The 46,163-nt window shown below is 61.8% G+C and carries 44 protein-coding genes and 7 pseudogenes; 32 read left to right on the top strand and 19 right to left on the bottom strand.

Annotation, left to right across the window (positions count from 1 at the left end):
* The coding region (locus ABIB80_RS36725; protein ID WP_354129335.1) for a hypothetical protein at positions 1-298 on the top strand (298 nt) is incomplete at its 5' end.
* Between the two features lie 244 nt (positions 299-542).
* Here ABIB80_RS36725 and ABIB80_RS36720 read toward each other — a convergent pair.
* A complete protein-coding gene (locus tag ABIB80_RS36720) occupies positions 543-1,082 on the bottom strand; it encodes a PepSY domain-containing protein (RefSeq protein ID WP_354129334.1) in 540 nt (179 codons plus the stop codon).
* Positions 1,083-1,269: 187 nt separating this feature from the next.
* Here ABIB80_RS36720 and ABIB80_RS36715 point away from each other — a divergent pair, with 187 nt between their 5' ends.
* The gene (locus ABIB80_RS36715; protein ID WP_354129333.1) at positions 1,270-1,392 is read left to right on the top strand and encodes a hypothetical protein; all 123 of its coding nucleotides are present in this window, start codon (positions 1,270-1,272) and stop codon (positions 1,390-1,392) included.
* A gap of 406 nt (positions 1,393-1,798) precedes the next feature.
* Here ABIB80_RS36715 and ABIB80_RS36710 read toward each other — a convergent pair whose 3' ends face one another.
* Positions 1,799-2,017 carry a hypothetical protein gene (locus tag ABIB80_RS36710; RefSeq protein ID WP_354129332.1) on the bottom strand — a complete coding sequence of 73 codons (219 nt, stop codon included), beginning with the start codon at positions 2,015-2,017 and terminating at the stop codon, positions 1,799-1,801.
* 1 nt (position 2,018) lies between these two features.
* Positions 2,019-2,273 (bottom strand): hypothetical protein, encoded by a 255-nt coding sequence (locus tag ABIB80_RS36705; protein WP_354129331.1) that lies wholly within the window; start codon positions 2,271-2,273, stop codon positions 2,019-2,021.
* A gap of 181 nt (positions 2,274-2,454) precedes the next feature.
* Here ABIB80_RS36705 and ABIB80_RS36700 point away from each other — a divergent pair, with 181 nt between their 5' ends.
* The 3 genes from ABIB80_RS36700 to ABIB80_RS36690 are packed head-to-tail and all read left to right on the top strand — an operon-like array spanning position 2,455 to position 3,831.
* Positions 2,455-2,730, top strand: a complete 276-nt coding sequence (locus tag ABIB80_RS36700; protein WP_473405622.1) for a hypothetical protein — start codon at positions 2,455-2,457, stop codon at positions 2,728-2,730.
* 4 nt (positions 2,731-2,734) lie between these two features.
* Complete coding sequence (locus tag ABIB80_RS36695; protein WP_245289054.1) at positions 2,735-3,172, top strand: hypothetical protein; 438 nt, start codon at positions 2,735-2,737, stop codon at positions 3,170-3,172.
* An 8-nt stretch (positions 3,173-3,180) separates the two neighbouring features.
* Entirely contained in the window at positions 3,181-3,831 is a 651-nt protein-coding gene (locus tag ABIB80_RS36690) for a TetR/AcrR family transcriptional regulator (protein WP_354129329.1), read from the top strand.
* Between the two features lie 19 nt (positions 3,832-3,850).
* Here the strand turns inward: ABIB80_RS36690 and ABIB80_RS36685 are convergent, their stop codons facing one another.
* Positions 3,851-4,513 (bottom strand): TetR/AcrR family transcriptional regulator, encoded by a 663-nt coding sequence (locus ABIB80_RS36685; RefSeq protein ID WP_162479041.1) that lies wholly within the window; start codon positions 4,511-4,513, stop codon positions 3,851-3,853.
* 344 nt (positions 4,514-4,857) lie between these two features.
* On the opposite strand from ABIB80_RS36685, the gene ABIB80_RS36680 reads away from it, so the two are divergent.
* The 10 genes from ABIB80_RS36680 to ABIB80_RS36635 all read left to right on the top strand — a co-directional run bounded on the left by ABIB80_RS36680 (position 4,858) and on the right by ABIB80_RS36635 (position 15,732).
* The gene (locus ABIB80_RS36680) at positions 4,858-5,529 is read left to right on the top strand and encodes a sensor histidine kinase family protein (RefSeq protein WP_354129341.1); all 672 of its coding nucleotides are present in this window, start codon (positions 4,858-4,860) and stop codon (positions 5,527-5,529) included.
* On the top strand, positions 5,526-6,644 hold the full coding sequence (locus ABIB80_RS36675) for an efflux RND transporter periplasmic adaptor subunit (protein ID WP_502918769.1): 1,119 nt from the start codon (positions 5,526-5,528) through the stop codon (positions 6,642-6,644). The genes ABIB80_RS36680 and ABIB80_RS36675 overlap by 4 nt, the downstream gene beginning before the upstream one ends.
* On the top strand, positions 6,641-7,714 hold the full coding sequence (locus ABIB80_RS36670) for an efflux RND transporter periplasmic adaptor subunit (RefSeq protein WP_354129328.1): 1,074 nt from the start codon (positions 6,641-6,643) through the stop codon (positions 7,712-7,714). The genes ABIB80_RS36675 and ABIB80_RS36670 overlap by 4 nt, the downstream gene beginning before the upstream one ends.
* Entirely contained in the window at positions 7,711-10,875 is a 3,165-nt protein-coding gene (locus ABIB80_RS36665; protein WP_354129327.1) for an efflux RND transporter permease subunit, read from the top strand. The genes ABIB80_RS36670 and ABIB80_RS36665 overlap by 4 nt, the downstream gene beginning before the upstream one ends.
* A gap of 11 nt (positions 10,876-10,886) precedes the next feature.
* Positions 10,887-11,387 carry a hypothetical protein gene (locus ABIB80_RS36660; protein ID WP_354129326.1) on the top strand — a complete coding sequence of 167 codons (501 nt, stop codon included), beginning with the start codon at positions 10,887-10,889 and terminating at the stop codon, positions 11,385-11,387.
* Between the two features lie 226 nt (positions 11,388-11,613).
* Entirely contained in the window at positions 11,614-12,765 is a 1,152-nt protein-coding gene (locus ABIB80_RS36655; RefSeq protein WP_354129325.1) for a DUF3734 domain-containing protein, read from the top strand.
* Positions 12,766-12,796: 31 nt separating this feature from the next.
* Positions 12,797-13,588, top strand: coding sequence for an acetoacetate decarboxylase (locus ABIB80_RS36650; RefSeq protein ID WP_354129324.1), 792 nt, complete (start codon positions 12,797-12,799; stop codon positions 13,586-13,588).
* A 79-nt stretch (positions 13,589-13,667) separates the two neighbouring features.
* Positions 13,668-14,456 carry a 3-hydroxybutyrate dehydrogenase gene (locus tag ABIB80_RS36645; RefSeq protein ID WP_354129323.1) on the top strand — a complete coding sequence of 263 codons (789 nt, stop codon included), beginning with the start codon at positions 13,668-13,670 and terminating at the stop codon, positions 14,454-14,456.
* Positions 14,457-14,590: 134 nt separating this feature from the next.
* Positions 14,591-14,953: a hypothetical protein gene (locus tag ABIB80_RS36640; RefSeq protein ID WP_354129322.1), complete on the top strand. Its 363-nt coding sequence runs from the start codon at positions 14,591-14,593 to the stop codon at positions 14,951-14,953.
* A gap of 188 nt (positions 14,954-15,141) precedes the next feature.
* Positions 15,142-15,732, top strand: a complete 591-nt coding sequence (locus ABIB80_RS36635) for a hypothetical protein (RefSeq protein WP_354129321.1) — start codon at positions 15,142-15,144, stop codon at positions 15,730-15,732.
* A gap of 217 nt (positions 15,733-15,949) precedes the next feature.
* On the opposite strand, the gene ABIB80_RS36630 is transcribed toward ABIB80_RS36635, so the two are convergent.
* Complete coding sequence (locus ABIB80_RS36630; RefSeq protein ID WP_354129339.1) at positions 15,950-16,198, bottom strand: hypothetical protein; 249 nt, start codon at positions 16,196-16,198, stop codon at positions 15,950-15,952.
* A 389-nt stretch (positions 16,199-16,587) separates the two neighbouring features.
* Here ABIB80_RS36630 and ku (ABIB80_RS36625) point away from each other — a divergent pair, with 389 nt between their 5' ends.
* Both ku (ABIB80_RS36625) and ABIB80_RS36620 read left to right on the top strand, forming a co-directional pair.
* Positions 16,588-17,514 (top strand): non-homologous end joining protein Ku, encoded by a 927-nt coding sequence (gene ku / locus ABIB80_RS36625; RefSeq protein ID WP_354129320.1) that lies wholly within the window; start codon positions 16,588-16,590, stop codon positions 17,512-17,514.
* Positions 17,515-17,530: 16 nt separating this feature from the next.
* Entirely contained in the window at positions 17,531-17,779 is a 249-nt protein-coding gene (locus tag ABIB80_RS36620) for a hypothetical protein (RefSeq protein WP_354129319.1), read from the top strand.
* Positions 17,780-17,993: 214 nt separating this feature from the next.
* On the opposite strand, the gene ABIB80_RS36615 is transcribed toward ABIB80_RS36620, so the two are convergent.
* Positions 17,994-19,985 (bottom strand): protein-L-isoaspartate(D-aspartate) O-methyltransferase, encoded by a 1,992-nt coding sequence (locus ABIB80_RS36615; RefSeq protein WP_354129338.1) that lies wholly within the window; start codon positions 19,983-19,985, stop codon positions 17,994-17,996.
* 340 nt (positions 19,986-20,325) lie between these two features.
* On the opposite strand from ABIB80_RS36615, the gene ABIB80_RS36610 reads away from it, so the two are divergent.
* The gene (locus ABIB80_RS36610) at positions 20,326-21,336 is read left to right on the top strand and encodes a hypothetical protein (RefSeq protein ID WP_354129318.1); all 1,011 of its coding nucleotides are present in this window, start codon (positions 20,326-20,328) and stop codon (positions 21,334-21,336) included.
* A gap of 37 nt (positions 21,337-21,373) precedes the next feature.
* On the opposite strand, the gene ABIB80_RS36605 is transcribed toward ABIB80_RS36610, so the two are convergent.
* The gene (locus ABIB80_RS36605) at positions 21,374-21,637 is read right to left on the bottom strand and encodes a hypothetical protein (protein WP_247392928.1); all 264 of its coding nucleotides are present in this window, start codon (positions 21,635-21,637) and stop codon (positions 21,374-21,376) included.
* A gap of 248 nt (positions 21,638-21,885) precedes the next feature.
* Between ABIB80_RS36605 and ABIB80_RS36600 the strand changes: the two genes are divergently transcribed.
* Positions 21,886-23,577 (top strand): recombinase family protein, encoded by a 1,692-nt coding sequence (locus tag ABIB80_RS36600; RefSeq protein ID WP_354129317.1) that lies wholly within the window; start codon positions 21,886-21,888, stop codon positions 23,575-23,577.
* A 256-nt stretch (positions 23,578-23,833) separates the two neighbouring features.
* On the opposite strand, the gene ABIB80_RS36595 is transcribed toward ABIB80_RS36600, so the two are convergent.
* The 3 genes from ABIB80_RS36595 to ABIB80_RS36585 form a co-directional block, all read right to left on the bottom strand.
* Positions 23,834-24,739 (bottom strand): exonuclease domain-containing protein, encoded by a 906-nt coding sequence (locus ABIB80_RS36595; RefSeq protein WP_354129316.1) that lies wholly within the window; start codon positions 24,737-24,739, stop codon positions 23,834-23,836.
* A gap of 964 nt (positions 24,740-25,703) precedes the next feature.
* A complete protein-coding gene (locus ABIB80_RS36590; RefSeq protein WP_354129315.1) occupies positions 25,704-25,964 on the bottom strand; it encodes a hypothetical protein in 261 nt (86 codons plus the stop codon).
* Positions 25,965-26,146: 182 nt separating this feature from the next.
* Entirely contained in the window at positions 26,147-26,935 is a 789-nt protein-coding gene (locus ABIB80_RS36585) for an SGNH/GDSL hydrolase family protein (protein ID WP_354129337.1), read from the bottom strand.
* A gap of 118 nt (positions 26,936-27,053) precedes the next feature.
* Here ABIB80_RS36585 and ABIB80_RS36580 point away from each other — a divergent pair, with 118 nt between their 5' ends.
* From ABIB80_RS36580 to ABIB80_RS36555, 6 genes and pseudogenes are all read left to right on the top strand, one after another.
* A complete protein-coding gene (locus ABIB80_RS36580; RefSeq protein ID WP_354129314.1) occupies positions 27,054-28,286 on the top strand; it encodes a hypothetical protein in 1,233 nt (410 codons plus the stop codon).
* Between the two features lie 5 nt (positions 28,287-28,291).
* The gene (locus tag ABIB80_RS36575) at positions 28,292-28,876 is read left to right on the top strand and encodes a protein-S-isoprenylcysteine O-methyltransferase (protein WP_354129313.1); all 585 of its coding nucleotides are present in this window, start codon (positions 28,292-28,294) and stop codon (positions 28,874-28,876) included.
* A 212-nt stretch (positions 28,877-29,088) separates the two neighbouring features.
* A complete protein-coding gene (locus tag ABIB80_RS39525) occupies positions 29,089-29,289 on the top strand; it encodes a hypothetical protein (RefSeq protein WP_275174697.1) in 201 nt (66 codons plus the stop codon).
* A gap of 87 nt (positions 29,290-29,376) precedes the next feature.
* The gene (locus ABIB80_RS36565; RefSeq protein ID WP_473365905.1) at positions 29,377-30,066 is read left to right on the top strand and encodes a hypothetical protein; all 690 of its coding nucleotides are present in this window, start codon (positions 29,377-29,379) and stop codon (positions 30,064-30,066) included.
* A 142-nt stretch (positions 30,067-30,208) separates the two neighbouring features.
* On the top strand, positions 30,209-30,865 hold the full coding sequence (locus ABIB80_RS36560; RefSeq protein ID WP_354129312.1) for a Rap1a/Tai family immunity protein: 657 nt from the start codon (positions 30,209-30,211) through the stop codon (positions 30,863-30,865).
* A 241-nt stretch (positions 30,866-31,106) separates the two neighbouring features.
* Positions 31,107-32,722, top strand: a pseudogene (locus tag ABIB80_RS36555) (B12-binding domain-containing radical SAM protein).
* Here ABIB80_RS36555 and ABIB80_RS36550 read toward each other — a convergent pair.
* The 4 genes and pseudogenes from ABIB80_RS36550 to ku (ABIB80_RS36535) form a co-directional block, all read right to left on the bottom strand.
* Positions 32,702-33,619, bottom strand: a complete 918-nt coding sequence (locus ABIB80_RS36550; RefSeq protein WP_354129311.1) for a lipid A biosynthesis lauroyl acyltransferase — start codon at positions 33,617-33,619, stop codon at positions 32,702-32,704. The pseudogene ABIB80_RS36555 and the gene ABIB80_RS36550 sit on opposite strands and share 21 nt — an antisense overlap.
* Before the next feature lie 728 nt (positions 33,620-34,347).
* Positions 34,348-34,623: pseudogene (locus ABIB80_RS36545) on the bottom strand (Y-family DNA polymerase); the annotation flags it as partial.
* Positions 34,565-34,846, bottom strand: a complete 282-nt coding sequence (locus ABIB80_RS36540) for an NUDIX domain-containing protein (protein ID WP_502918770.1) — start codon at positions 34,844-34,846, stop codon at positions 34,565-34,567. The pseudogene ABIB80_RS36545 and the gene ABIB80_RS36540, both read right to left, overlap by 59 nt.
* 97 nt (positions 34,847-34,943) lie before the next feature.
* Positions 34,944-35,872 (bottom strand): annotated as a pseudogene (gene ku / locus ABIB80_RS36535) (non-homologous end joining protein Ku).
* A gap of 145 nt (positions 35,873-36,017) precedes the next feature.
* On the opposite strand from ku (ABIB80_RS36535), the gene ABIB80_RS36530 reads away from it, so the two are divergent.
* From ABIB80_RS36530 to ABIB80_RS36505, 6 genes and pseudogenes are all read left to right on the top strand, one after another.
* A complete protein-coding gene (locus ABIB80_RS36530) occupies positions 36,018-36,413 on the top strand; it encodes a hypothetical protein (RefSeq protein ID WP_354129310.1) in 396 nt (131 codons plus the stop codon).
* Positions 36,414-36,457: 44 nt separating this feature from the next.
* Positions 36,458-36,907 carry a hypothetical protein gene (locus ABIB80_RS36525; RefSeq protein ID WP_354129309.1) on the top strand — a complete coding sequence of 150 codons (450 nt, stop codon included), beginning with the start codon at positions 36,458-36,460 and terminating at the stop codon, positions 36,905-36,907.
* An 82-nt stretch (positions 36,908-36,989) separates the two neighbouring features.
* The gene (locus ABIB80_RS36520) at positions 36,990-38,018 is read left to right on the top strand and encodes an IS110 family RNA-guided transposase (RefSeq protein WP_354129308.1); all 1,029 of its coding nucleotides are present in this window, start codon (positions 36,990-36,992) and stop codon (positions 38,016-38,018) included.
* Between the two features lie 263 nt (positions 38,019-38,281).
* Positions 38,282-39,008: pseudogene (locus ABIB80_RS36515) on the top strand (SOS response-associated peptidase).
* A gap of 2 nt (positions 39,009-39,010) precedes the next feature.
* Positions 39,011-39,433: pseudogene (locus tag ABIB80_RS36510) on the top strand (Y-family DNA polymerase); the annotation flags it as partial.
* Between the two features lie 80 nt (positions 39,434-39,513).
* Entirely contained in the window at positions 39,514-39,726 is a 213-nt protein-coding gene (locus tag ABIB80_RS36505; RefSeq protein ID WP_354129343.1) for a hypothetical protein, read from the top strand.
* Here the strand turns inward: ABIB80_RS36505 and ABIB80_RS36500 are convergent.
* From ABIB80_RS36500 to ABIB80_RS39520, 5 genes and pseudogenes are all read right to left on the bottom strand, one after another.
* Positions 39,726-39,923: pseudogene (locus ABIB80_RS36500) on the bottom strand (hypothetical protein); the annotation flags it as partial. The gene ABIB80_RS36505 and the pseudogene ABIB80_RS36500 overlap by 1 nt on opposite strands.
* 374 nt (positions 39,924-40,297) lie before the next feature.
* On the bottom strand, positions 40,298-42,172 hold the full coding sequence (locus ABIB80_RS36495) for an alpha-amylase family glycosyl hydrolase (RefSeq protein WP_354129307.1): 1,875 nt from the start codon (positions 42,170-42,172) through the stop codon (positions 40,298-40,300).
* The gene (locus ABIB80_RS36490) at positions 42,169-44,637 is read right to left on the bottom strand and encodes a 3-keto-alpha-glucoside-1,2-lyase-like domain-containing protein (protein WP_354129306.1); all 2,469 of its coding nucleotides are present in this window, start codon (positions 44,635-44,637) and stop codon (positions 42,169-42,171) included. The genes ABIB80_RS36495 and ABIB80_RS36490 overlap by 4 nt, the downstream gene beginning before the upstream one ends.
* Before the next feature lie 175 nt (positions 44,638-44,812).
* Positions 44,813-45,214: a GlcG/HbpS family heme-binding protein gene (locus ABIB80_RS36485; RefSeq protein ID WP_473365923.1), complete on the bottom strand. Its 402-nt coding sequence runs from the start codon at positions 45,212-45,214 to the stop codon at positions 44,813-44,815.
* 37 nt (positions 45,215-45,251) lie between these two features.
* Positions 45,252-45,470 (bottom strand): hypothetical protein, encoded by a 219-nt coding sequence (locus tag ABIB80_RS39520; protein WP_502918768.1) that lies wholly within the window; start codon positions 45,468-45,470, stop codon positions 45,252-45,254.
* A 93-nt stretch (positions 45,471-45,563) separates the two neighbouring features.
* Between ABIB80_RS39520 and ABIB80_RS36470 the strand changes: the two are divergent.
* Positions 45,564-45,923 (top strand): annotated as a pseudogene (locus ABIB80_RS36470) (cupin domain-containing protein); the annotation flags it as partial.
* Positions 45,924-46,163: the final 240 nt, after the last annotated feature.

Raw genomic sequence — 46,163 nt, 5'->3', positions numbered from 1 at the left:
GACTCGCAACCGCGACACTGAGGCGGGCGGTGTTGGCCATCTCTTCCCGCTGGTGCTTGGGAAAGCCTCCAAGAGACCCGTCAAGCAACAGTGGCTGCCGTTCTCTCAGAACTCCGCAACGAAATCGCAACGAATTGGGTGGAACAACCGTGAACAAAACGGCATGGAAACGCCTGCCACAGCGAGAAAGATCAATTACATAGAAGAGGTGCACTGCGTTCAGGAGGCAGAGGACTGTCTGCTCCAAACAGTCGCGATCAGTGAGTCTAGATCCCGACATGACGACACATGGACCTAACGGCCATCTCGACCATCGGCATTGGATCGGTCCAGTCCATCGTCCGCGTGTACATTGGAAACGCCGCCCGTAGACTGCCGCGATCAGGCTGTCGACGGCGCATTTGGCGTCCAGCGGCTTACGCTCATAGGTCGCGAGCAGATCGCGGACGATGCGGTCGTAGAGTGAGTATCAGCGGGTCACGATCGGCGACCGTCCGAACGAAAGCCCGGTGTCGACGATCGCATATGGCCCGGGCAGCGGGTCAGCGGGGAGTTAACTCTCTACGCCCGATCTTGGGCGGCTCGAGCAGCACTTCCTTCAAACGGTCGCCGGTGGCGACTACGACAACGAAATTGAGCTTGCCGTCCTGCCTCATCAGTCCGCCAGCGAGCGCTTTTCCCTCCGCCGCTTTCTCCGCGACCCGCACCGCATCCGACAGCTCCTGCTTGATCCACTTCAGGGCGACGACCTTGGCGAGATCTTCCCGATCGAGTTCCTTCAATGACGATGCAATCTCGCGCTGCGACACGCTCCCGGTGCTCGCATCAATCACGTTCTCGTAGATATGCTCGTTCTTGACCGTGCGTACGCGGTAGACGGGCGGACCAGATATCTCGAAGTTGACGTCAGCGGTCCTTGAGCCGTCGTGCAAGCGCTCGGCTATTGTCATCGCCTGATCCAGCGGCACGCGGGTGGTATGGAACTGCTCGATCACTCGGCGGATGGCCGCTTCGTCGACATCGTCCTGCGCGGCAGCGCTTTGCTGTGCAGCGTCGGAAGGAGCTTGGGTGATGTCGGCCATCGCTCCCGTCCCGGTCAGGGCGGCGGAGCAAACCATAAGCGCAAGCAACTGCATTTTTGGCATCGGATAGTCCTTTGGTGTTCATTCAAAAATGGCTGGGTGATTAGTTCGGCGACCATGCGGTTCGGCAATGGCGGCGCTCGCGGATCGATGAACCGCAGGCACCAAGCCCGTTTGGGGAAGCAGGATGCAGATCGTGCCGCCGCTTTACGGGATGCGCTCGAGCGAATTTACGCTCTCGCGCCCCGATCTCCTCTCGATCGGCGGTTTGGCCTGCGTGGTCGTGAACGTCGGGCTGCGACTGCGCTAGGCTCTGCCGAAGGCGCAGATCAGTCGGCTGTGTCGGACTGCCGTCACTACTTTCGAGGTGAGTTTCGGGCAGCCGGGATGGAGCTTCGGCAGCGATGTCATGCTCGGCAGCCCTCGCGCGCAGTCCGAACCCGCTGGTATCGATGACGACCGCCTCCGGTGCCTTGGTTTCGGAGCGGATCCGGATCGGCGGCAGCGCAGAACGCGAGTCCGTGAGTGGGCTCGGCGCAGGAGCAGGCAGCGCCCAACCGGCTGCCAGAAGCAGCAAGAGCAGCGCGCCTCCGACCCAGAGAAAATAGCCCCGCAGGGGTAGCTCCGGTGCGACGAGGCCGCTCGCACTTCGTGACAGCATGGATTGCCTGCTCATGGCAGCTCGATCCTGGACATGGCACGAGACCTGCTCATTGTCAGATGCCCCAGGGGCGCGGATGCCGGCGCGCGAGCTTGGCATCGAGATACCCGCGCTCGTCGATCCATTCGACCGGGCAATAGGCCATGGCTTTTGGATCGATCTCGTGCCCGTCCCGCTTGAGGGCTGTGCGCGTGCCCGTGAGGCCGGTCCACACTGGATGGCCGGTGGCCGGATCCGGGTGCATGACGTCGAAAACTTCGATCACGCCGAGCATGTCAGAATTTCCGCCAGGATTGTCGTGGGGTGCAACCGAGCGTCGTCGAAGGCATCCGGAGCCCGGTCGGCTCGCCACATCGCAGGGGGGCGGGCTCCCGGTCGGCAAGGTCGTGAAGCCAGGCGAGTGCCCCGATGGTCACCGTCAGCAGCAGGCTCATGCCCACGAGCGACAAGGCGACCATGAAATTGAGAGATGCGAGTGCGATTCCGGGCCAGGGATTTTCCCTTGCGAGCGTCAACAGCAGGCTTGACATCGTTCCACCATTAAATAAACTATACCGTATATTTCGCATACCGCATGGGGCGCGAAAGTGTCAAGTGCAGAGACTCACAAGCGCGTGTTCGCGCTGCTCGGCCGCGGGGCTTCGGGTCCTGCGATGCGCGGTCGAATGACTCAACCGGTGAAAGGGATCGGATATGTTTAGGAAGCGAGCGGTGCTCGTCGGTGCGACGTTAATTTCAGTGGCCAGTGCGGCGTTCGCGCAGGAGGACCGCGGCACGGCCGAGCAGAGGGCCGCCTGCGCGCCTGACGCGTTTCGCCTGTGCATCGGCTACATTCCCGACCCCACCGGTGTGGAAGCCTGTCTCCGGCAAAGAAGGTCGGACCTGAGCGAAGCTTGCGGAGCCGTCTTCGACCAGGCAGCCGCCGCCGCAGCCTCGATCAGAACGATGGAAGCGCGTCGGCATCGCGGCGCAAAAGATGAGGAGTGATCGCATGAACACGATCTATTTCCCCGCTTTCGCCGCGTTCGGAGGCTCGGCCTTCGGAGCGATTTCCACGATCGTGACGGGGTGGGCGACCCGCCGTCGGAGGGTACGCGAACGCCATCATGCTCACGCGTTCGTCAAACGTGAAAAGCTGTATCGATGCTTCATCGAGGAGGCGTCCCGGCTCTATGCGGACGCGCTGACCAGCGACAAATCGGAGATTCCGGCACTGGTGAATTTGTATGCGCTGATCGGACGTATGCGGATACTGTCCGACGACGAGGTGGTCCATGCCGCAGAGCGGGCGGGACGGCTGATCATCGAGACCTACCTGGCACCGAACACCTCGTTCGTCGACCTGCCGGGCTTCCTCGAAGAGATGGATCCGCTGCGTGAATTCGGCGAGGCTTGCCGGCGCGAGGTGCAGGCAATTCCGCCGCATTGAGCCCGAAGATGAACAAGACCCAGGCATCCCCGGGCGGATCGCCGTGCCCTCGCGAAAGAATCGTGCAGGCCGCCATTCGACTGTACCGGGCCATCGGCTATCGGAAGACGACCGTTGCGGACATCGCCCGCAGCGCCTCCATGTCCCCGGCAAATATCTATCGGTTCTTTCCTTCCCGCCAGGCGGTAGAGGAGGCCGTGGTGGCAGGACTCCTCGGCGAGATGTGCGCCGATGCGGGAATCGAGGCCCGCAGTAATGTCTCGGGCGAAGAGCGCCTGGAGGCCGCTTTTTGGGCGATCTGCCAGCGGCATGAACATAGGCTGGCGCACGATGCGAGGCTGCACGAGCTGGTGATTGCAGCAGAACAAGCGGATTGGCCGGTCGTGTTGTCCCATGCCGACACGGTCCGCGGCCTGGTCCGGTCGATCATCGCGGCCGGGCAGGCGAGTGGCGAGTTTCGGGCAGGGAGCCCGACGGCGCTGGCCCGCTGCACGTGTGAGGCAATGGGTGCATACCTCGATCCGTCGCGCATGAGAACGATGGCCGGCAGGGCGGCCTTCGACGAGATGATGAGCTTCTGCTCGGGCGCGCTCCGCAGCGCCACGCCGGCGCAGGTCGCCAGCCAGCCGCTGCACTACCGCGCGACGTGCCGCGCCTAGCGGCTGGCGAAGGTGCGGTTCAAGGCGTCCAATCCGCCTCGCACGCCGAGAGGAAGAACCGGACGCGTTCCCGCACGAAAGACGGCAACTCCCGTCGCAAGTCTTTCGGCGTTTCTCCCACCAGTGAACGGAAAAGCATCGGGAGCAGGATCAGATCCAGGAAGATCTGAGCGGTGGCGATGCTGCGCTTGCCCGTGAAGGGACCTTTCGGTGCGCGTGCGACCTTCTGGGTCGTCTCGTTCAGCAGTTGAGAAATGGCGCCGACGGAACGATCCCGCGCGGCGTCGTGGACGTTGCGGCTCAACTCCGGGAAACGCTGCGCTTCCGCGATGGTGGCGCGAACCATCCCCAGAGATTCTTCGATTACCTTCTCCACGATCGCGGTGCCCAGGCTCATGAGCTTGTCCTGCAGGGTGCGGCCCTCCGGCTCGAAGCCTTCGAAATCGGACAGGCCGCTGATGGTCCGGGCCACCACCGCCGCGAACAGCGCCTCCTTGCCCTGGAAATGCGCGTAGATCGTCGGCTTGCTCGCAGGGGCCAGTTCGGAAATGTCGTCGATGCTGGCGCTGCGGTAGCCCTTGTCGAGAAAAAGCTGCTGGGCCGCATCGAGGATCCGGGCCTGGACGTCGCCGGCGAATTCCTTCGCCGGCCGGCCCCGTTTCGGGGTGGTCTTCTTCGTCATCGACGGTCTCCCAATCACGAGTCTGTGCGTACGCAGAAGCCACTTGACATAGGCGGCACTGAAAGGCAAGAAAAAGAAAATATACGGTATAGTTTGATTAACGCTTTGCAGCGCCTTCGGGTGATCGGGGCCGCAAGAGCCTTCGCGCCGAGGCCGATCATCCGAGCCCACTTCAGGAGAACGCAGTGCCGGTTTTGAGCCAAGATTCGCATCGTCTGCCGGAAGGCGTCCTGTTGCGGGAGTCGCATCACAGGGTCGCGGACGGCGTCGCCTCGGCGCTCGATCTGGTCTCGGCTGCGATCGTCCGGGCCGAAGGGGCCGAAGCGAAGGCCGCCTTGAACGATGTGGCCTCCCTGCTGCACGGACATGCCGAAGTGCATCTGATGCTCGCGCGGCCTCAGGGCGAAGCCCTCGTCGATGCCGCAGCGCACGTCCACAAGTTGGGCTGCGCGATGCGCCGGTCCCGACTGGACGGCATGAACATCCAGCTGATCTTCGACACCGAGTGCGTCCCCCTTCAGTCGGAGCGGTGCTGGCGGCTGGGTCTGATCGTCCATGACCTGATCGGGACGGCGGCCAAACACGCCTGTTTCGATGCGCGTGCCGGTGAGATCAAGGTCAAGCTGACCCGTCGCGGCGCACTGGTGAACTGCATCGTGCTGGACAACGGCTCGCGTTCGGTGCGGTCGGATGCCGGACGGCGGGTTCGGACCGACAACGACCTGGCGAGGAGCCTGGGCGGTCGGATCGAGCAGGGTTTCGGCAGCGAGTTCACGTCGGTCGTTCTCTCGTTTCCGCTGACCGAGCGAGAGCGGCAGACGAATTGGGGGATGGCGACGCGGCGCATGAGGTTGACGCGGTCCGTCAAGGCCAAGTCGGCCGACACCGCGGCTCTTCCTCCGCCTGCTGCCGTCTCGCACCAGGCCAATCATCCCGTTGCAGCCAAGCCGGATCCGAAACCGTCCGATGCCTTGGGTCAGCTGTTCTCATCCCCCAACCGCATGGTCGCGCTATGAAACCTCCCTGTCCGAAATTCGTCCGTGAGAAGCGCTTGGTGAAGCCCATCGGCGGACTGACGCTCGCGCTCGTCGCCGCCGCGCTCGCAGGCTGCGACGATCACGCGGCCGCTCCCGCTGCGCGCGCCGCCTTCGTGCGCACGGAAATCGTGCAGCCGAAGGATCGGCAAGCCTCCCTCACCTTGACCGGGGAGGTCCAGCCTCGCTTCCGCGCCGATCTGTCGTTCCGTGTCAGCGGACGTGTGATCGCGCGCTTCGTCGAAGTCGGGACCCACGTCGAGGCGGGCGAGGTGCTGGCACTGCTCGACCCGGCCGAGCAGGAGGCCGATGTCGATGCCGCGACGGCTGCAGTGCTGGCGGCCGAAGCCCAGCTACGTGTGGCGAAGACGACTTTCGAGCGCCAGAAGTCGCTGATCGCAAGCGGCTTCACCACGCGCACGGCCTACGACCAGGCGCAGGAAGGATTGCGAACCGCTGAAGGTGCGCTTGAATCGGCGCGAGCGTTGCTGGGGACGTCGAAAGACGCCCTCGGCTACACCGCGCTGCGGGCCGAGGCAGACGGCGTCGTCACCGCCCGCAACCTCGAAACCGGTCAAGTCGTACAGGCGGCGCAGCCGGTCTTTTCGCTGGCGCAAGACGGCGAACGGGACGCGGTCTTCGATGTGTACGAGTCGATGTTTCTTGGAAATGCCGACGGCGGCGACGTTTCGTTGAGGCTGGTGGCCGACTCGGGCGTGACCGCGAACGGCGAGGTTCGAGAGATCTCTCCGGCCGTCGATCCGAGGAGTTCGACCATTCGGGTGAAGGTGGCGATCAAGGCTCCGCCCCCCACGATGACGCTTGGAAGCGCCGTCGCGGGAACGGTGAAAGTGAAGGCTGAGCGGCAGGTCGCCCTGCCATGGAGCGCCTTGATGGCGGCGGGCAACAGACCCGCGGTCTGGATCGTCGATCCGGCGACGCGGATCGCCTCCCTGAAGCCGGTGATCGTCGGTGGGTACGAAGCCGGCGAAGTGTTGATCAAGGCGGGTCTCGAGCCGGGCGAGCGAGTGGTGGTGGACGGTGGCAAGCTCCTGAGCGTCGGCCAGTCCGTGACTTACGAAGGAGATCACTCATGACGAGCCCCGTGACTATGGCGGGCGCGCTGGCATGCGCGCTTGCGCTTGCCGGATGTCAGCAGGAAGCGAAGGCGCCTGAGCCCACGCGTCCCGTCCAATCAATGCTCCTCGAAGCCGATCATTCCGCCGATACCGTCGCAGTGGGCGTCATCGAGCCGCGCTACAAGACCAATCTCGGGTTCCGCGTGCTGGGACGCCTGACGAGCCGTCCCGTCTACGTCGGTGATCTCGTCAATGAGGGACAGACGATCGGCACCATCGACGCGACGGCCCTCGAACTCGCCGTTCGCGCCGCCAAAGGACAGCTTGCCAAGGCCGAGGCGCAGTTCGCCACGGTTCGAGCGACGGAGGAACGGCAGCGGACGCTCATCACCACCGACGCCACCACGAAGCAGACTCTGGACAATGCCGAGCAGGCGCGCGCCGGCGGCGAAGCAACGGTAGCGCGCGAACAGGCAAATCTGACCAAGGCGATGGAGCAGCTCGGATATTCGCAGATCAAGGCCGACTTCGCCGGCGTGGTCACAGCGATCGGCGCAGAAGTCGGCCAGGTGGTGTCCCCTGGTCAAACGGTGGTGACGATCGCGAGGCCGGACGTTCGCGAAGCCGTCGTCGATATCGGCGAGGACTTTCCGCTGCCGCTGGAGATCGGGCTGCCGTTCACGGTCTCCCTACAGCTTCTACCGGCTGTTCAGGTGCAGGGGACCGTCCGGGAGATTGCGCCCCAAGCCGATGCGGTCACCCGATTGCGGCGCGTCCGGATTGCCCTCGACAGTCCCCCCGACAGCTTTCGGCTTGGCGCGACCGTGACCGCCAGACTCGACAGGGCTCAACCCCGGGCCCTGCACGTTCCTGCCTCGGCGCTGCTCGCCAAAGAGGGCGCAAATTTCGTCTGGGTCGTCGACCAGACCGCCAACACCGCCTCGCTGCAAAAGGTCGATGTCGTTGCCGATCCCGCGGGTCTCCGGGTCATCGGCGGTCTTGCCTCCGGCGCCCGCGTTGTCACCGCCGGAATCCACAGCCTCAAGCAAGGACAGCAAGTCCGCATCGAACAGGATCAGAAGCCATGAAGTCGTTCAACCTCTCCGACTGGGCGCTCAGTCATCGTTCGCTCGTCTGGTATTTCATGGTCGCCTTCATGGCGGCGGGATTGTTTGCGTACCTTCAGCTGGGCCGGCAGGAAGACCCAGACTTCACCATCAAAACCATGGTGATCCAGGCGCAGTGGCCGGGCGCCTCGCCCGCGGAAATGACCCGGCAGGTCACCGACAGGATCGAGAAGAAGCTCGAGGAGCTGGAATCGCTCGACTACACCAAGAGCGTCACCGTCGCCGGCCAGACCACCGTCTTCGTCTATCTGCGTGACACCACCAAGGCCGCCGACGTGAAGCCGACCTGGATCCGGGTCCGCAACATGATCGCGGACATCAAGGGCGAGTTTCCGCAAGGGGTGATCGGGCCGGGCTTCAACGACCGCTTCGGCGACGTGTTCGGCAACATCTATGCGTTCACCAGCGACGGTTTGAGCCAGCGTCAGCTGCGCGATCACGTCGAAGACATCCGCGCCAAGGTGCTGACCGTGCCGGACGTCGGCAAGGTCGACATTCTCGGTGCGCAGGACGAGGTGATCTATCTCGAATTCTCGACCCGGAAGATCGCGGCCCTTGGCCTCGACGTCCACGCCATCATGGCCTCGCTGCAGGGGCAGAACGCGGTCGCGCCCTCCGGTGTGTTCCAGGAAGGGCCGGAGCGGATCAGCGTGCGGGTGAACGGCCAGTTCACCTCGGAGGCAAGCCTGAAGGCGGTCAACCTCCGCATCAACGACCGCTTCTTTCCGCTGACCGACGTCGCAACCATCACGCGGGGCTACGCCGATCCGCCCAGCACCCTGTTCAGGTACAGCGGCGAGCCCGCGATCGCGCTGGCCATCGGCATGAAGTCCGGCGCGAACCTGCTTCACTTCGGCGAGGGGCTGAAGGAGGAAATGACCAAGATCATCGCCGACCTGCCGATCGGCGTCGGCGTTCACCAGGTCGCCGATCAGCCCGTCATCGTCGAGCATGCCGTCTCCGGCTTCACGGAAGCGCTGTTCGAGGCCGTGATCATCGTGCTCGGCATCAGCTTTCTTAGCCTGGGCTTGCGCGCAGGCCTGGTGGTCGCCGTCGCGATCCCGCTGGTGCTCGCCATCACCTTCGTCGTGATGGCCTATGCCGGGATCTCGCTTCAGCGAATTTCGCTTGGCGCGCTGATCATCGCTCTGGGCCTGCTGGTCGACGACGCCATGATCGCGGTCGAAATGATGGTGGCGCGGCTAGAGATCGGCGAGCCCCTGGAGAAGGCGGCGACCCACGTCTATACGTCGACTGCGTTTCCGATGCTGACGGGCACGCTGGTCACGGTGGCCGGGTTCATCCCGATCGGGCTCAACAGCAGCAATGCCGGTGAGTTCACCTTCACGCTTTTCGTGGTGATCGCCGTCTCCCTGATCGTGTCCTGGATCGTCGCGGTGCTGTTCACGCCGCTGCTCGGCGTCACGATCCTGCCTGCCAAAATGAAGGGCCATCATGGAGAGAAGGGCCGCGTGGCGCAGATGTTTGCGCGTCTGCTTCTGTTCTGCATGCATCATCGCTGGACGACCATCTCGGTGACTGCCGCAGCCTTCCTGGGCGCCTTGTTCGGTCTTCAATTCGTGCAGCAACAGTTCTTCCCGTCCTCGGACCGCGCCGAACTCGTGATCGACTGGAACTTGCCGCAGAACGCCTCCATCGCCGACACCAACGTGCAGATGGCGCGGTTCGAGCGCGAACAGCTTCAGGACAACCATTCGGTCGATCACTGGTCGACCTATGTCGGGACCGGCTCGCCGCGTTTCGTCTTGTCTTTCGACGTGCAGACGGCGAACACCTGGTTCGGCCAGATGGTGGTCGTGACCAAGGGCGGCATCAAGGCGCGTGACCAGGTCAAGGCGCAGTTCGAGGCGTACCTGAAGAAGACGTTCCCCGGCACCGACACCTACGTCAAGCTGCTCGAGGTCGGTCCTCCGGTGGGGCGTCCCGTGCAGTACCGCTTGAGCGGGCCCGACATCGGCAAGCTGCGGGATCTTTCGCAGAAGCTTGCCGGGATCGTCCGGAGCGGCCCCGATTTGGGCAACGTCGTGTTCGACTGGATGGAGCCGGCGCGGGTCGTCAAGGTCGACGTTCTCCAGGACAAGGCGCGCCAACTCGGCGTGACCTCCGAGGACATCGCCACCACCCTGAATTCGGTGCTCGAGGGCACGCCGATCACCCAGGTGCGCGACAGCATCTACCTGGTCAATGTCACGGGACGGGCGACCGCGGTGGAACGAGCGTCCATCGATACTCTGCGCGATCTGCAGTTGACGGGCGTCGGTGGTCAGTCCGTGCCCCTCGGGGCCGTGGCCAATCTGCGCTACGAGCTCGAGCAGCCGACGATCTGGCGGCGCGCGCGGATCCCGACCATCACCTTGAAGGCGGGCATCGTCGGCACCGCGCAGCCCAAGACCGTGGTCGATCAGCTCGCGCCCAAGGTGGCGGAGTTCACGAAGGAGCTGCCGGCGGGATACTCGGTGAATATCGGCGGCTCGGTGGAGGAGAGCGCCAAGAGCCAGGCGCCGATCGTGGCCATCGTTCCGCTCATGCTATTCGTCATGGCGACGGTGCTGATGATCCAGCTGCAGAGCTTCCATCGCCTGTTCCTGGTGTTCGCTGTCGCGCCGCTCGCCGTGATCGGCGTCGTCATGGCTCTGTTGCCGAGCGGAGCGCCCCTCGGCTTCGTCGCTATCCTAGGCGTGCTGGCCCTGATCGGCATCCTGGTCCGAAACTCCGTGATCTTGATCGTCCAGATCGAGGACCTCAGGAAGGAGGGACGCCCGGCCTGGAACGCCGTGGTGGAGGCGACCGAGCATCGCATGCGGCCGATTCTGCTGACGGCCGCCGCCGCAAGTCTCGCCCTCATTCCGATCGCGCGCGAGATCTTCTGGGGCCCGATGGCCTACGCGATGATGGGCGGCATCATCGTCGGCACGCTGCTGACGCTGTTGTTCCTGCCGGCACTGTATGTGGCCTGGTTCCGCATTCAGCCCGATCTCGACCACGAAACTTCGGCTGAGGAGCCTGCCGTGCCTGCGCACGACGCCCCCCGTCCGGAGGCGCCGACGCCGGCACTCGCTCCCGCGTCCAAGCCGACGCCGGTCCTCGAAACACAGTCCTGAGAGAGAACGCCATGAAACGAATGACACTGATGCTGTCGCTCACCGCGACGCTCGCAACATTGACGCTGTCGACGCACGCCGCGTTCGCGCAGTTTCCGCCGCCGCCCCCGATGGCGGGACCTCCGCCGATTGCAGCCGGAGGTCCGCCGCCGCTGGCAGCCGGGGGCCCTCCGGCCTTTGCGGCTCGTCCTCCGATGGGACCCGGCGGTGCGCCGCGTGCCGGCCTCGCCGGCGGGGCGCCTCGTCTCGGTGCCGGACCTGCGCCGCGCGGCGATCTCGCCGGCGTCGGAAGGGGCGGACCGGCGAACGCCACCCGTGCCGCATCGGCCGGCTACGGCCGCTTCGGCGGCTATGGCCGTTACGATGGATCGCGGTACGGCTATCGTGGTGCGTATGCGGCGAGCGCTTACGCGGGAGCCGCTGCGGGTTACGCGTACGGACGCGGCTACTCGTCCGACAGCGACTGCTACTACACCTACACGCGCCACCGTCGCGTTCTGGTCTGCGACTGACGACCACGAAAGTCCGTCCTTTGGGGTCGCGTCGGCCCGCCGAACAGATCGGCGTGGCTGACGACTCCGCACCCGGCACCCATCAGCTCCAGCACGCGCATGTGAACGCGAGTGTCTTGACCATTTAATAAACTATACCGTATAGTTCATTAAATGATTGGCTATGCGGGCCGGCCGGCGGAACGAGCCGCCGGCTTGAACAACCGAAAAATCAAGGGCAAGAACCATGAACTTTCAGCCTCGACAAAATCTCGCGACCGCCGACCGGCGTCTGCCGTTCGATTGCATCGCCCTGCTGCTGCAGGGCGGCGGCGCCTTGGGGGCCTACCAGGGAGGCGTCTATGAGGCCTTGGCCGAAGCCGATATCCATCCCGACTGGATCGCGGGCATTTCGATCGGGGCGATCAATGCGGCGATCATCGCCGGCAATCCGCCGAACGTCCGGGTCGATCGGCTCCGCGAGTTTTGGACGCAGGTGACGCTGGACGCGCCGTTCACCGATCTGATGAACGGCGATCACACTCGCAATTTTCTCAATCAGGTGAATGCGGGCTTTGCTGCGGTGTTCGGGGCGAACGGATTCTTTTCCGCGCGGCCGTTCGCGCCGTGGCTTCAAGCGGGTGGAACGCTTGCCGCCACCAGCATCTACGACACCAGCGCGCTGAAGACGACGCTGGAGCGTCTCGTGGATTTCGACCGCATCAACGCTGGTGTGACGCGGTTCAGCGCAGGGGCCGTGAACGTGAGGACCGGCAATATGGTCTATTTCGACACTGCCACCCATACCATCCGGCCGGAGCACATCCTGGCGAGCGGTGCGCTGCCGCCGGGCTTTCCGGCCGTCGAAATCGACGGCGAACAGTATTGGGATGGCGGGCTCGTATCCAACACTCCGTTGCAGTGGGTGATCGAGTGCGGCGCCCGACAGGACACGCTTGTGTTTCAGGTCGATCTCTGGAGCGCGCGCGGCCAGATTCCGGGCAACATGGCGGAAGTGATCACTCGCCAGAAGGAGATCCAATACTCCAGTCGCACGCGGGCGAGCACGGACCAGTTCAAGAGCCTGCACCGGTTGCAGCGAGACCTGGCGGCTCTCTTGAGCAGGCTGCCGGAAGACCTGCGCGATCAGGAGGACGTCAAGCTGCTCAGGACCGCTGCCTCCAACAACGTGCATAGCCTGGTCCACCTGATCTATCGCGCGCGGGACTACGAAGGCCACTCCAAGGACTACGAGTTTTCCCGTCTGTCGATGCAGGATCATTGGCGCGCCGGCTATCACGACGCCTTGCGCACCCTTCGGCATCCCGAGGTGCTGGCCCGCCCGACGAGTGCGGACGGCGTCTCCACGTTCGATCTTGAGCACGACGGTCGCGAATAGGCCGGCTCTTCCCAATCACAGGACAATTCAAATGCGCGAGAGTGAAGTCGTGAGGCGTGCGTTCGCCATGCCGCTGACGAATCCGGCATATCCGCCGGGACCGTATCGTTTCGTCGACCGCGAATACCTGATCATCACCTATCGCACCGATCCGGCGAAGCTGCGATCGGTCGTTCCGGCTCCGCTTGAGCTCGATGAACGCGAAGCGCTGGTCAAGTACGAATTCATTCGCATGCCGGATTCCAACGGTTTCGGCGACTATGCCGAGAGCGGCCAAGTCATCCCCGTGTCGTTCCGCGGTCGCAAGGGCGCCTACACTCACTGCATGTTCCTGAACGATGAGGGACCGATCGCGGGCGGCCGGGAGCTCTGGGGCTTTCCGAAAAAGCTCGGCCAGCCAACGTTGCGGACCGAGCTCGATACGCTGATCGGTACGCTGGATTACGGTCCGCTGCGGGTAGCGACCGGCACGATGGGATACAAGCACCGCGAAGCCGACGTGGCGCAGGTGAAGGCCGCGCTGCAGGAGCCGAACTTCCTGCTCAAGATCATTCCGCACGTCGACGGCACTCCGCGGATCTGCGAGCTCGTCGAATATCACCTCGAGCAGCTTGTCTTGAAAGGCGCGTGGACCGGACCCGCCGCTCTCTCCTTGACGCCCCATGCCCTCGCTCCGGTGTCCGATTTGCCGGTGCTCAAGATCGTGTCCGCGGTTCACATCCGCGCAGACCTTACGCTGGGATTGGGCAAGGTCGTTCACGATTATCTGCAGCAGCCGGTCCGACGTCCGGTCGGGAGCTACGAGCGAGCCCTTGTCACCTGAGTGACGGTCTCAACGGGCTGCGTAGGTCCGGAAACACCGCGGCGAGGAGCCGCAGCACCTCACAAGAAGGAAAGACCAAATGAGTATACTGAAAGGTAAAGTCGCAGTCGTGACCGGGTCCACCAGCGGCATCGGTCTCGCGTATGCTCGTGCTTTCGCGGGCGCCGGGGCCAACGTCGTGCTCAATGGAATGGGGGCGCGGGCCGATGTCGAGAACGAGCGCTCCGCGATCGAGAGGGAATTCGGCGTCAAGGCGGTCTATTCGGCTGCGGACATGGACAGCCCGGACCAGATCGCCGAGCTCATCGCGCTGGCGGAAAGCACCTTCGGCAGCGTCGATGTCCTCGTGAACAATGCCGGCGTCCAGCACGTCGCCCCTGTCGAGGAGTTTCCGGTCGACAAGTGGAATGCGATCATCGGGATCAACCTGTCGTCCGCCTTCCACGCCATCCGTGCAGCCGTGCCCGGCATGAAGAAGCGCGGCTGGGGCCGGATCATCACCACGGCCTCGGCGCATTCGATCGTCGCTTCGCCCTTCAAGTCGGCCTACGTCGCCGCCAAGCACGGCATCGTCGGACTCACCAAGACGGTGGCGCTGGAGCTCGCCCGGTCCAAGATCACCTGCAACTGCATCAGCCCCGGATATGTCTGGACACCGCTCGTAGAGAAGCAGATCCCGAACACGATGGTGGCGCGCAACATGATGAGGGATGAGGTGATCAGCGAGGTTCTGCTCGCGGCCCAGCCGACGAAGGAATTCGTCACGGTGGAACAGGTGGCTTCGCTGGCGCTGTTCCTGTGCAGCCAGGACGCCGCCCAGATCACCGGCGCCAACCTTTCCGTCGACGGCGGCTGGACGGCCGCATAGCCCCAGAAAAGCGTCAGAGACGGAGAGGGGGGTCGCGAAGAATTGCTCGCGAACACCTGCGCTTGATCAAGCGCCGGCGCTCCGACCTATGACCCCTTAGTACCAACATCAACAAATCATGTGGAGAGAAGATCATGAACAAGCGACTAATCGCGAGTGTCGTCGGCTGTGCGTGCCTTACCATGGCGACGGCCGCCGAGGCTCGAACCTCTTACGATGGATCCTGGAATCTACTTTTCGTCACGCAGCGCGGCAGCTGTGATCCGACCTACAGCTTTACCGTGAACATAAACGACGGCTTCGTCACGCATCCCAATCTGGTGAAGTTTGCCGGCCACGTCGGACGTTCGGGCGCGGTTCACGCTTCGGTTACGGTCCACGACAAATACGCAGCGGGGTCCGGGAGGCTGACGCGAGACGCCGGCCGCGGGAGCTGGAGTGGCCACGCAGCAGGCGCGCGCTGCTCGGGATATTGGACCGCGCAACGAAACGGGTAGGAAGCAAGGCACGGCATTTGGCTCCGAAACCGCTCAGACCCTGCATCGGCGCTGCGTTTGCGAACCGGCGCCTCGCGCCGGTGCGGGGCAATGGACGCGGAGCGGCGAGGCTAGTTGATCCTGGTCAAGGTGGAGCAGGCGCAGGGTGCGTACGCTGATCGCATCGATGAAACCGATGGAGACGAGCGATGAGCACGCAAGCGAACTTTCAGTCCTGGGCTAAGGAGCGGCTCGACGAAATGGAAGCTACGCTCACCTTTCTCGATAGCAAAGCGGGGGAGGTGCAGGCGGAGCTTCGAGCCAAGGCCGACGGACTTCGCACCGACCTTCGCGCCAAGCAAAGTGCATTCCGAGACATCGTCAAGAAGCACGCCGAGGCGAACGAAGCGGCCTTCGTTGCCGCCAAGGCAAGACTGGAAGTGGACTGGAAGGCTTTCGAGGCCGATGTGGCGAAATACGTCGATGGCTTCAGCAAGCGGCTCGAACAGCAGCGGGCCGCTTTCGAGGTTCAGGCCGCAGCCCAACTGAACGCCTGGCGCGAAGCGGCCGACAAGATCGCCAGCGATGGCACGCAGTTTGCTGCAGAGCGTCGGGCCCAAATAGAGGAGGCCGTGAAGCGCATGAAGGCCGAGGCGGCCGAGGCGGAGGGAAAGCTCCAGAAGCTAAGCCAGGCCGGAGCGCAGTCATGGTCCGCCCTGATGGTGGCTCTGGCCGAAACGCGGACCAGCTTCGATCGCGCCAACCAGGCCGCGCAGGAAGCGTTCAAACGAGCGGCCTGAGACTCGACCTTTCGGGGGAGACTGCCGCGAGGCGGTCTCCCCCTGTTCACTCAAGTCGGCCTCGCCGAGCCGCCGCTCTCGACGCGTTGCGGAGAGCGCCGACCATCTGAGCCGGTCGGTGAATGACGCTGGCCCGCTGCAGCATCTGGATCTCGCGCTTCTGGGCTCGGACCAGCCCGCCCAAGCAGGCGGATCTCCGTCCGGAACCAGTGAAGTCTCACAGGGCGCTGAGATCGTCCGGCACCTCGCCGAACTTCCGGATCAGCTTGGCGTCCCTGAAGTCGCCGCTGGACGGGTCCCCGGTCCGCGAGAACGCGATGGCGCCGGCATGGCCCGGCTTGCGGGACAGCGCCTCCGCCCGCATGACCGCGGCGTTGGCGCTCAGGCACTCCGCCGCCTCGCCGGCGGCTATGCCGTCGTCGGAGGAAACGAACGGTAGAGCGACATAGTAGGTCACTTCAGCCATCTGCCTCATCCTTGCGTTCGCGCGTCCCTGGGAACCGTCCCCGGGCGTAGCCTTTGGGGACCTTCGTAGCTCGTCGGCCTCGGCCTCGAGAAAGTCGATGGCGACGAGCAGCGCCTTGGTCGCCCCCCCTGCGTCGCCGCCGCACGCCGCGATCGCCTGGTCGGCGGCGGCATCAAGGTCGTCGGGGGCCGGACCGGCCTGCTCGAAGGTAGCGTTCATCCGATTATGTTCCCGTTTTGTTCTCAATAGTCAAGAGACCCTCTCCCGAATTCCCATGGTGCAGCCGCGGGCTTTGAAGGAATCTCGGGGACGCGCGCCGGGCTTGTCGGAACCGCGCCGCCCCGTTCGTCTTGAGTCCGTGTCCCCGTAGTCTGGAGCGTTGCGTACCCATGGCCCCCCGCGCGAACTGGAAAGGCTTCCTCCGTCTGTCCCTCGTCACCTGTCCGGTCGCGCTCTACCCGGCGACGTCGGAGAGCGAGAAGATCTCGTTCAACCAGCTCAACCGGCAAACCGGCCACCGCATCAAGTATCTCAAGGTCGACGCCGACACCGGCGACGAGGTCCCCAACGAGGACATCGTCAAGGGCTACCAGCTCGAGAAGGACCAGTTCATCGAGGTCACGAAGGAGGAGCTCGAGGAGATCGCGCTGGAGTCCACGCGCACCATCGAGATCGACGAGTTCGTCGACAAGGCCGACATCGACTCGCGCTACCTGATCCGCCCCTACTACATCAGGCCGGACGGCAAGGTCGGGCACGATGCCTTCGCGGTGATCCGCGAGACCATCCGCGAGATGGACAAGGTCGCGATCGGCCGGGTCGTGCTGACCAACCGCGAGCACATCATCGCGCTCGAGCCGATGGACAAGGGTCTCGTCGGCACGCTGCTGCGCTACCCCTACGAAGTGCGCTCCGAGCAGGAGTATTTCGACGAGATCCAGGACGTGAAGGTCACCAAGGACATGCTGGATCTCGCCAGGCACATCGTGAACCAGAAGGCCGGCAACTTCGAGCCGGAGAAGTTCGAGGACCACTACGAGACCGCGCTGATCGAGCTCATCAACCAGAAGCGCGCCGGCAAGCCGATCACGCCCAACGAAAAGCCCGCTGCGACCAACGTGGTCAACCTGATGGAGGCGCTGCGGCGGAGCGTCGGACAGGAGGCCGCGCCGGCGAAGGCGGGCAAGGCCGCCAAGAAACCGCGCAAGGCTACCGCGGGCCAGAAGGAGATGCTGATGCCGATCGCCGGCAAGAAGCCCGCGAAGGAGGCGGGAGCAAAGAAGCCTGCGGCCAGGTCGCAGCGGAAGTCCGCCTGACAAACAGGAGAGCCGCATGGATATGAAAGAAGCCTCGGCAATGACGGAAGCGTCCGGCCTGACGAACGAGCAGGACGGCGTCGATCATGTGTCCGCGGCGAGGTTGCGCGCCGAGGCGGAAGCGAGCCGGCGCCCGCTGCGGCCGACGTCGCGGGATGCCGCGATGCGCTGGGTCGACCAACTTCGCGAGGTGACCTTGAAGGCGCCGCTGCAGTCGCTGTGCGTAGCGTTCCTGCTCGGAGTATGGGTCGCGCGCCGGCGCTAGACCTTTAGCCGGCAGCGCCCGCCAGTTGGCTGTGGCAAACGGTTCGCCTACATGCAGATAGTCCGGAGAGCGGGTGCGCGGAGGGAGATGTCGGCCGGCATCGTGCTGGTCGCGGTCTTGACCTTGTTCGTCGCAGTGCATCTCGGCACGCGCGCCTCGATCTGAGGGCGGTTCCTGAGTTCCGACGGGCACTCGCTGGTCGAAGACCTCGCCGTCAGAGTCCGAACGGATAGGTGTCCGGGAGGCCGGCGCGGCGATGTTCCGGTCCCAAGGGCCTGACTGCCTTCGTCTCATCGAACCACAAGAATGCATCAAACTGCTGAGGCAGCGACGCTTCGGCGTAATGGCTTTGCAGTTCGGTGTTCGGCCGGTAGATCACGCCGATGAACCGTTCGAGGCGCGGCTCGAGCAAGCGCCGCCGAAGGCTCTCGTCCCGGCGAAATTCGAGCAGGCCGCGCGCCACACCGGCGTCGTGAAACTGCCGCTCGTAGCTGTCCGGTCGAGAAGGCCGCACCTGCATCACTTCCATCTCGCCGTCCCAGTCCGACGCGGCGGCCACGGTGCCGGTATGGGTGCCGAAGCCGACCAAGAACGCCGCCTCGGCGAGCTTCTCTCGACAAAGCTGACCGATGTTGAGCTCCTCGCGGACCGCCCCCATCTCGGTGAAGCGTGCGTCGCCGATATGGGAATTATGCGCCCAGACCACCGCCTTGGATCGCGGGCCCTGGGCGTCCAGGACATGGCCCAAGGTTTCGAACATGTGCGTGTCGCGCAGGTTCCAGGATTCGGCCCCGCCATAGTACATGATCCGGTAGTAGCGCTCGGCGGAGGCGATCAACCGCGCGTTCTGCGCAGCGTCCAGGAAGCTGTCCGGGTCGTTCGCGGCGTAGTTGAGTTGCTTTCCCAGAATGTCCTGGCACTGGCGAACCACCAACGCCTCGCATTTCCGATAGGCTTCGGTCAGGACGGCACGGCCGTAGGTCGAAGGTTCGCGCTGCCAAGGGGTTAGGCATCCGTAGCGCTCGCGCGCCACGGCCGCGGCTTCTGGATCTACGCCATCGAGGTAGGCGAGAACGGCCGCGATCGAGCTCCGCATGTTGTAGATGTCGAGCCCGAAGAATCCGGCCCGCTCGCCTGCGGGCTTGCTTTCGTTGTGCTCGCGCATCCAGTCGATGAAAGCGGCGACGTCGGTGTTTCGCCACATCCAGGTCGGGAAGCGCTCGAACGGCTTCTCGCCCGAACCGCGCGACGACCGGTGGCGAACGTAGCGGTCGACCGCCGCGGCGTCGGGCCAATCGGCTTCAACCGCGACGGTCGTAAATCCGTGCTTCTCGATCAGGCGCCGCGTGATCGCAGCGCGCGCCCGGTAGAACTCCGACGTGCCGTGGCTGGCTTCGCCCAGCAGGACGACCCTGGACTGCGCAAAGCGATCGAAGAGGGCGCCGAAGGCGGGATCTTCGAAAGCCGGCAAGGGTTCGAGGGCGGCGCCGATCATGTCCGTGAGCGAGCGGAAACGCGTGCGCCCGGGGAGGTGATTGCTGGCGGAGCGCGTGCCGTCCTCGGCCCATCCGTGCTCTCCGATCAGGGGCACGAAGCGAACGGCCCCGAAAGCTTCTTCGTCGTATTGGGTGTCGCTCCGGCGCGTGATCCGCAGCAGCGATTGTTCGTGCTCCAAATCGCCGATTGGGATGACGAGACGCCCCCCAATGGCCAATTGGCCCTTGAGCGCGTCCGGTACTTCCGGACCGCCGGCCGCGACAAGGATCGCATCGAACGGCGCCTCTTCGGGCAACCCGCGGGTGCCGTCGCCGGTATGGACGACGCAATTGTCGTAGCCGAGCGCCGCAACCCGCTCGGCGGCGACCCTGGCCAGGGCGCGATGGCGCTCGACGGTGTGAACCGTTCTGGCGAGCCGCGATGCGACCGCCGCCGCATAGCCGGAACCCGTTCCGACCTCGAGCACCTTGTCCGCTGGCTTCAGCTCGGCCGCCTCCGTCATCAGCGCGACGATGTAGGGTTGCGAGATGGTCTGCGCGTTCGCGATCGGCAGGGCGCCGTCCTCGTAGGCGAATTCCTCGAAACCGGATTCCACGAACCGCTCCCGAGGGACCTGTGCCATCGCGTCCAGAACGCGCCGGTCGCGGATGCCGCGGCGTGCAAGTTGAACCTGGACCATGCGGTCGCGAAGCTGTGCGAATTCGACCATGGCCGCGCCGTTCGTCAGAGTTCTGGTGCGACAAGCCAATCGGGACGAGCCGGACAGGTTCCTCCTACGACAAAGTAACAGGTTGGGTGGCGCGCCGGCGCTAGGACGGCCTCGACACGGGCCGTCGGCTGCTTCGGAACGAACGCAACGCAGCCGGGTTGGTCGCCGATAATCGGAGTGCTCGATGCACTTGGTCCGCCGGTCACATGGACGGAAAACGATCTCCGCGGGAACCTTCCTGACCGCTGTCTTGGTCGTCATGGCCGCGGTGCATCTCGCTACGCGTTCCGAGACGTGACGTGTTCGGGCGGATCTCGCGTGGCGCGAGAGGCATTCCGCCATGATCGTGCAGACCATCGAGATCGCTGCGGGAATGGTCCTGGTCGCGTTCGCGCTGCGCGATGTATTCGACACGGTGGTGGTCCCGGGCGAGAGCAGGGGCGCACTGCGCGTGGCGCGGCGGCTCCTCGCCGTCGCGCTGCCGATTCGGAAGTGGGCTCGCCGCGGCAAGAGCGGGGTCTCGACCAGCTTCGCGCCGTCGATCCTCATGGGCTCCTTCCTGATCTGGATGGGACTTCTCTTGCTCGGCTACGGGCTCATCGCGCATGCGCTGGGGGGCTGGTTCTCTCCGCCGGCCGATTTCCAGGAGGCGCTCTTCATCGTCGGAAGCGCGTTGTGCACGGTGGGACTGAGCGGCATCGAGGCGCACGGACCGGCTCGCTGGGCTCTGGTCTGCGCGGGCCTTTCAGGCCTCTCCGTTCTGACCATGGCCGTGACGTACCTGCTCGAAGTGCAGGAGGGGATCTCCCGTCGCGACACCGGAATTCTAAAGCTCACCACCGCCGCAGGGGAGCCGCCCTCGGCGCTCGGTCTGCTGGAGCGCTACTCGGATCTCGACTCTCCCGAGGAAATCAGGCGTGTGATGTATCGCGGGCGCGACTGGTGCGCGTCCGTGCTGCAGAGTCACGCTTCGCATCCTTCGCTGATCTACTTCCGATCCGTCGGCGTCGGCTCCGGCTGGCCTGCAACGCTCGGAGCCCTGATGGACCTCGCACTGATCTTCGAACTGCTGATCGAGGACCGCGAGAGCCGAGCGCTGGCGATCCTCCTTCGAAGTGAAGGATTGCGCCTCATCGACGATCTGAATGGACTGATCGGCCTCGAGCCAAAATCCGACGACACCACTGCTGGGGCGGTGCCTCGGGTGTGCGCCCGCTTGAAGGCGGCTGGATACAAGCTGCGTTTGCCGGTCGACGCAGCGGAGTTCGCGGAGCAGCGGCGAAAGCACGCTGGCCGGGTACGCGCCGCTGCTGAGCATCTTGGCACCACGGCGGCGCCCCTGATCCCTTGATCGACAGCGGCATCGGACCGTGGGTTGTCAGTGCGGTTCAGTCGGGCGGGCATTCAGGGCAGGTATCGCCGATCGAATCCAGCACTTCGCGGACCTCGGCGACAGCCCGGTCCGGAGACAAGCCGTCTGGAGGCTCCTGCCTCGCGAGGTCCAAAGCGCGCTCGCGGGCGTGAGGGTCGGCCCGATCCTTTGCCCAGCCATGCTCCTCGCATTCATGGATGGCGCCCGCCTCCTGCAGCACGCCGAGTGCCCATCCACGCAGCGTTCTGATTGCCGGCCGTCTTTCTTTCGTCATCAGCATCGAGCTCGCTCCTGCCGGGACGAATCCTTTCGCCCGTCTTCTCGTTCCGGGCGGTTAGCACGCAGCAGGGATTCGCAATCGGCAGGGCTGAGGTTTGTCCCCGTGTTCCGCGGTGCTGTGCACAACGCCACCTTCCGGTGCCGCCATGAGGCGCGCGCCAGTGCCCTGCAAGCTGTTCGGCATTGCTATCCCGACCGCGGAAGCTGTAATTGCACTCGCGGGTACCTCCGAACTGACAGGAGGGGTGCATGGGTAACTGGCTCGTTATTCCCAAAGGGACAAGCTTGCCGAGGCGGACCCGAGCGCGCCGTGCTGCGCAGTACGTTCGAATGTCGAGGGAGCTCCAGCGCTACTCGATCGCGAACCAGATGGCGGCCATCGCCGCCTATGCCGAGACGAACGCGCTCACGATTGTGCAGACCTATCGCGACGAGGGCCGCAGCGGCCTCCAGATCAAGGGGCGTCCTGGTCTTATCGAACTGATCGAAGACGTTCAGTCAGGCCGAGCCGATTTCGACCACATCCTCGTTTACGATGTCAGTCGCTGGGGCCGGTTCCAGGATGTCGACGAGAGTGCCTATTACGAATTCCTGTGCAAGCGGAGCGGCGTGCAAGTCGAATATTGCGCGGAGATTTTCAAGAACGACGGCGCCTTTGTTTCCGGGATCGCGAAAAGCCTGAAGCGCGGCATGGCCGCCGAGTGGAGCCGGGAACTCTCCGTCAAGGTGCACGCCGGACACTGCCGGGTCGCGAGCCTTGGATACCGCGTTGGCGCTCCCGTCGGCTACGGCCTCCGACGCTTGATGGTCGACGAAAGCGAGCATCCGAAGGCCGTTCTCGCAAAGGGGCAATTCAAGGCTCTGCAATCGGATCGCGTTCGGCTGCAGCATGGCTCGGCCGAAGAGACCGCCGTGATCCGGGAGATTTTCGATCAGTTCGTCAACTGCCGGAAGTCCTACAGCGACATCAGTCGCCAACTGAACGACGCGGGCATCGCCAATCACAACGGTAGGCCCTGGACCGACGGCATGATACCCACCATTCTCGGGAACGAGAACTACATCGGCAAGACCGTCTACAATCGCACCTCAAGACGCTTGGGGCAGAAGCTAGTCAAGAATCCGGATAACGCTTTGGTCCGAGGCGCTGCGGCGATCGAGCCCATCGTGGACCAAGGCATCTTCGCTCGCGCCCAGAAGCTGCTGGCCGAACGCCGCGTGGAGATTCCGGAAGAAGAGATGCTGTTGCGCCTTCGTCTCACCCTCCGCCGGCGCGGTAAGCTCAACTCGCACATCATCAATACGACGCTGGGTCTCAATCACGTCTCCTCGTACGTGAAGCACTTCGGTTCGCTGCGGAAGGCCTATGCGCTGATCGGATATGTGTCGCCGCGCGACTGCGACTGGATCGATACCCGGGATTTTTGGGCCGCCGAACAATCGAGGCATGCGACCGAACTCGCGGAGGCGCTGCGAATGGACCTTGGCCTCCAGGCTGATCTTGTTCCGGACGGCATAGGGCTTGATGTGGGAGGCGCGCGCGTGATTTCGTTTCTCGTCGCGCGACGACTGGCGCATCGTGGAAAGGACCACGCTGCGCAATGGAAAGCCTACCGAAGGCAGATCTCATCGGGCCTACTTGCCGTGATGCGGCTGGATGCGGCGAATCGGGAGATCGAGGACTACGTGCTGATGCCTGCCCCGTTGAGGTCAGGACGGTACGTCTGGCTCTCATCCGATTCCCTTCGTCGACGTCAGGGCGCACTTTACGAAGAAAAGGGGGCATTGTTCTGTGCCATCAAGGCAATGCTGGCAAAAACCAGCCGTGTCGCCCCAACCAGCTCAGCGCCGCCGAAAAAGCGATCGAAATCAGGCCGGCCCAAAGCCAAGGGCTTCGGCGGGCGGCGCTCACCGTGCGGAGATACAAAATCGCTCCGATGATCGTGCCGTAGTTCCTTCGGAAGTCACCATTCAGTTTGGCAATCTTGGACAATTCCGAGGATGTATCGACGTCATTTGCCATCGGGCTGGCTCCTTCGTCCTGCTAGGACCAGCGCCTTATGAACCACTGTTTTGCCCGACGGAGCAAGTGATATTTCGCGTTATCAGAAATGACATGGTCGCAGTGGAAGTTGGCCGGAAGCTTTAGAGCTCTCAGATGCGGCCACAGTCCAGGCCCCTGCTTGGTTATGAATTGCTACGCTGCTTCGCGGTACCCCTCTTCGCTCCGCTTCTTGTTTATGAGATTCAACAACTGCGCCGAGGCCCGCGCATCGCATAAGGCTCGATGATGATTGTCGAGCGAGATGCCATATATCTCGCAAAGCCGCCCAAGTCCGTAGGACTTGTGTCCTGGATAGCGCCGCCGCATTCCGGCGCACGTGCAGAGCTTCGGGAATCTGAAACGCCGCTCGATCCTATCGAATTCGTAGGACATGAAACCGTAGTCAAAGCTGACATTATGGGCGACGAAAATGCCGTCTCCCATGAACTCCATGAAACGATCCGCCACCTCCGCGAACAAAGGTGCGTCCCGAACCATTTCGTTCGTGATGCCGGTCAGCTGAACGATCTTTGCGGGAATGGAACGCTGAGGATTGATGAGAGAATGCCACTCGTCGACGACACAGTGATTGCGAACCTTCACCGCGCCGATCTCGGTGATGCGATCGCCATTCGACCAGGAGCCGGTCGTCTCGATATCGACCACCACGTAGTCCTGCTCGGGGTCGAAACGATAATCCACCCGACCGATCTCGGCCATGATGCCGGCTGCGCCGAGCTGGCGGAGGCGGGTCAGCTGGTTGCGGCGGATCACATCCCCTTCGGCCTTGACCTCCACGAAGGACGCTTTGCCGTCTTGCACCAGCATCAGGTCGGGGAAACCGTCCCGCATGCCGCGGAAGTCGTCGCACATGCTGCGGACAATGCTGGCTATCGCAATCGGATCGCATCCTTCGAGCAACGCGCGGAGCGCCTCCACTTGCACATGATCCCAGCTGAAGATCCCATTCGGGCGGCCCCATTTTGCTGCGACAGTGCGGAGGATCAACGGAAGAGAAGCTCCGGACGCAATGGCGGCCAGCTTCTCGTCGATCGTCACAGCGAAGAGCCACGCTCGGGACCGTAAAACTACGGCTGAGACGGTGATGAGACGACCGTCGCAAGCACCGCAGCTGTTATTCGGGTCGTAAGAAAGAGTTGGGAGACTGATAAGCTTTCGAGCAAAACAGAGTCAGTTTGCAGACTGATAAGGTTTCATACGAAACGGAGTCAGTTGGCCAACTGATAAGGTAATTGCCAAAAGCTTATCAGTACTCCTGCTTGACGCTGTTCACGGTGGAGAGATATGGGCCTGACTGGCTGACTGACGGATCACCGCTTCTCCAACCCATTTTCACTATCGACCTGATCTTACAGTGTGTTTACCAAACAGGGTGTCATTTCCATGCCTTAGCTACGGTAGTGATCTACGCTTTGTCGTCCCATCGCGCCAGCCCAGGGCGGCTCGCTCGGCCGCGATAAGGCATGATTACCAATAGTTGGATTGGACTTGGTTCAACACCGGCGCGGCTACCGGCGCTTTCGCCTTCCGCGCCCGGCGCCCGCTCCTGGAATGGTTGCCGAGCGGAGCGTACACGTTTTCGTTAGCAGCACGTCGGGCGGGGACCTGTGGATGACCTCCATGCCAATGGCAACAGCTCTAACGTCCTAGTACTCGCCGGACGCAAAGCATTCTGATTTCATTAGTTTGGCGTAGTTGCTCAGCGCTCGGGGGATCAATGGAGCCGAGAGTCTCGGTACTAAATTTCGCTTCCAATTCTGAGGCCATGCAGTTGCAAATCTGCGAGCAAGCGTCCGTCGAAAAGCCACCATGCTGCGCGCAACCGTTTTGGCACGCCGAGAGAAACTGCGGTCGCCATTCTGCGGCCGTGGCGATTGTTATCAAATTGATAGCAGCTATCGTCAGAGCTGGAAGAAACGCGGACATCGCTTCGCTACCTTTTTTTGTTTGCTGAGGGGCTGCTCTAATTCGACTCCATCTTTTTCGCCTCTAGCAAATCGAGCTACTTGCGTAGTTGTCCCCTGAAGCGGAACCACAAATGACCGATCAATGATAGGGCTATGGCGGTCAGAATTATCGGGAGCCAGATCGACGTGGTTATGAAGAACAAGGATATGATGACGACGCGTCCAAAGACCGATTCGCTGACCGGATTCTTAAGGCGAGCGAAATAGGCGTAGATAATAAAAATGGTGGCCGGCACCATCCACGCGGCGAAAAGCACCAGTAACAGGTCAACAAGTTGGCTGGCATAATGGTGCATGAGCGCACCTCCTGACAGCGTCGGTGCGAATTGCTGTCACCGCCGCGAGAGATGCGGTGATTGTCGACGATAATTGGTCTTTGTTCGCGTTGGTGGGCATCTGCACGCTCGGGGTCGCTGTCACGGTCGGTGCCCAAACTCATGCGAACTCGCAACCTTCGACCCGCCTGAGCTAGGGCCTCTCAACGCGCACTCGTTGAGATGGCTCGGGCAAGGCCTCGTCCAATGCAATCATAACCATCGGCGGTGTTGTGCAATCCGTCCCATGTTACAAGCGCGCTTTGCGCAACCCCGGCACTGACCGAGTTTCGCATCAGCGCAAAACGAGAGAACAGCCCGACCCGTTCCTGTTTTGCGACATCGATTATGATGTCCTCCATTGTCGAATAGCCAACTGAGGCGAGCACCTGTGGCGCATATTGCAGATCCATCAACACGACATCGGCAGACCCCGCCTTAAGTGCCCTTACCCCTTCAAGAACGCTTCTTTTGAGCCCTTGGTCCGGCCGGCCACCCCAGGCGACGTCATTAGTACCTAATTGCCAGATAACGAGATCAGGCGTGTGCGCGAAAACGTCACGCTCGAACCGTGCGACGTTGTTCGGAATCGTATCGCCGACTCGACCGCTGTTGATGACCTCGATCGTGGCGTTGGATCTAAGTCTCGAGAGTTCTCGGCGCATCACCTCCGGATATGTGGCCGCGGACCTAAGTACCCAAAGTCCCACCGTCGACGATGATCCAATCGCTACAATCTTTAACGGCTCACCAGATTTCAAACGCGACGCCGTGCGGGGCAATTGTGCACCCAGCGAGGCGTTGGAATTTGCTGAAAGGCATTTCTCGGCAGATGATAACTCGTCCTGCGCTTGAGAGGACCCACTGCCAGACAATCCGATAAGCAAGACCGCGCCGATTGACGCTATTGTTCGAGCGGTTCGGCTTACGCATGGAAGAACAAATCGACACATGTTCCCCAATAACTGGTCGATTCTCTCTTGACAACCCTTGGCGTCAAACGTCTGTGTTTGATTACAGGTCGATTGACGCGTGGGCAGCGAGCAGCACGATGAGTCCGGGGATAAGACCATGTCCGGAAAGCCTGTAGCGAAGCGGCTGGTAGTTCATATCGGCGGCTATGATCCAATCACGTCGCATGTCAGCGCGCAACGACGCTTTGTGCGCGAAATTGCCAGGTTCCAACGAACCTGGTCAGTGAAAGCGACCGTTGACGGTTTGCAGGATACCCCTGATCAGATTCGATGGAATGTGACGACAACCGGCCCCGATTGGCTCGTCGAAACCGATTACCGTCTGGTCCGGTGGCACGACGTCATTGAGGCATTCGGGCGTCGGAGCATTGGCTCACGCATTTCCGTCGGCATTCTTGCGTTTCTGGATTTCGTTTTAACCGGCACTCTCTGGCGGTACTTGCTGACCAACTGGCGCTACGCACTATTCTTTCTCTATCCCTTGGTCATGTTCGGACTGCTCATCGTGGCCGCCTTTTTGATTGGCGTGGTCGCATTCGAGATTACCGGATCCATCGCTATCGCTGCCGGTGGCGGTCTCTTCGGAATCGTAGCTGTTTTGGCGGGTCCGTGGCGCTGGCTCCACCTAGGCGACTTGTTCGACGATTGGATTTTTTCTCGCGAGTATATTCGATGCGTTAATTCGGAAATTGAGCAGAGGCTTGACAGAGTGGCCGCCGAGCTCGTGGCTGCGGCGAGCAACTCCGCCGCAGACGAAATTTTGGTCATAGGGCACAGTCTTGGCGCCGTACTTGCGGTTGATCTACTTGATCGCGCTTTGAGGCTGGACCCTACGCTCGATCGGAACAAAACTCCCGTGACATTCTTGAGCGTTGGATCATCCATACTCAAGATCGGCCTGCACCCGAAGGCAATACGCTTTCGCACCGCTATGGAACGCGTCGCCAATTCACGCGCGATCTTCTGGGGCGACTATCAAGCCCTCATCGACCTGTTGAACTTTTACAAAAGCCGGCCAATGGCCGAAATGGGCTTGTCGACAGAAAACGAGGCGATCGTTAGGATCGTGAGACTTAGTCGTATGCTTGACGCCGACATGTATCGACGCATCCGCTTCAACTACTTCCGCTTGCACTGCCAGTTCGTTAGCGGAAATGATAAGCGAACATCGTATGACTACTTTATGCTCACTTGCGGACCTATTTCAGCCAAATCCCAGACGCTCGCGCCGGATGGCGCCCTGTCGATGATCGCTGACGGCGGAGGACTTATTGCGAGCGCGCCGCTGTCAGGAAGCGAACTGCCCGGTATCCCGGGCGCGGCAGCCTAGTTCAAATGACGCCCACCATTTCGAAAATCATCTTCGTTGCGTTGGTGATCGGCTGGTACGTTATACGTTATAAGTACGCGCGGCGTTCTCGCCGTGCCAGGATCGTGTGGAGCGCTCGCGGCCCCCTGGAAATTGCTCTCCTGCTTACATCTCTTTCGGGACTCGGACTTGTTCCGCTCGTCTACGTAGCGACTGGAATGCCTCGTTTCGCAGCTCACAGCTTTTATCCCTCGTTGGCGTGGCTGGGGTCTTTCTTTGCGATTGCGGCTTTGGGCGTGTTTCACCTTACTCACCGTGCACTCGGCCGGAATTGGTCGATAAGTCTCGACGTGCGGGAGAATCATGAACTCGTGACGGAAGGGATTTACCGGAGAGTTCGACACCCGATGTATTCGGCATTTTGGCTGTGGGCTATCGCCCAGACATTGCTGCTGCCTAATTGGATTGCCGGTTTCGCGGGCCTGGCCGGCTTCGGGATTTTGTTCTTTGGCCGCGTCGCACGAGAAGAGCGAATGATGTTGCAGACGTTTGGCGACAGCTATCGCGAATATATGGCGCGGACCGGTCGAGTCTTCCCGTGGATACTCTGAGGTAGGTCCCGGCACGTCTCGACCTGTGGTACCCACGAGATTGATTTGGAACCAAACGCCTCAATTTGCGTGCCATTTCCGCAACATGCGGCGGAAAAAGCTGTCGGAACCGCCGACTCCCCAGTCTATTCGTTAGTGTCGTGGCGAGTGTCAGGTTATTTCTATACGTGTCAGGTGAATTCCAATCCCTCCCGAACAATGGTGAGAACCCGATGTTGAAATTCGTTGTCCTTGGAATCGCTTCTCTGGCTTTCGTGGGAACCGCAGTTGCTGCCGACATGCCACGGCCTCAGCCGGTTGCCGCCGCCGCCGCGCCGGTTGGCAAATATCCCGTTGGCAAATACCCCGTTGGTAAGAGCCCGGTGGGCAAATACCCGGTCGCTGCCCCGGCTCCGTTGGTGACCAAAGGTTGATCTGACTTCCATTCCGACGCCAGCGGCGTTCGTGTGGGGTAGCAGACTACCTGTGGCATCGGTTCTTGGATCCAAGAGGATTCGAAGATGGTGGGAGTGATTCGGAAATATCCGGGTCTAAAGCTCCTTGCAAAGGCCGCCATGCTGGCGGCCTTTGTGGGCTTGGGGTCCGGGATCAGTAGCGCACAACCACTCGCGGCGCGTACCGACCAGCAGCGACGGGACGTTCTCCCCAGTTCGGCGATGAAGCATGCGGAGAGCATGGCTGCTGCTACGCCGGCCACATCAGATGTAAAGCCAGTTCGAAGAGCTGCCGCCACGGGTCCCTACTACGTTGATTTTCGTGCCCGCACGGCAGCAACGTACGGTCATGCATTCGTCTGGTACGGGAAGACGAGCGAAAAGCAGGTCGAGGTCGCTGGTCTGGCTCCGGCCGGCGACGAGATACCGTACCTCTTGGGACACCTCATATTTGTCCCCTCTGAGACGGGTGCGAGCTATGGTGATCTTGACGAGCAATATCTGACGGCCAGCTATCGCGTCTATTTGAATGAGGCTGACGCAAAGAAGGTCTTTGCTCATATCAAGCACCTGCAGGACACTTCGCCGCTGTGGAATGCAGCAACGATCAACTGCACTGCTTTCCTTGGCCGCATAGCGACTTTTATGGGCCTCAATGCTCCGTTTCACCTGCTAAAGCCTGAGGAATACGTCAACAAACTCAGAGAGCTGAACGGGGGGCGAAAGACAGTCCAGCTTGAACCCGGCCGAGGCTAGAATCCTCGGATTGAGTTCATCTAGTTTTCCTTGCGTCAGGATAGGTGTGAGGTTTTCAAGAAATTCAAGCGAGCTTGCTCTTTGAGGATGCGGTTCGATGTCGAGATCTGTACCATCAGTTCGCCTATGTTGATCCGCGATCATGATCACGGCGGATCCGACCTTTGCGACGGCAACGGCGCGGAAAGCTGCGTATTATAAAGTCGACACTTCGGCTTTATGGAAGGAAGAGCTGAGTTCACGCCGCTCTTATTTAGACGGTGGATCAGACGCTTTTTATCAGCTAAGCCGTCGGAGCCGCTTGGAACGGCGCGGGCGGCCGCTTTATTGCGGCATACTGAATCCAGTAAGCTGTCGCGCCGCTGTTCGGGGGACGCCGATGCGGGTCCATATTATTGTTGCCGGCCTAATCCTATCGGTCATCGGGAAGGCGAGCGCCACGGTTGTCGATAAAGGAAGCGACGCGCAAAAGTACTGCGAACTGCTTGTTCAGAACTCGTTTCGGAATCAGGACGAAGCTCGGTCCGCTGGCGTATGTGAGGGAATGATCGAGACTGCGATGCTCTTTTCACCAAATCTGCCAGCTGACGTGCGTGCATGCCCCCCCGCCCAAGGCAGCACTTTGCAGAGTGCCAAGATTCTTCTGCGATATCTTGATAACAATCCGGATCGAGTGGATGCACCGGGGATCACCGTCGCCATCGAAGCATTCAGAGATGCTTGGCCCTGCCGTGGGGACGACGCTCAGTCGTCCACCGGAACTGGATCGAAAAAGCGTGCCCCAAAAAAATCCAATTAGAAGGCGTATCTGCGGATACTGATACTAGGCTTATGGTCCGTCTTCATATTCATCTCTCGGCTGAGGATATGTTCCGTCAGGCTTGATTGATTCGCAATGCACTGCCGCGGAGGTGCGAAACGGGACCGCAGTGCACACCTCCACGATCAGCACTCAACGTCTTATCGACGAGCGAAAGCGAATCCTTGAGCCCCGATAAACAGCGGGGCATTGCGCCATCAACGCCCGGGCCTGTAACAGCATGACAATCCCCTGCCGCGTCCTGATGATCTATCCGAAGTTCGTTCCGAATTCGTTTTGGAACTATGCGGAGGCCTGCGAACTCGTCGGTGCGAAGTATCCAACGGCGCCACTCGGCCTGATCACCGTCGCCGCTATGTTGCCGAAGCATGGGGACATCCGCCTCGTCAACCGCAATACCGAGGCTTTGACAGAGGCGGACCTCGATTGGGCCGATCTTGTGATGATCGGCGGTATGCTCAACCAGCAACCGGATGCCATCTACCTGATCAATCTCGCTCACCTGCGCGGCAAGCCAGTATGTGTCGGTGGGCCGGACGTCTCCTCCAGCCCGCATCTTTACGCGGACGCGGATTTTCAGGTGATCGGCGAGGCCGAGCATGTCATCGAGCAGTTCATTGCCGCTTGGGAAAGCGGCGAACGCAAAGGCGTGTTCATCGCCGAGAAATTCAAGATAGATGTCACGCTGAGTCCGATGCCCCGCTACGATCTTCTCAACTTCGATCACTATCTATACGTCGGCTTGCAGTATTCGCGTGGCTGCCCGTTCACCTGCGAGTTCTGCGATATTATCGAGTTGTATGGTCGCGTACCGCGTACCAAGACCAACGACCAGATTCTCGCAGAGTTGCAGGCACTCTACGATCACGGTTATCGCGGGCATGTCGACTTCGTCGACGACAATTTCATCGGCAACAAGAAGAACCTCCGCACCTTGATGCCGCGGCTCAAAGCCTGGCTGGAAGACCACGACTATCCATTCGAGTTCTCAACCGAAGCCTCGATCAACATCGCGGACGACAGCGAGTTGTTGCAGGCAATGAAGGATGCGAACTTCTTCGCGATCTTCGTCGGCATCGAGAGCCCGGATCCCGAGACGCTCGTGCAGATAAGAAGAAGCAGAACACCAGGCGCAACATCGCCGAGTGCATTCACAAGATTTACGGCTACGGCATGTTCGTCACCGCTGGCTTCATCGTCGGGTTCGATAGCGAAAATGCCTCGATAGGACAGGCGATGGCCGACCTCATCGAGGAGGCAAGCATTCCAGTCTCCATCGTTGGACTGCTTTATGCGCTGCCTGGGACGCAGCTTACACGCCGGTTGGCCGCGGAAGGCCGCTTGCACCAGGGCCATGATCTCATGAACGTCGAGCAGGCGGGCGATCAGTGCACGCTCGGCTGTAATTTCGATACCAAGCGTCCGCTTCGTGACATCCTTGCCGATTACAAGGCCGTGCTCGGGCACGTCTATAGTCCGGCGGCATATGCAGGACGGCTGTCGCGTCTCGCAGCCATGCTCGACCGGTCCGACCGGCGCCGCGACCTGCCCGATGGCGATGTGCGCAAGAGGCTTGGTGGCATCGACAGCGTACACAAGATCATGCGGGCCGTGCCGGAGGTTCGCGAGCCGTTCTGGAAGACCTTCGTCGAGGTCGCCAAGACCAATCCAGGTGCACTGCGTTACATCGTCATGCTGATGGCGCTGTACATGCACCTCGGGCCGTTCTCGGAGCGCGTGATTGGCGAGATTGACCGCCGCATTGCCGAACTGGACGATGTGCTTCCGCTGCCGGCCGCGGAGCTTGAGCGGGTGCTACCGCCAGCGACGGTGTAGCCACAGCCACTGATCGGGATATTCGCGGATCCAGCCCTCAATCACCGACGTGACCGCCTGCATCGTTCCCTGAACGTCGATTTGTCCTGCGGCATCGCGGACGGGCTTCACTTCTTCAGACAGTTCGCCACGAAAGCGGTGTCCGGGTAGGCGGATGATGCGCACGCCATGAACCGGGCACTCGATCTGCCGCAGCAGTCGGGCCAGCATCGGATTGGCCTTGGTCTTGCGGCCAAAGAAAGTAACCTCGACCCCGTTGGTCAGATATTGGTCGACCAGCATCCCGACGTGCTGTCCGCTTTTCAGGGCTTCCGCAAGTCGTAGGGGAGCGTCACGACCAGCCGCAATAAGCGTCCCCATGTTCACGGCCCGCATATCCTGGATGATGCGGTCGGCGGACGCGATGTTGGGTCGGCGATACAGGATCGCGGTGTCCAGCCCGTGTGCGACGCCTGCCAGCGCGGGAAGTTCCCAGTTGGCAAGATGACTTGCAAAGATCAGCGCCGGTTTGCCGTCGAGTCGCAGTTGTGTAAACAATTCATACGAGCGCTTGTCGATTTCGATCCGGCTATCCTCGGGCCGTGCGGGATCGTACTTCCAGATGTGATCAAGATGCGCGAATTCGGCGCCTACACGACCGAGATTGTCCCAGACGCCTGCGAGAATGGTCTCGATCTCTGCAGGCGATTTCTCCGGAAATGCGGCGGTTAGATTGGCTCGACCAGTCTTTTGCTCCCGCATCATGGGCCCGATTGAGCGAGTGATCCGGGCGAACAAGTTGGCAGTCTTGGTCGGATCGAAATGGCGGGCGGTGCGCAGTATGCCGATCGTCAACGCGCCCACCGCCGCTTGGCCCAGGAGCTTGGCTACGTCACGAAAGTGGGGCCTAGTGCGCATAGCAACGACAGCCTTGGCTAACACTTTTCAGCTTTCGACCTCTTCAGCGTGCATCATCATACCACCGATACGCGATGCGATCAAAGACACCAACGAGTTGCGCAGGGCGCGCCTCTCGGATCGAGCTTCGTTCGGAGTAAATGTCCGCCAATGGGACGGACCGGTTGCTTCTCCCGCGAGGATAGTCTGCAGGGACGACCCTGCGGCATTCGGTGAAGTAGCCCATGGACACCACCACTCAGCTGCTAGCCTCGATCGGAATCGATTCGCGAAGGAAGTCTTCCACGTTGTTGGTCATGCCCTCGTTCGATGCAAACTGGGAGGGCTTGCTAAAGGTGATGTTTCGAGACTTCGCTTCAAGCTTGCGCGAGGCGCTCTCAGACCGCACCTGTCCTGCTAAACGCTGCCGGGAAGGCACTTGAGCCCATAAGAAATCCCGCCGTGAAGCGGCCGCTCGCCGCGCGCTTGACTGACGCGATTATCGAGCACGAAAAACGGTCGTGACCTTTAATGTGCACGAAATCCTGACCGACCTCCTTGTCTTGGCGTCAATCAACCCAGCTAAGACTGAGGATAAGCCGAACGGACATTCGCCACGCGCAGGAACGGGAAGGGCGCCCGACACCTATCGTGCCCAACTCAGAGCGCGCTCGTGTAGCGTCGACATATCGCTTGGAAGTGCAAGTCGTTGCGAAGGGATGCTCGACCGTCTCGCATGGCGTCGGACTGGCCTTGGCGAAACTGGTCTGCATAAATTCGAGCGACTGATTGCGCATGCCCCGTGTAGAAACCCAGTGCATTCACATCTTGGCGCTGGTCGCAGGCCCGATGCCGTGAAATCTGCCGACGGGCAAGGCTTCGACGAACGCCGGCCCCATATCTGGCGAGATGACGTACTGTCCGTTCGGCTTGCGGTGATCGGAGGCGAGCTTTGCGAGAAACTTGTTATAGGAGATGCCGGCTGAAGCGTTGAGGCCGGTTACCTCCTTGATGTTCGCACGGATCTCCCCCAGCGCCCGGAGTGGACCAATCGAAGCACTCGGGCCGAGTTTCCGCAAACTCGCGCCGCGCGACCTGCTCCGGAGCATCCGCGGCATCAATTTCGCCCTTCGGAATGGACCAGGCGCCGTTATCCTTTGTGCGCCAGAACGGACCGCCGGGATGAACGAGCAGAACCTCGAGCCCGCGAGCGCCCTTGCGGTAGGCGAGAATGCCCGCACTCAACATTGATCTCCTGGAAGTTTTTTTCAGCGCAGCCATATCGCTCCCTGCCGCGGACGACGAAGTAACGGCCGTCTAGCGTCACTGGATGCTTAACGACAAGTTAGGCTGACTTCCGCTGCGGTCTGGCCGCTGGCCTCTTCGCGGCCTCCTTCGCCGGTTGCTTGCCGGCAATCGGCATCAGCATTTCCTTCTGCCCGGCTGTTGCTTTGCGCGCCTTCTTGGCTGGCTTCTTCGGCGCCTCTCTCGTTGCCGCCGCGTCTCGTCCGATGCTCTTGCGCAGCGCATCCATCAGGTCCACCACGTTCTCGCCGCGGGGACGCGCTTTCGCGGTGATGGGGTTACCGGCGCGCTTCTGGTTGATGAGATCGATGAGGGCGGTTTCGTACTGGTCTTCGAACTTGTCCGGCTCGAAGTGTCCCGCCTTCTGATTGACGATGTGCTTGGCGAGGTCGAGCATGTCCTTGGTGACTTTGACGTCCTGGACATCGTCGAAATACTCATCCGCGGAGCGGACCTCATAGGGATAGCGCAGCAGGGTCCCCATCAGCCCCTTGTCGAGCGGCTCCAGCGCGATGATGTGTTCGCGATTGGTCAGGACCACCCGACCGATCGCGACCTTGTTCATTTCCCGGATCGTTTCGCGAATGACGGCAAAAGCGTCATGGCCAACCTTGCCGTCAGAGCGCAGATAATAAGGACGGATGAGATATCTCGGATCGATCTCGCTGCGGTCAACGAACTCGTCGATCTCGATGGTTCGCGTCGACTCCAGCGCGACGTTCTCAAGCTCCTCCTTCGTCAGCTCGATGAAGGTGTCGGTGTCGACCTTATATCCCTTGACGATGTCCTCGTTGTCGACCTCCTCGCCGGTGTGGCGTCGACCTTGGCATACTTGATCCGATGGCCGGTCTTTCGGTTCAGCTGATTGAACGAGACCTTTTCGGATTCGGAGGTGGCGGGATAGAGCGCGACCGGACAGGTGACGAGGGAAAGACGCAGGAAGCCTTTCCAGTTCGCGCGGGGGGCCATGGCGGGGAACTCCGATACTGATGCCGGATTCAAGACGAACGGCCCGGCTTGGTTCCGACATCGCGGCCCGTCCACCAGGATGATTTTTTCTCGCCGCGCGGTTGAGTGGACTCGACTTTTGTTCTCTTTATGTTCTAATTCCGGCATGACTGATCGACCCGCAAGCTGGCGCATGCCGACCCCAAAGCAGATGGAAAAACTGGCTGCTGAGGCCGCTCGCAGGCCGGCTTCCCCCGCCGCGGCTCCAGATGCCCCCCTCCCGGCCGAATATTGGGAATCGGTCCTCAAAGAGCCTCGCGCCGACGCGACCGGAGCCCAGATGCGGCAGCGGCGTCTTTCCGAGATTCAGCGCCACGTGCTGCGCATCTCCTGCCGTCGTTGCGAGCGGACCGTGGAAATCCAGACCGCCGACGCAGTCCGATTGTATGGCGGCAACGCGGTCTGGAAGGACGTCGCGCAACGGCTGCTCGACAACACCTGCCAGCAGCGCACTGGCAGACATGAAGAGGACGGGTGCTGGCCGGCGTTCGAGACGCCGTAGCCCGCTCCGGATCGCCAATCCGATCTTTTCGCGTCTGGATGTGGATGGCCCCGAAGTATCACCCTACGCTGCTGTCGGGCGGCGACCGCAAGGCTCTGGCGAAGGAGCTTGGCAAGGCGAGGGCAATGGCCAACATTCTGGCTACCCAATCGGCGGAGACGCGGGCGAAGGGGGAAGCGCTCATCCAGCGGGCGGACAGGCTGCTATGCGAGAGTTGGAACGAACGCATGTGGTCAGACGGAGAGCCGATTGATCCGTCCCCGACGATCGACCAGGCCGTGAATGGAGGCTTCCCTTGGCTGGAGATCCAGTGCGCGCGCTGCAAGACGCCGAGCGATGTTGACCTCGCGGCGATGAAGCATCCGCCGACCACCTTCGTGCACGATCTCGGCAGCCGGCTGCGCTGCCGCAAATGCGCGAAGGCGGGCCGGCGTCCTTCCGCGACTCTACTACAACTAGCTTGGCAGCCGCGCCACCCTCGGACCGAAGCCTGACCAATGTGCTGGTGTGGACGGCCTCTCATCCCCACGGTTCTATGGCGCTGTCAGCGTCACAGCTAGATGAGAGGAAAGTCTGATGAATCTTCCTGTTCGCATCGGTATGGACACTTCCAAGTCGGTTTTCCAGCTTCATGGTGTTGATGAGAACGAGGTGGTGGTGGTCCGCCGCCAGTTCCGGCGAGCCGAGATGATCCGCTACTTCGAGCGGCTTCCACCGGTTCTCGTCGCCATCGAGTCCTGCGGCAGCTCGCATCATTGGGCGCGCCTGCTGCAGTCGTTCGGTCACGAGGTGAAGCTGATCCCACCTCAGTACGTGAAGGCTTACGTGAAGCGGGGCAAGAACGACGCGGCCGATGCCGAAGCGCTGTGCGAGGCGGTCACCCGGCCGAGTATGCGGTTTGTACCGGTCAAATCGAAGGAACGCCAAGCGGCCTGCATGTTAATGACTGTGCGGGAACGCCTGGTCAGCGTGAAGTCGCAGCTTTCCAATGCTTTCAGGAGCTATGCGGCTGAGTTTGGCATCGGCGGCCCCGCCGGTCGGCAGAATGTCGCGCAACTTATCAAGCGGGTGCTCGAGGATGATAGCTTACCGGAAATGGCAAAGGATCTCTTCCGACTCCAAGCAGAGGAATATGCCACGGTCGAAGCCCGCCTGGCAAAGATCGAAGCCAAGCTAATGAGGTGGCACCGCGACGATGATGTCAGCAGGCGGATCGCGACGATTCCCGGCGTCGGTCCGATTGGGTCGTCCATGCTAAGCATGAAGGCGCCGCCGCCGGAGACGTTCAGGTCAGGCCGCGACTTTGCCGCTTGGCTCGGACTGACACCCAAGGATCATTCGACGGGCGGCCGGCAAAGATATGGCGGAATCACAAAGGCCGGAGACTCAATGCTCCGATCGACGTTGATTGTCGGCGCGACCGCGCTGCTAAGGCACATTCGAAAGGGCCGTCATAAGCCCACACCCTGGCTTGCATCGCTACTGGAGCGAAAGCCGCCGAAATTGGTGGCGGTGGCCTTGGCCAACAAGTTCGCCCGTATCGCTTGGCGATTGATGATATCGGGCGGAGTATACAACCGACCGGTAGCCGCCATGCCCGTCTGATCTGAAATCGGCACCGCGAGCGAGTTGCTCGGCGGATAGCCCACGAACTTGCAGGACGCAGTAGATGGAAGGACCGATCGGTCGATACGCGCGAGCTTCCGTAGATTACACTGGCATCATCAAGGTCGCCTATGTGCTTGGAGCGTGCGTAGCGAACACCATCTTGGCCAGCGGACTTTGTCCGAGCAAACAGGCCGGACATCTGATAGCAAGCGATCAGGTCAAAAGTCTGCTACCATCCTGACAAGTGGGGGGCCGTCCACATCTGCAATCTCTACTCGATCACGACCAATCAAGCCGCGATTACCGCGTTGTTCCGCGTCGTGAACCGATACGTTGGCAATCTGGCGCCGATGCCGGGCGTGTTTCCCGATTACAAGGCACCGATCGTGCGCAACGGGGCCGCGGGCCGCGAACTCGCCACGGCGCGCTGGGGAATGCCGTCGTCGTCAAAAGCGCTGATGGACGCCACGAAGAAACGAGCCGAGAAGCTGCAGGCCAAGGGCAAGGCCGTCGATTTCAAGGAGCTGCTACGGATGGAGCCGGACGGCGGCACGACGAACATCCGCAACGTGAAGAGCAAGCACTGGACGAGATGGCTGGGAGCCGAAAACCGCTGCGTGGTGCCGTTCAACTCCTTTAGTGAATTCAACAAGGCTGAGGGCGGTGATATCTGGTTCGCGCTCGACGAGACCCGTCCCCTCGCCTGCTTCGCCGGCATCTGGACCAACTGGACGTCCGTCCGGAAGGTCAAGGAAGGTGAGACGACCAACGACCTCTACGCGTTCCTCACGACCGAGCCGAACGGCGAGGTCGGCGCCATCCACCCCCAAGGCGATGCCGGTGATCCTGACGACGCCAGACGAAGTCGAGACCTGGATGACAGCCCCTCGGGACGAGGCCCTGAAGCTTCAGCGGCCGCTGCCGGATGAGGCACTCCGGATTGTCGCCCGCGGCGTCAAGGAAGATACGGTCGGGCTAGCGACCTGACCATCGAGGACGAGGACGACCAGGCGGCTTCCCCGGGCCGCCAACGCAAGATCATCCACATCGGACATGGACGCCTTCTATGCGTCCGTCGAGCAGCGCGACAATCCAGATCTCCACGGCAAGCCCGTCGCGGTCGGAGGATCCCGCGAGCGCGGCGTCGTGGCGGCAGCCAGCTATGAAGCCAGGAAGTTCGGGGTGCGCTCGGCCATGCCGTCCGTCACGGCAAAACGGCAATGCCCCGATCTGATCTGTCAAGCCGCGCTTCGAGGTGTACAAGGCAGTCTCGCAGCAGATCCGCGAGATCTTCGCCGAGCATACGCTGATTATCGAGCCGCTGTCGCTGGACGAGGCTTACCTTGACGTGAACGGAAAATCTGCAGGGCATTCCGTTGGCGCGGGATGTCGCGTTGGCGATCCGACAGCGAGGAGGGAAGCGCGTTAGCGCATTCGCCGGAGAAGGCCATTTTGACCCGGCGACGCTGACCAGCAATACCTTCGATATCGAATGGCCGAGCGTGAACGCCGTCAGCAGGCGGTCGACAAGGCGCAAGCTGCATTGGACAAGGCCGAGCAAGAGCACGCGAAGCGGGTAGCTGATATCCAGGCAGAGCTTGAGGCTCTCGAGAAGAGATCGCAGGCCGAAAAAGCCCGCTCGGATAAGGAGAAGGAGCGATTGGGAGCCGCGCTGCGGCGCGCGGGGTTGGTCAAGGGTCCTTAGTCGGTGGCACCCACGCGCAGCGCCATCAACCTGCATTGGCTCGGTCCGCTCCGCCCATTCGCGTCCACCCGTTTGAGATCCTCCATGACGGCGAAGCCATCCGGATAGCTCACCAGGATCTTGAGGACCGTCACCTGAAAGTTCACGCCCCCTCCGGATCGATCAGCGCCACATCGTGGGTGCACGGGACGAGGCATCGCGGCCGACCCGCCTAAGCCCCTCCAGTGAGACCTCGCCTCTGGTAGCAGCTTCCAGAATGTTCGTTGCGACGTGGGTACGTGCTCCGATGCCGCGGTGCGAGACGCCTTCACATACTTGGTCGGGGACCGCGCGCACTAGCGCGGTGGTTGCCGTGTCGAACATGAGGTGCCCCCATCAAGGGAAAGCCCATCCTAGCCCGGTTCTTCTGGCTTGGGAGTCACGCATGTTAGATTTTTTTGCGCGGCAGGCGTGCCGATGTCGTTCTTTCAGAGACTCTGTACGTTGTCTCGTACGGTCTCAGATCAGTGTCGCTGAGACCGCATTGATGGGACGTCGATTTGCCATGCGCCGAGCGCGGGTGGTCCCATGCCTACGTCAGCGTCCAGATCCGTCCATAATGCGATGGGACATTCAGCCCCACTTGCCGAAGCGAAAGCACGTTCCTCAGGTCGAGAGCGCCGCCATGCAGCTCTTCGACGTAGTCTCCGGCCATTGGAAACCAGAACGGGACGGTCCGGTCAGTGTCTCCAAAATTCACGGCGATCAAGGTGTAGCGACCGCCGTCGTAGCGGGCGAACAGAAGCACTCCGAACTGCTGATACCGGTCCCAGTCATTGAAGAAGAAGTACGTGCCCTGACGAATGTGGTCGCGCTGCCGCCGGATCCGCAGCAGCTTGCGGACCAGGCTCACAATCGGCCGGCCGGACCCGTCGTAGAAAAAATCCCAGCGCATCGGCCGCAGGAGCGAGACGCGGCCCATTCCGAAATCGGGCAGAAAATAGTTTTCGGCGAATTCCTCGCCTTGCCAGAGCATCGGAATCCCCTTGCTCAGCAGCAGACCGATCAAATAGGGCTGCAGCATGTACCAGCGCGCCCGGTCACCCTCGGCGAACAGCGGATTGCCGGCTTCGTCGGGATTGGAGGTGCCGAAATTGCAGAGGAACCGTTCGTGATCGTGGTTCTCGATGTACTGAAGCGCGCTCTTGGGGACGTCGTCGCTATTGACGGTCTCCCGGTCGGGGTAGCCGAAGAGACCAAGCTGCAGACCCAGGTCGGCGAGCCGGCCGCGGTCCCCCTGCGCTACGGCGCGTGCCGCGCCATAGGTGCCGTTCTGCCACGTGCAGTTGGAATACGTCGAGCGCAGGACGTCCTCCGGAGCTTCGAGCTGTTCGGCCATCTGCACGAGCGACAGCGGCTTGCCGGCGCCTGCGTCGAAGCGGCTCCAGTACGGGCGACCCGCCGCGATGTTCGCCTTGGTCAGCTGGTGCGTTTCATAGACCAGGCTCGCATAACCCACGCCCATCGGCCCGTCCCAGTAGTTCGGGACACAGTCGTAGCGGAAGCCATCGACGTGGTAGACCTCGAGCCAATGGTTACTGGCCGTATAGAAGTAGTCGCGCGTGATTTCTCGATTGAAATCCGTGCTCTTGCCGAAATTGCTGAAATAGTCCTTGGCAAACGGCCCCATGAATGGATTGTCGCGGTACTGCAGCCGCGTGTAGGCGTCGTAGTAAGGAAAATCCACGCCCGTATGGCCATAGACGACGTCCACGATCACCGCGATCCCGTGTTGGTGGCATATGTCGACCAGCTGCTGGAAATCCGATCGCTTGCCGAAGCGCTCATCGACACCAAAATAGCCGATTGGGAGATAGCCCCAATCGACCGAGTTGCCGACGTTAGACAGCGGCATGATCTCGATGGCGTTGATCCCGAGGTCGGCGAGGTAGGCCACGAACCCGCGGGCGCGGTCGAAATTGTTGCCGAACTCCGCGATGTTCACCTCATAGAGGATCAGGTCTGCCAGCGCCGGTGTTCGCCATTGCGTCTCGCCGGCGCTCCAGAGGTAGGGCTGATAGCCCAGGGTGAAGGCGGATTGCTTGCCGACACCGAACTCGCGCGCAAAGGGATCCATTATCCAGTCGAGCGTTCCGACGTTCGGGTTGGTGATGGTGTAGCGGTAGACATAGCGACCCGGACTGCCCCAGGCCGAGCCCGGCACTGCGGGCGGCGTCCCGGCGAGGGGGACCGTGACCGACCAGAAGTCGCCATACGGAGCACGAACGCTGTGCGCGAGTGCAAACTCCCGGGCCGGCATCTCTTGCAGGAACTGGTCCGCCTCATGGATGATCTTCACCGTGACGACGTTGCCGTCGGCCGCCGACAACCAGGGCATCCAGAGTCCGAACGTCACCGTGCCGTTGGTTTCCACGGCGCCCAACGATCCGAGTGGCATCAGGTTCATGCCACAAGACCCTCCAACGACTTCCACTGAATGCTGCGAAAGAGCACGCGACCCGTATGCGTCTGCAGGCCGATGAAGCGCGGGTCCTGCGCAGTAGACGGCAGCCCGCGGCGCGGCGACTGCGGGTCGCCCGCGAAATGGAAAATGTTCACCGTCTGCCCGTTCAGCGCGACGGTGATGTCGGCACCATCGACGGTGATCTCATAGCTGTTCCATTCTCCGACCGGATGGACCGTCAGCGGACCATCGGTCGGCCCCTTGAAGGAGTAGACCGCACCCGTCCTGTGGATGGGCGCATTGTCAGGCCGGGCCAGTTCGTCGATCTGAATCTCGAAGCCAAAGTTGACGCCGACATATGCAGTGTTGTCGTAGCCTTCGTTTCGAGGGTCCGGAAAGCCGACGAAGACGCCCGAATTGTCGTCCGGCGCCGTCATCATCCATTGCAGCCGCAAAACGTAGCGAGGCGGGGTCGGGCGCTTCAGCCAGAGCAGCCCCAGGTCGGTCCCCGTTCGCGCCTCGAGAACGCCGCGCCGTACCCGGAACGAGCCAGGGTCGTCCCGACCGGGCTGGTTGCTGATCGTCGACATTGTCCAGTCCCCCAGAGAGGTGCCATCGAACAGCGTCTCGAAACCCGCCTCGGCGACGAAGGCTGGAGGCGTCATGATCCGGTCGCCGGTGCGGCGCGATAGCGCTATCCCGGTCAGCATCGGGTTGGGCGAACCGATGCTCGGGAATAGCGCCGGGCCGGCCGCATACAGGTTTTCGGTGTGATGGAAGCGTCCGTTGCCGTCGGTGACGCTCGCGGTCGGGTCGGTGCCCATCCAAAGAGTTCCGGCTTCATGATGGGTCGTCCCGAGCCCGTCCTGGTTGCTCTGGAGCACCTGCATGGGCTGACCGTTGGCGAAGGCGGCGGCGACCTTCTGCATCGCCGCATCCATGGCGGCCCAGAGATCCCGATCGCGCTGCGTCGGCGTCAGCGCAACCGATGCGCGACGAACACCGTACTCGTCGGTCCGCGAGCTCAGATCAACGCGGCTTGGATGAGCCGCAGGATTGGCCGGATCGGCGGGCTCCATCTCTCCGAGCCCTCTGATCGCAATTGCGACATGCGTATCGGTCGAGGTCTTCAGCTGATCGAAGAAGTCGACGTCGGGCACCTTGCGGTAGAGCTCGTCCTCGGCGCCGATGGTGTTGGCGCCGCCGCTCGCGGAGATCTGAAGGTGGAAGTGGCCGATCAGATCACCATTCGGGCGCGTGGCCCGCCCCTTCACGAACAGGGCCGCGGTCTGCAGCTCGTTCACCACCGCGGAAAGCCCGGAAATCGCCGACCGCGGCACGCGGATGACGAGGTTCGAGCGAAGGTGCGCGATCAGGTTCTTGCCGATGAGCGGCAGGGTCGGAAGTCCGGTGGCATCGAACGATGCGAGAACCAGCCGCGCGTTCTCGATCGTGCCGAGCGACATGACGACCACACCACCCGGTGCCAAATCTATCGGACCTCGGCTGGTGTCGATGCCCGAGATGCGCCAAGTCCCTGCTGAGGTAGGAACGCTGCGCAGCGTGAGCACATGCGTGTCGGGCAGCACCATGAATTCCTTGAGGGCATCGCTGCCGTTGGAGTCGCTCGCCGCGGTCCGAGCAGCCTTCATCAGCAGCGGAACGACGCTGAACTTGTTCAGGGGAAAGAACCCCGCATGTGGCGGGCGCGCCTGCACAGCAAGCGGCGCTTCCAGCTTCAGCAGGTTCAGCAGGTCGTTTTGCGAAAGCCCGCCGCTCGACGACAGACCGAGCAACTGTGCGGGGTCGGCGCCGGGCATCAGCAGCGGCGAGGGTGGGAGCGCGTCGAGCGTAATCGCCCCGGGCACGCTGGACAAATTGTCGAAGAGCTGGCGACGAAGCGCGTTTTGCAGTTCGCCGAAAATGAAGTCATTCGCCTCGTCGACACCGATCTGCCGCGAACTCTCATCGAAATAGCGGCCGTTCAGATCGGCTACGGTATTTGCCGGCCAACCCGACATCTCCTCGTCCAGCAGACGAGGCGACCAACCGCCCCAATAGAGTGATCGGCCTCCGAGCGTATACGCCAGTCCCTTGAAGGGAATGGTCGACTTCCAAGGAATGCCCCAAACCTCGTTGCGTGGCGGCTCCGGCTGCGGCAGGTTTTCGTTCAGAAAGAACGGATTGGCCGGATCGCCAAACCCCTGGATCCCCGTGTTCTGGACGTGCTCAGGAACGGTGAACAGCCCGGCGTCTACGACCAAGGTCCGTAATCCGCCGCCACTCTGCTTCTGACGAAACCACAGATGCTCGGCGATAGCCGAGCCGAACGTACCGCCTCCCACAATGATGAAATCGAACGGACGCCCGCCTGCGGATTTCCACGCATCAACCTCCGCTAGGTTGTTGCAGAGGTAGCGGCCCTGGATGTCTTTGGTGAACGAGGTCGTCTCGGTAGTGATCGCCATTGCCCGCCTCCTGGTGCAATCCTCGAACTCGCTTTCCTGTTAGGGCACGATCTTCTTCAACCTTAAATGAGCTAGTTCACAGATTGCTCTTACTTTCAGCGCCGCAGCGAGAGGGGCCTCGCTGGGCGGCATCGGTCGAGTTCCATCTTCGTACTGGAGCCGCTCCCCGCTCAGGTCAGAACTCCAGCCTGTCGCCAATCGCGTCGATGCCATCCCTCGCGCATGCTTCGTCGGCGTCGCCACCCGGAGCTCCGGAGACACCTACTGCTGCGACCAGCGAACGGGTCGCTTCGACCACTAGTCCTCCCCCTATGATGACTACTCCAGGAAGGTGGCGAATGCCCGCCTGCATCATGCCGGGTTGACTGATCGCATTGAGCTCAGTCGTGCTGGTCCTGAACGACGCGGCCGTCCAAGCCTTTCCTGCCGCCGTTGGCGGCGTGTGAGGACCTGCAAAGCGATCACGCAGCATCACTTGCGTCACGCCGAAACGATCGACCACGGCGACTGCGACTTGGAATCGCTCCAGACCTCCACGCGCGAGACCTGTCGTTGCCTCTCGGCGCGGACGAAGGATTCGGTGTAGGAGACCCGCAACGGGATGTCTTGGGTGGTCATTGGTCTATTCCTTTTCGCATCGATCTTGATTTGCAATTGTCGGGTCGATGTCGGCGGACGACAATCAAGGCCCCGGCTTGCGAGCACCGCATCGTCCTTCCAAATCTCAGGCTCTCACCGAGGCCGACTGCGCACCCTTGCCTGCGTCCCCAATTCGGCAATAAGCGGTCGCCCGTGTGCCCCGGCGAGGCGCGGGTCATGATGGCCAGCGTCATTGTGCCGATCGCGCCAACCGCCAAGGCATGGAGAGCTGGAACTAATGCACAGTTACGATAAGCTGTTTCACCATCTCCAGTTTTCGAGGTCCAATGTCTGAAGTGGACTGGCTTAGCCATCTCCTCCAAATCGTGACCGTTACCGGCCAGCTCGAAGTCCGTTGCGCGTACGGCGCGCCATGGCGTGTTACCTGGGCCAGGGCAGCGCCGAATGAGATCCCCTATCACGTTATTGTCGGGAGCCGGGCCATTCTCGAGGATCCGGAGTCGAGAACAGCGTGGGAGCTAGTGAACGGGGATATCGTGCTGCTCCCTCATGGTGCTGCGCATGTGCTGCACGACGGCAGCGGCCAAACGCCGGTCCGTACTCACGAGAGCCGGGGCTCTGCCGGATGGATGTTGAGCGAGAACGATGGGCGGGGTGAGCAACTGGATCTGCTGTGCGGACGGTTTGTCGCCTTCCGAGTATGACCTTGGAGGTTACAAGACTCATTATTATTATGGTGCCTGGGAGCGGACATGAAGTAGCGCGCGTTGTGCGGGTCCGTGAATGTGATCGGCGCAACCATGGGAGCGCCTCCGGAAAACGCCAATCCGTCCGGACGCGACGAAGGCGTCGGCGGCACTCAGAGGATAAGATCGTGTTGGAAGGGTAGCTGTACGCCCTGGCCACCAGCCTCCTGCTCGTCGAAA

The sequence above is a fragment of the Bradyrhizobium sp. i1.15.2 genome (assembly GCF_040548425.1).
In the GTDB taxonomy this organism is placed as follows: domain Bacteria; phylum Pseudomonadota; class Alphaproteobacteria; order Rhizobiales; family Xanthobacteraceae; genus Bradyrhizobium; species Bradyrhizobium canariense.
This window is presented reverse-complemented; position numbering and strand designations above follow the sequence as displayed.

Excerpts from the sequence above, each read along its gene's own strand:
- ABIB80_RS36690 (WP_354129329.1), top strand. The coding sequence starts at position 3,181 with ATGAACAAGACCCAGGCATCCCCGGGCGGATCGCCGTGCCCTCGCGAA.
- ABIB80_RS36520 (WP_354129308.1), top strand. The coding sequence starts at position 36,990 with ATGAATCTTCCTGTTCGCATCGGTATGGACACTTCCAAGTCGGTTTTC.
- ABIB80_RS36675 (WP_502918769.1), top strand. The coding sequence starts at position 5,526 with ATGAAACCTCCCTGTCCGAAATTCGTCCGTGAGAAGCGCTTGGTGAAG.
- ABIB80_RS36560 (WP_354129312.1), top strand. The coding sequence starts at position 30,209 with ATGATCACGGCGGATCCGACCTTTGCGACGGCAACGGCGCGGAAAGCT.
- ABIB80_RS36610 (WP_354129318.1), top strand. The coding sequence starts at position 20,326 with ATGATCGTGCAGACCATCGAGATCGCTGCGGGAATGGTCCTGGTCGCG.
- ABIB80_RS36640 (WP_354129322.1), top strand. The coding sequence starts at position 14,591 with ATGAACAAGCGACTAATCGCGAGTGTCGTCGGCTGTGCGTGCCTTACC.
- ABIB80_RS39525 (WP_275174697.1), top strand. The coding sequence starts at position 29,089 with ATGTTGAAATTCGTTGTCCTTGGAATCGCTTCTCTGGCTTTCGTGGGA.
- ABIB80_RS36620 (WP_354129319.1), top strand. The coding sequence starts at position 17,531 with ATGGATATGAAAGAAGCCTCGGCAATGACGGAAGCGTCCGGCCTGACG.
- ABIB80_RS36580 (WP_354129314.1), top strand. The coding sequence starts at position 27,054 with ATGTCCGGAAAGCCTGTAGCGAAGCGGCTGGTAGTTCATATCGGCGGC.
- ABIB80_RS36505 (WP_354129343.1), top strand. The coding sequence starts at position 39,514 with ATGGCCGAGCGTGAACGCCGTCAGCAGGCGGTCGACAAGGCGCAAGCT.
- ABIB80_RS36715 (WP_354129333.1), top strand. The coding sequence starts at position 1,270 with ATGCAGATCGTGCCGCCGCTTTACGGGATGCGCTCGAGCGAATTTACG.
- ABIB80_RS36685 (WP_162479041.1), bottom strand. The coding sequence starts at position 4,513 with ATGACGAAGAAGACCACCCCGAAACGGGGCCGGCCGGCGAAGGAATTC.
- ABIB80_RS36605 (WP_247392928.1), bottom strand. The coding sequence starts at position 21,637 with ATGCTGATGACGAAAGAAAGACGGCCGGCAATCAGAACGCTGCGTGGA.
- ABIB80_RS36490 (WP_354129306.1), bottom strand. The coding sequence starts at position 44,637 with ATGGCGATCACTACCGAGACGACCTCGTTCACCAAAGACATCCAGGGC.
- ABIB80_RS36495 (WP_354129307.1), bottom strand. The coding sequence starts at position 42,172 with ATGAACCTGATGCCACTCGGATCGTTGGGCGCCGTGGAAACCAACGGC.
- ABIB80_RS36540 (WP_502918770.1), bottom strand. The coding sequence starts at position 34,846 with ATGTTGAGTGCGGGCATTCTCGCCTACCGCAAGGGCGCTCGCGGGCTC.
- ABIB80_RS36550 (WP_354129311.1), bottom strand. The coding sequence starts at position 33,619 with ATGCGCACTAGGCCCCACTTTCGTGACGTAGCCAAGCTCCTGGGCCAA.
- ABIB80_RS36575 (WP_354129313.1), top strand. The coding sequence starts at position 28,292 with ATGACGCCCACCATTTCGAAAATCATCTTCGTTGCGTTGGTGATCGGC.
- ABIB80_RS36720 (WP_354129334.1), bottom strand. The coding sequence starts at position 1,082 with ATGGCCGACATCACCCAAGCTCCTTCCGACGCTGCACAGCAAAGCGCT.
- ABIB80_RS36705 (WP_354129331.1), bottom strand. The coding sequence starts at position 2,273 with ATGTCAAGCCTGCTGTTGACGCTCGCAAGGGAAAATCCCTGGCCCGGA.
- ABIB80_RS36530 (WP_354129310.1), top strand. The coding sequence starts at position 36,018 with ATGACTGATCGACCCGCAAGCTGGCGCATGCCGACCCCAAAGCAGATG.
- ABIB80_RS36600 (WP_354129317.1), top strand. The coding sequence starts at position 21,886 with ATGGGTAACTGGCTCGTTATTCCCAAAGGGACAAGCTTGCCGAGGCGG.
- ABIB80_RS36655 (WP_354129325.1), top strand. The coding sequence starts at position 11,614 with ATGAACTTTCAGCCTCGACAAAATCTCGCGACCGCCGACCGGCGTCTG.
- ABIB80_RS36635 (WP_354129321.1), top strand. The coding sequence starts at position 15,142 with ATGAGCACGCAAGCGAACTTTCAGTCCTGGGCTAAGGAGCGGCTCGAC.
- ABIB80_RS36660 (WP_354129326.1), top strand. The coding sequence starts at position 10,887 with ATGAAACGAATGACACTGATGCTGTCGCTCACCGCGACGCTCGCAACA.
- ABIB80_RS36630 (WP_354129339.1), bottom strand. The coding sequence starts at position 16,198 with ATGGCTGAAGTGACCTACTATGTCGCTCTACCGTTCGTTTCCTCCGAC.
- ABIB80_RS36525 (WP_354129309.1), top strand. The coding sequence starts at position 36,458 with ATGGCCCCGAAGTATCACCCTACGCTGCTGTCGGGCGGCGACCGCAAG.
- ABIB80_RS36565 (WP_473365905.1), top strand. The coding sequence starts at position 29,377 with ATGGTGGGAGTGATTCGGAAATATCCGGGTCTAAAGCTCCTTGCAAAG.
- ku (WP_354129320.1), top strand. The coding sequence starts at position 16,588 with ATGGCCCCCCGCGCGAACTGGAAAGGCTTCCTCCGTCTGTCCCTCGTC.
- ABIB80_RS36710 (WP_354129332.1), bottom strand. The coding sequence starts at position 2,017 with ATGCTCGGCGTGATCGAAGTTTTCGACGTCATGCACCCGGATCCGGCC.
- ABIB80_RS36585 (WP_354129337.1), bottom strand. The coding sequence starts at position 26,935 with ATGTGTCGATTTGTTCTTCCATGCGTAAGCCGAACCGCTCGAACAATA.
- ABIB80_RS36615 (WP_354129338.1), bottom strand. The coding sequence starts at position 19,985 with ATGGTCGAATTCGCACAGCTTCGCGACCGCATGGTCCAGGTTCAACTT.
- ABIB80_RS36590 (WP_354129315.1), bottom strand. The coding sequence starts at position 25,964 with ATGCACCATTATGCCAGCCAACTTGTTGACCTGTTACTGGTGCTTTTC.
- ABIB80_RS36665 (WP_354129327.1), top strand. The coding sequence starts at position 7,711 with ATGAAGTCGTTCAACCTCTCCGACTGGGCGCTCAGTCATCGTTCGCTC.
- ABIB80_RS36645 (WP_354129323.1), top strand. The coding sequence starts at position 13,668 with ATGAGTATACTGAAAGGTAAAGTCGCAGTCGTGACCGGGTCCACCAGC.
- ABIB80_RS39520 (WP_502918768.1), bottom strand. The coding sequence starts at position 45,470 with ATGACGCTGGCCATCATGACCCGCGCCTCGCCGGGGCACACGGGCGAC.
- ABIB80_RS36650 (WP_354129324.1), top strand. The coding sequence starts at position 12,797 with ATGCGCGAGAGTGAAGTCGTGAGGCGTGCGTTCGCCATGCCGCTGACG.
- ABIB80_RS36670 (WP_354129328.1), top strand. The coding sequence starts at position 6,641 with ATGACGAGCCCCGTGACTATGGCGGGCGCGCTGGCATGCGCGCTTGCG.
- ABIB80_RS36695 (WP_245289054.1), top strand. The coding sequence starts at position 2,735 with ATGAACACGATCTATTTCCCCGCTTTCGCCGCGTTCGGAGGCTCGGCC.